At 55.1% G+C, this 57,671-nt stretch carries 53 protein-coding genes; 15 read left to right on the top strand and 38 right to left on the bottom strand.

All coding sequences use genetic code 11. The annotated features are described in order from the left end of the window. Positions 1–47: 47 nt before the first annotated feature. Both ACAF76_RS16575 and ACAF76_RS16580 read right to left on the bottom strand, forming a co-directional pair. Positions 48–338, bottom strand: coding sequence for a DUF3817 domain-containing protein (locus tag ACAF76_RS16575; RefSeq protein WP_400161970.1), 291 nt, complete (start codon positions 336–338; stop codon positions 48–50). Between the two features lie 192 nt (positions 339–530). After that, complete coding sequence (locus tag ACAF76_RS16580) at positions 531–1,097, bottom strand: FAD-dependent oxidoreductase (RefSeq protein ID WP_400161971.1); 567 nt, start codon at positions 1,095–1,097, stop codon at positions 531–533. A 194-nt stretch (positions 1,098–1,291) separates the two neighbouring features. Here ACAF76_RS16580 and ACAF76_RS16585 point away from each other — a divergent pair, with 194 nt between their 5' ends. Next, positions 1,292–2,287, top strand: a complete 996-nt coding sequence (locus tag ACAF76_RS16585) for a cation diffusion facilitator family transporter (protein WP_400161972.1) — start codon at positions 1,292–1,294, stop codon at positions 2,285–2,287. Between the two features lie 212 nt (positions 2,288–2,499). Here ACAF76_RS16585 and cyoD read toward each other — a convergent pair whose 3' ends face one another. From cyoD to ACAF76_RS16635, 10 genes are all read right to left on the bottom strand, one after another. After that, the gene (gene cyoD, locus ACAF76_RS16590; protein WP_400161973.1) at positions 2,500–2,817 is read right to left on the bottom strand and encodes a cytochrome o ubiquinol oxidase subunit IV; all 318 of its coding nucleotides are present in this window, start codon (positions 2,815–2,817) and stop codon (positions 2,500–2,502) included. 1 nt (position 2,818) lies between these two features. Continuing rightward, on the bottom strand, positions 2,819–3,433 hold the full coding sequence (gene cyoC / locus ACAF76_RS16595; RefSeq protein ID WP_400161974.1) for a cytochrome o ubiquinol oxidase subunit III: 615 nt from the start codon (positions 3,431–3,433) through the stop codon (positions 2,819–2,821). After that, a complete protein-coding gene (locus ACAF76_RS16600; protein WP_400161976.1) occupies positions 3,433–5,403 on the bottom strand; it encodes a cbb3-type cytochrome c oxidase subunit I in 1,971 nt (656 codons plus the stop codon). The genes cyoC and ACAF76_RS16600 overlap by 1 nt, the downstream gene beginning before the upstream one ends. A gap of 76 nt (positions 5,404–5,479) precedes the next feature. Then, complete coding sequence (gene qoxA, locus ACAF76_RS16605) at positions 5,480–6,373, bottom strand: cytochrome aa3 quinol oxidase subunit II (RefSeq protein WP_400161977.1); 894 nt, start codon at positions 6,371–6,373, stop codon at positions 5,480–5,482. Positions 6,374–6,687: 314 nt separating this feature from the next. After that, on the bottom strand, positions 6,688–6,900 hold the full coding sequence (locus ACAF76_RS16610) for a hypothetical protein (protein WP_400161978.1): 213 nt from the start codon (positions 6,898–6,900) through the stop codon (positions 6,688–6,690). 264 nt (positions 6,901–7,164) lie between these two features. Further along, positions 7,165–8,220, bottom strand: coding sequence for an AbrB family transcriptional regulator (locus ACAF76_RS16615; RefSeq protein WP_400161979.1), 1,056 nt, complete (start codon positions 8,218–8,220; stop codon positions 7,165–7,167). A gap of 166 nt (positions 8,221–8,386) precedes the next feature. Beyond that, positions 8,387–9,259, bottom strand: a complete 873-nt coding sequence (locus tag ACAF76_RS16620) for a LysR family transcriptional regulator (protein WP_400161980.1) — start codon at positions 9,257–9,259, stop codon at positions 8,387–8,389. A gap of 26 nt (positions 9,260–9,285) precedes the next feature. Continuing rightward, positions 9,286–9,957 carry a TerC family protein gene (locus ACAF76_RS16625; RefSeq protein ID WP_400161981.1) on the bottom strand — a complete coding sequence of 224 codons (672 nt, stop codon included), beginning with the start codon at positions 9,955–9,957 and terminating at the stop codon, positions 9,286–9,288. Positions 9,958–10,197: 240 nt separating this feature from the next. Further along, positions 10,198–11,616: a SpoVR family protein gene (locus ACAF76_RS16630; RefSeq protein ID WP_400161982.1), complete on the bottom strand. Its 1,419-nt coding sequence runs from the start codon at positions 11,614–11,616 to the stop codon at positions 10,198–10,200. A gap of 124 nt (positions 11,617–11,740) precedes the next feature. Further along, positions 11,741–11,926 (bottom strand): hypothetical protein, encoded by a 186-nt coding sequence (locus ACAF76_RS16635; protein WP_400161983.1) that lies wholly within the window; start codon positions 11,924–11,926, stop codon positions 11,741–11,743. 209 nt (positions 11,927–12,135) lie between these two features. Here ACAF76_RS16635 and ACAF76_RS16640 point away from each other — a divergent pair, with 209 nt between their 5' ends. The 3 genes from ACAF76_RS16640 (at position 12,136) to helD (ending at position 15,799) form a co-directional block, all read left to right on the top strand. Continuing rightward, complete coding sequence (locus ACAF76_RS16640) at positions 12,136–12,510, top strand: DUF423 domain-containing protein (protein ID WP_400161984.1); 375 nt, start codon at positions 12,136–12,138, stop codon at positions 12,508–12,510. Between the two features lie 106 nt (positions 12,511–12,616). Further along, on the top strand, positions 12,617–13,243 hold the full coding sequence (locus ACAF76_RS16645) for a DUF6143 family protein (RefSeq protein ID WP_400161985.1): 627 nt from the start codon (positions 12,617–12,619) through the stop codon (positions 13,241–13,243). Positions 13,244–13,447: 204 nt separating this feature from the next. Continuing rightward, complete coding sequence (helD, locus tag ACAF76_RS16650) at positions 13,448–15,799, top strand: RNA polymerase recycling motor HelD (RefSeq protein WP_400161986.1); 2,352 nt, start codon at positions 13,448–13,450, stop codon at positions 15,797–15,799. A 112-nt stretch (positions 15,800–15,911) separates the two neighbouring features. On the opposite strand, the gene ACAF76_RS16655 is transcribed toward helD, so the two are convergent. The 9 genes from ACAF76_RS16655 to nadB all read right to left on the bottom strand — a co-directional run bounded on the left by ACAF76_RS16655 (position 15,912) and on the right by nadB (position 27,105). Continuing rightward, positions 15,912–17,144 carry an MDR family MFS transporter gene (locus tag ACAF76_RS16655; protein WP_400161987.1) on the bottom strand — a complete coding sequence of 411 codons (1,233 nt, stop codon included), beginning with the start codon at positions 17,142–17,144 and terminating at the stop codon, positions 15,912–15,914. A 4-nt stretch (positions 17,145–17,148) separates the two neighbouring features. Further along, a complete protein-coding gene (locus ACAF76_RS16660; RefSeq protein WP_400161988.1) occupies positions 17,149–18,072 on the bottom strand; it encodes an ArsR/SmtB family transcription factor in 924 nt (307 codons plus the stop codon). A gap of 120 nt (positions 18,073–18,192) precedes the next feature. Further along, complete coding sequence (locus ACAF76_RS16665) at positions 18,193–19,977, bottom strand: M3 family oligoendopeptidase (RefSeq protein WP_400161989.1); 1,785 nt, start codon at positions 19,975–19,977, stop codon at positions 18,193–18,195. Positions 19,978–20,057: 80 nt separating this feature from the next. Then, entirely contained in the window at positions 20,058–21,590 is a 1,533-nt protein-coding gene (locus ACAF76_RS16670; protein WP_400161990.1) for a methyl-accepting chemotaxis protein, read from the bottom strand. Between the two features lie 351 nt (positions 21,591–21,941). Next, complete coding sequence (map, locus tag ACAF76_RS16675; RefSeq protein ID WP_400161991.1) at positions 21,942–22,688, bottom strand: type I methionyl aminopeptidase; 747 nt, start codon at positions 22,686–22,688, stop codon at positions 21,942–21,944. Next, complete coding sequence (locus ACAF76_RS16680) at positions 22,657–23,415, bottom strand: hypothetical protein (protein WP_400161992.1); 759 nt, start codon at positions 23,413–23,415, stop codon at positions 22,657–22,659. Before ACAF76_RS16680 ends, map begins: the two co-directional genes overlap by 32 nt. A gap of 192 nt (positions 23,416–23,607) precedes the next feature. Then, positions 23,608–24,714, bottom strand: coding sequence for a quinolinate synthase NadA (nadA, locus tag ACAF76_RS16685; RefSeq protein WP_400161993.1), 1,107 nt, complete (start codon positions 24,712–24,714; stop codon positions 23,608–23,610). Beyond that, positions 24,711–25,556, bottom strand: coding sequence for a carboxylating nicotinate-nucleotide diphosphorylase (nadC, locus tag ACAF76_RS16690; RefSeq protein WP_400161995.1), 846 nt, complete (start codon positions 25,554–25,556; stop codon positions 24,711–24,713). The genes nadA and nadC overlap by 4 nt, the downstream gene beginning before the upstream one ends. Positions 25,557–25,569: 13 nt before the next feature. Continuing rightward, positions 25,570–27,105: an L-aspartate oxidase gene (gene nadB / locus ACAF76_RS16695; protein ID WP_400161996.1), complete on the bottom strand. Its 1,536-nt coding sequence runs from the start codon at positions 27,103–27,105 to the stop codon at positions 25,570–25,572. Between the two features lie 110 nt (positions 27,106–27,215). Here nadB and ACAF76_RS16700 point away from each other — a divergent pair, with 110 nt between their 5' ends. Together ACAF76_RS16700 and ACAF76_RS16705 are read left to right on the top strand one after the other, a co-directional pair. After that, the gene (locus ACAF76_RS16700; RefSeq protein WP_400161997.1) at positions 27,216–28,352 is read left to right on the top strand and encodes an IscS subfamily cysteine desulfurase; all 1,137 of its coding nucleotides are present in this window, start codon (positions 27,216–27,218) and stop codon (positions 28,350–28,352) included. Between the two features lie 26 nt (positions 28,353–28,378). Then, on the top strand, positions 28,379–28,927 hold the full coding sequence (locus ACAF76_RS16705; protein WP_400161998.1) for a transcription repressor NadR: 549 nt from the start codon (positions 28,379–28,381) through the stop codon (positions 28,925–28,927). Between the two features lie 58 nt (positions 28,928–28,985). Here the strand turns inward: ACAF76_RS16705 and ACAF76_RS16710 are convergent, their stop codons facing one another. The 6 genes from ACAF76_RS16710 to ACAF76_RS16735 all read right to left on the bottom strand — a co-directional run bounded on the left by ACAF76_RS16710 (position 28,986) and on the right by ACAF76_RS16735 (position 36,153). After that, positions 28,986–29,939 (bottom strand): MBL fold metallo-hydrolase, encoded by a 954-nt coding sequence (locus tag ACAF76_RS16710; protein WP_400161999.1) that lies wholly within the window; start codon positions 29,937–29,939, stop codon positions 28,986–28,988. Positions 29,940–30,060: 121 nt separating this feature from the next. Beyond that, positions 30,061–30,555, bottom strand: a complete 495-nt coding sequence (mobB, locus tag ACAF76_RS16715) for a molybdopterin-guanine dinucleotide biosynthesis protein B (RefSeq protein WP_400162000.1) — start codon at positions 30,553–30,555, stop codon at positions 30,061–30,063. Beyond that, positions 30,552–31,820 (bottom strand): gephyrin-like molybdotransferase Glp, encoded by a 1,269-nt coding sequence (gene glp / locus ACAF76_RS16720; protein WP_400162001.1) that lies wholly within the window; start codon positions 31,818–31,820, stop codon positions 30,552–30,554. Before glp ends, mobB begins: the two co-directional genes overlap by 4 nt. Before the next feature lie 62 nt (positions 31,821–31,882). Continuing rightward, the gene (locus ACAF76_RS16725; protein ID WP_400162002.1) at positions 31,883–34,231 is read right to left on the bottom strand and encodes an FdhF/YdeP family oxidoreductase; all 2,349 of its coding nucleotides are present in this window, start codon (positions 34,229–34,231) and stop codon (positions 31,883–31,885) included. Positions 34,232–34,458: 227 nt separating this feature from the next. Further along, positions 34,459–34,824 (bottom strand): DUF2294 domain-containing protein, encoded by a 366-nt coding sequence (locus ACAF76_RS16730; RefSeq protein ID WP_400162003.1) that lies wholly within the window; start codon positions 34,822–34,824, stop codon positions 34,459–34,461. Between the two features lie 51 nt (positions 34,825–34,875). Further along, positions 34,876–36,153: an L-lactate MFS transporter gene (locus ACAF76_RS16735; RefSeq protein ID WP_400162004.1), complete on the bottom strand. Its 1,278-nt coding sequence runs from the start codon at positions 36,151–36,153 to the stop codon at positions 34,876–34,878. A gap of 416 nt (positions 36,154–36,569) precedes the next feature. Between ACAF76_RS16735 and fdhD the strand changes: the two genes are divergently transcribed. Then, complete coding sequence (fdhD, locus tag ACAF76_RS16740; RefSeq protein ID WP_400162005.1) at positions 36,570–37,367, top strand: formate dehydrogenase accessory sulfurtransferase FdhD; 798 nt, start codon at positions 36,570–36,572, stop codon at positions 37,365–37,367. A gap of 34 nt (positions 37,368–37,401) precedes the next feature. Here the strand turns inward: fdhD and ACAF76_RS16745 are convergent, their stop codons facing one another. After that, a complete protein-coding gene (locus ACAF76_RS16745) occupies positions 37,402–38,016 on the bottom strand; it encodes a molybdenum cofactor guanylyltransferase (RefSeq protein ID WP_400162006.1) in 615 nt (204 codons plus the stop codon). A gap of 162 nt (positions 38,017–38,178) precedes the next feature. Between ACAF76_RS16745 and ACAF76_RS16750 the strand changes: the two genes are divergently transcribed. From ACAF76_RS16750 to ACAF76_RS16770, 5 genes are all read left to right on the top strand, one after another. Further along, positions 38,179–39,999 carry a sigma 54-interacting transcriptional regulator gene (locus tag ACAF76_RS16750; protein ID WP_400162007.1) on the top strand — a complete coding sequence of 607 codons (1,821 nt, stop codon included), beginning with the start codon at positions 38,179–38,181 and terminating at the stop codon, positions 39,997–39,999. A 133-nt stretch (positions 40,000–40,132) separates the two neighbouring features. Beyond that, positions 40,133–41,209, top strand: a complete 1,077-nt coding sequence (locus ACAF76_RS16755) for an ABC transporter ATP-binding protein (protein WP_400162008.1) — start codon at positions 40,133–40,135, stop codon at positions 41,207–41,209. A 44-nt stretch (positions 41,210–41,253) separates the two neighbouring features. Continuing rightward, the gene (locus ACAF76_RS16760; RefSeq protein ID WP_400162086.1) at positions 41,254–42,120 is read left to right on the top strand and encodes an ABC transporter permease; all 867 of its coding nucleotides are present in this window, start codon (positions 41,254–41,256) and stop codon (positions 42,118–42,120) included. Continuing rightward, complete coding sequence (locus ACAF76_RS16765; RefSeq protein WP_400162009.1) at positions 42,121–42,900, top strand: ABC transporter permease; 780 nt, start codon at positions 42,121–42,123, stop codon at positions 42,898–42,900. Between the two features lie 97 nt (positions 42,901–42,997). Beyond that, complete coding sequence (locus ACAF76_RS16770) at positions 42,998–44,068, top strand: PotD/PotF family extracellular solute-binding protein (RefSeq protein WP_400162010.1); 1,071 nt, start codon at positions 42,998–43,000, stop codon at positions 44,066–44,068. Positions 44,069–44,131: 63 nt separating this feature from the next. Here ACAF76_RS16770 and ACAF76_RS16775 read toward each other — a convergent pair whose 3' ends face one another. After that, a complete protein-coding gene (locus tag ACAF76_RS16775) occupies positions 44,132–45,496 on the bottom strand; it encodes a putrescine aminotransferase (RefSeq protein WP_400162011.1) in 1,365 nt (454 codons plus the stop codon). Between the two features lie 236 nt (positions 45,497–45,732). Between ACAF76_RS16775 and ACAF76_RS16780 the strand changes: the two genes are divergently transcribed. After that, positions 45,733–46,170 (top strand): Dps family protein, encoded by a 438-nt coding sequence (locus tag ACAF76_RS16780; protein WP_400162012.1) that lies wholly within the window; start codon positions 45,733–45,735, stop codon positions 46,168–46,170. Positions 46,171–46,469: 299 nt separating this feature from the next. Here ACAF76_RS16780 and ACAF76_RS16785 read toward each other — a convergent pair whose 3' ends face one another. From ACAF76_RS16785 to ACAF76_RS16815, 7 genes are all read right to left on the bottom strand, one after another. After that, positions 46,470–46,931 (bottom strand): hypothetical protein, encoded by a 462-nt coding sequence (locus tag ACAF76_RS16785; RefSeq protein WP_400162013.1) that lies wholly within the window; start codon positions 46,929–46,931, stop codon positions 46,470–46,472. A gap of 213 nt (positions 46,932–47,144) precedes the next feature. Beyond that, entirely contained in the window at positions 47,145–47,978 is an 834-nt protein-coding gene (gene dat, locus ACAF76_RS16790; RefSeq protein WP_400162087.1) for a D-amino-acid transaminase, read from the bottom strand. Positions 47,979–48,008: 30 nt separating this feature from the next. Further along, positions 48,009–49,016, bottom strand: coding sequence for an ABC transporter ATP-binding protein (locus ACAF76_RS16795; protein WP_400162014.1), 1,008 nt, complete (start codon positions 49,014–49,016; stop codon positions 48,009–48,011). After that, entirely contained in the window at positions 49,016–50,002 is a 987-nt protein-coding gene (locus ACAF76_RS16800; protein ID WP_400162015.1) for an ABC transporter ATP-binding protein, read from the bottom strand. Before ACAF76_RS16800 ends, ACAF76_RS16795 begins: the two co-directional genes overlap by 1 nt. A 15-nt stretch (positions 50,003–50,017) precedes the next feature. After that, positions 50,018–50,917, bottom strand: coding sequence for an ABC transporter permease (locus tag ACAF76_RS16805; RefSeq protein WP_400162016.1), 900 nt, complete (start codon positions 50,915–50,917; stop codon positions 50,018–50,020). 36 nt (positions 50,918–50,953) lie between these two features. After that, on the bottom strand, positions 50,954–51,892 hold the full coding sequence (locus ACAF76_RS16810) for an ABC transporter permease (RefSeq protein WP_400162017.1): 939 nt from the start codon (positions 51,890–51,892) through the stop codon (positions 50,954–50,956). A 28-nt stretch (positions 51,893–51,920) separates the two neighbouring features. Beyond that, positions 51,921–53,594 carry an ABC transporter substrate-binding protein gene (locus ACAF76_RS16815; RefSeq protein ID WP_400162018.1) on the bottom strand — a complete coding sequence of 558 codons (1,674 nt, stop codon included), beginning with the start codon at positions 53,592–53,594 and terminating at the stop codon, positions 51,921–51,923. Between the two features lie 340 nt (positions 53,595–53,934). Between ACAF76_RS16815 and ACAF76_RS16820 the strand changes: the two genes are divergently transcribed. Together ACAF76_RS16820 and ACAF76_RS16825 are read left to right on the top strand one after the other, a co-directional pair. Beyond that, entirely contained in the window at positions 53,935–55,137 is a 1,203-nt protein-coding gene (locus tag ACAF76_RS16820) for a PLP-dependent aminotransferase family protein (protein ID WP_400162019.1), read from the top strand. Positions 55,138–55,163: 26 nt separating this feature from the next. Further along, positions 55,164–56,165: a D-2-hydroxyacid dehydrogenase gene (locus tag ACAF76_RS16825; protein ID WP_400162020.1), complete on the top strand. Its 1,002-nt coding sequence runs from the start codon at positions 55,164–55,166 to the stop codon at positions 56,163–56,165. A gap of 59 nt (positions 56,166–56,224) precedes the next feature. Here ACAF76_RS16825 and ACAF76_RS16830 read toward each other — a convergent pair whose 3' ends face one another. Both ACAF76_RS16830 and ACAF76_RS16835 read right to left on the bottom strand, forming a co-directional pair. Further along, on the bottom strand, positions 56,225–56,998 hold the full coding sequence (locus ACAF76_RS16830; RefSeq protein WP_400162021.1) for an alpha/beta fold hydrolase: 774 nt from the start codon (positions 56,996–56,998) through the stop codon (positions 56,225–56,227). A gap of 61 nt (positions 56,999–57,059) precedes the next feature. Continuing rightward, positions 57,060–57,614, bottom strand: a complete 555-nt coding sequence (locus ACAF76_RS16835; RefSeq protein ID WP_421617923.1) for a CGNR zinc finger domain-containing protein — start codon at positions 57,612–57,614, stop codon at positions 57,060–57,062. Positions 57,615–57,671: the final 57 nt, after the last annotated feature.

Consider the following 57,671-nt stretch of genomic DNA (forward strand, 5'->3'; position numbering starts at 1 on the left):
GGGTAGAGTACCCGCCTTCTCCCTACGCTATTTATATGACAGCACGGTTACGCTTCGTGACGAATCCGCCTGTCCAATACAAAATTGCCAAAGGGCAACAAAGACGCTATAAACGCTCCAACCACCCGCAAAAATGACCAGCGGTTGGCGAACGTCACATGACCAAGAGCGAGAATATACAAACAGAATAACACACCATGGAGCATCCCTGCTACGGTAACAGCGATGGGAATATCCATCATGTACTTGAGCGGCATGGCAACAAACAACAATACGAGATATGAAATACCTTCGATGAGGCTGATGAGTCGAAAGCGTCCCAACGCTGTTTTCATCATAAAAAGGAGGTCCTCCCTGCTATCTGTCTACTTCACTACCCTGATTATAGCTGAATTCTATTAGAATACATCACTGTTTGCGAATGTTCATAATTCGTTCATAAGCAGGCGCAAAAAAGCCACTCTCCCGGCAGATTTCGCTTTGGGAGAGTGGCCGCTTCCAACCGTTTCGTTACTGGCTCAAAGACGCTATCAGGTCGTCTTCAGGACATCGTGATCGACGTAGCGTTCGCCGTTCAGCTCGCTGATGACGTTGATCGCGACCTTGGCTCCGTCGCCAGATGTGATAATCGTATGTACACTCACACCTGCGCATGTGCCGGCAGCCCAAATTCCCTCGATGTTGGTTTTGCCTTGTCCATCCACATCGACGACAGTCTTGATGCGCGGTTCGGTTCCGTCTTTCGTATTGACTCCGATTTTTTGCGCGAGTTCCACGACTGCACCTGTCGCCAGAATGACATGCTTCGCTTCAAAGCTGCCTGCTTCCGTTTCCACAACGAGCCCCTGCCCGTTTTTGCGCACATCGGTCACCTGGTCTGTGATCACTTCAGCTCCGAATTTGGCAGCTTGCTTCTTGCCTGTCTCGATCAGGTCCGGTCCCGCGATCTCCATGATTCCGTAGTGATTTTCCATCCATGCGCGTTTGGTCATGCTTTTGTCGCTGTCAATCAGCAAAGTCTTCTTGCCCGCCTTCGCTGCAAACAGCGCTGCGCTTCCCCCTGCGGGACCGCCACCAACAACTACGATATCGTACATGTAAACCGCTCCCTTCCTCGTTTTCAAAACTTTTTCATACATTATTATATACTATGTATGAAAAAATACAAAGAAAAATTAGAGAGAGAAAACTGCTTTGAGTTTATATTCAAATAATCACTTGAATGTTTGATCGTAATCCCCTATACTTTGAAGTACAGCAGGAATGTTTATCCAACGAAAGGAGGGTTCGTATGGGACTACACCATGACCACCACTCCCATGAACATAGCCATCATCATCACGGCAAAGGAGCGAACAAGCGGGCTTTGGCGATCGCCCTGGCGATCATTGCCGTTTTCCTCGTCGTCGAAGTCATCGGCGGTCTTCTCACTAACAGCCTCGCCCTGCTGTCCGACGCAGGCCACATGCTCAGCGACGCATCGGCCTTGCTGCTCAGCCTGGTCGCCCTGCATGTCGCAGGCAAAAAGCCTTCTGCCCGCAAAACGTACGGCTACCACCGCTTTGAAATACTCGCCGCCTTGCTCAACGGCGTTACGCTCGTGCTCGTATCGCTCTACATTTTCTGGGAAGCGTACCAGCGGCTGTCCGCTCCCCCGGAGGTAGCCAGCCTGCAAATGATGGGCATCGCGTTTCTCGGGTTATTGGCTAACATCGTTGCGGCTTTCGTCCTGATGCGCGGCGATTACCAGCACAACCTGAACATGCGCAGCGCATTTTTGCACGTGCTGGGCGATATGCTCGGTTCGATCGGCGCTATCGCCGCAGGCTTCGTCATGTGGCAGTTTGGCTGGTATGTGGCGGACCCGCTCATCAGTATCGTCGTCGGCGTACTCGTCCTCTTGAGCGCCTGGCGGGTGACCAAGGAGTCCGTCAACGTGCTGATGGAAGGAACGCCTTCTTCAGTCAGCGTCGAACAGGTCAGCCAGGCATTATCCAATATCCCCGGAGTGCAAAATGTCCATGACCTGCACGTCTGGACCGTCACCTCGGGATTTGACTCGCTCACCTGCCATCTGCGGGTGAAAGACGGTATCGAAAGCTACCCGATCCTGCGTGAAGCGCTGCAGCTTCTGGAACGAAGATTCCACATCAGCCATGCCACCATCCAGATCGAAAATGCCAACATCCACCATCCCGGACTGATGTGTCAGGCAGGCGAGCAACATGATGAACATGAACATGAACATGAACATGAACATGAGCACGGGCATCGCCAGGAATCGTGAGCCCCTTTTTATCCGTCGGCGTTAGACCTTTGCGTACGCGGGACCGATATATGGGACGCAGGCGGCGCACAGCCGCCTTCTTGCGCGCCTGAAACCACCCGATTTATGGTTCGGGCGATCGTTTCATTTTCAGTCCCTGCGACAAAAAGAAAGAGCATGGCAACAGACGAAGAAACGTCTTGCCATGCTCTTGTTTGTATAGGCTTTTTCCGTTACACGTTGAACGTCATAATCCAGATCGAACCCAGCACGATCGTCAAGACAATCACCATGCCGAGGATCAGCGTCTGGACGTTCCAGCGCGGCTTTTCTCCTTCGCGAATGTGCATGAAGAAGAACAGCTGAATCACGAATTGCAGGACCGCCATCACCATGATCAGGACGATGGTCATCGTTTTGCTAAACAGCGGATTCATCACCAGTACGAGCGGGATGACCGTAAGCACGATTGAGAGGACAAACCCGATTACGTAAGACTTGAGCGAGCCATGATGTTCTTCATGGTGTGCGCCGTGGTTTCCGTGTGCCATCCTACATCACCCCCATCAGGTAGACGACTGTAAAGAGGAAAATCCATACGACGTCGAGGAAGTGCCAGTACAGGCTGAGCGTCGTTACTTTGCGGCGCGTCACCGGAGTCAGACCGCGGCGGCGCAGTTGCATCATAATCGCTACCATCCAGAACAGACCGATCGACACGTGCAATCCGTGCGTTCCTACCAGTGTAAAGAAGGCAGACCAGTAGGCACTCGTACCAATCGTCGCTCCCTCGTGAACCAGGTGCATAAACTCGTTGATTTCCAATACGACGAAGGACAGACCCAGCAGCGCGGTAACAATCAGCCAGCCGATCAGTTCCTTCACTTTGCCTTTGTTCATCGCCAGAATCGCCAAGCCGCTGGTGAAGCTGCTCGTCAAAAGGATAAAGGTGGAGGCGATGATCCCTGGCATTTCAAACAGTTCCGCGCCCGTCGGCCCTCCGGCAAAGCTGTGATTCATAACCGCAAAGGTCGCGAAGAGGGTACCGAACAGGATGCAGTCCGTCACCAGGAAGATCCAGAAACCTAATACTTTCATCTCTTCCAGATCCGCATGGCCGTGATCGTGACCATGGCCATGCTCATGTTTATTTGCCACTTGTTGCATTAGTAAACCCTCCCCAGCGAGGATTCCGTGCGTTTCACTTCGTCCACGGTCACGTAGTAGTCGTCATCGTAGACGAAGGAGCGCGCCCACATGCAGGCAAATACGCCGATCATACCGATGACAGCCATCCAGACCCATTCCCAGACGAAACCGAAACCAGCGACGAACCAGAAGGCGGACATAACGAACGGAATCCCTGAGTTTTTCGGCATATGGATCGGCTCCAGATGCACAGGCTCTTCTTTATACGTGCCACTTGCTTTTTCTTCTTTGATTCTCCACCAGTCATCCAGCTCTTTTACTTTTGGCGTGACAGCGAAGTTGTAGAATGGCGCTGGCGACGGAATCGACCATTCCAGCGTGCGTCCATTCCACGGGTCGCCTGTCGTGTCGCGCTCCCCGTGCTTGATGCTGTAGGCGATTTGCCATACCTGGAAGATAAAGCCGATCCCCATCAGGAAAGCACCGACCGTGGAGATGAGGTTGAGCATATCCCAACCGTAATCCCAGCCGTACGTGTAGTAACGGCGTGTCATACCCATGAAGCCGAGCGCGTACTGCGGCATGAAGCAGACGTAGAAACCGATATTCCACAGCCAGAAAGCCCATTGGCCCAGCTTTTCGTCCAGCTTGAAGCCGACGATTTTTGGCCACCAGTAGTAAATCCCGGCCAAGTATCCAAACACGACCCCACCGATCAGTACCTGGTGGAAGTGAGCGATCAGGAAGTAGCTGTTGTGGTACTGGTAGTCAGCCGGAGCAACCGCCAGCATGACCCCGGTAGCTCCCCCGACGACGAAGCACGGGATAAAGGCAATCGTCCACAGCATCGGCTGTTTGAACGAAATCCTGCCTCGATACATCGTGAACAGCCAGTTGAAAATCTTCACCCCGGTCGGAATCGCGATCAGCATCGTCGTAACGGCGAAGAAGGCGATTACGCTGGCGTCCGTACCCATCGTGAAGAAGTGGTGGGCCCAGGTGAAGAACGAGAAAAGAGCGATCCCCATGACAGCCGCGACCATCGAGGTGTAGCCAAACAGTTTTTTCCGGGCAAAGGTCGCCACCACTTCGGAGAAGATCCCGAACGCTGGCACGACTACGATGTATACCTCAGGGTGTCCCCACATCCAGATGAGGTTGAGGTACATCATCGGGTTACCGCCGCCATCCATCGTGAAGAAATGGGCACCGGCGAAACGGTCAAGGTACAGCAGAGCAAGTGTTACAGTCAGGATCGGGAATGCCAGGATGATCATCACGCAACTGGAGAATACAGACCAGGTGAACATCGGCATTTTCATCAATGTCATGCCAGGGGCACGCATTTTCAGAATGGTTACGATAAAGTTGATCCCGGACGCCAAGCTACCGATACCGGAAATCTGTATCCCCCAAATCCAGAAGTTCTGCCCTGGACCGGGGCTAAATTCATTTTGTGACAATGGCGGATACGACAGCCAGCCTGCATCCGGGGAGCCCCCGATGACAAACGACAGGTTGAACAGCATCGCACCAAACAGGAACACCCAGAAGCTGACGGCGTTCAAAAACGGAAAAGCGACGTCGCGCGCCCCGATTTGCAGGGGAACGACCATGTTGAACAAAGCAAACATCATCGGCATCGCCATGAACAAAATCATAATCGTGCCGTGCGTGGTAAAGATCGCATTGTAGTGGTCCGAGTGCAAAAACTCTACGTTTGGAAACGCGAGCTGGGCACGCATCAACAGCGCGTCCACACCACCGCGGAACAACATCAGAAGCGAAGCGATCAGGTACATGATCCCGATCTTTTTGTGGTCGACTGTAGTCAGCCATTCGCGCCACAGCCAGCCCCATTTTTTATATTTCGTCAATACGAAGACGATTGCCACCATTGTCAGAGCAATGGAGACCATCGCACCGTAAATCAGCGGATCACCAGTAACAAAGAATGTGGATGCAAACTCCTTTAGGCTCTCCCACATCTGGTATTTCCCCTCCCTTTCAACTGTCCATGCCATGCATGCGATTCGACTGTTACTTTCGGTTCAGCGACCAGTGCTACTCGTTCGTCTGTGGAGCGGCATCGCTTGAATGCATCGGGTGTCCGTGACTGTACTTGGATACGATTTCTTCAAACAGGCCCTCCGGGAACGATGAGAAGGTCATCACTTCAGCCAATCCTGGCTGTTTCAACTCTTCGTAATCTTCTTTGGTAAGAGCAGGAGTCGTGCCTTTTACTTCTTTTACCCACTGGTCAAACTCTTCCTGTGGTTTGGCGACAACCTTGAAGTTCATATGTGCAAAGCCTTCACCCGTGAAGTTGGCTCCTCTTCCGTCAAATTCGCCCGGTTCATCTGCTTGCAGATACAATTCCGTAGTCATCCCGGACATGGCGTAAATCTGACCGCCAAGCTCAGGCACCCAGAACGAGTTCATCGGCGCTTCTGCCGAAAGATGGAACTGTACCGGGACACCAGCAGGGATCTCCAGATAGTTGACCGTAGCAATTCCCTGTTCAGGATAAGTAAACAACCATTTCCAGTCCAGTGACGTCACCTGAATCGTAATCGGCGGTACTTCTTTATTTGGGGACTCTTTCAAAGCGTACACGTCCCGAACCGTGAAGTAGCCCAACAGCGCGACGATAATGACAGGAATTCCCCACCAAATTACCTCAAGCGTCGTGCTGTGCGCCCATTCTGGCTTGTACGAAGCCTTGTTTCCCGGCGTGTCGCGATAGCGATATACAATAAATGCCGTAAGCGCTAGTACCGGAATGATGATGATCGCACACAATATGGTGGAAATAACGATGAGATCATATTGCGTCTGTGCCACTGGCCCCTTCGGATTGAGGACAACATACTCATCTCCGCACCCTGCCAGCAGAGTGCTTGCCAGCGCTGCCAAGACCCAAAGATGAACTTGTCTTAGCAATTTGGTTCCTCTCATTCTCCTGATCCCTCCTCAATTCACAAAAGGCAATTTCAATATAATTGAACATGACTCGTATGCGCATTTACATGTTATCAAAGTAATCCCGTTTTGCTATCGCTTTTTGCGCACGTTCATTTTTTCGTATCTTTTTTGTTACAAAGTTTTCACGAAGCGGTCACGAGTTGATCAAAATATTGTTCAGGATTGCCATAAAAGCCATGAAACTCACGATTGAGGAATTTTTCTGGGATCTTTTGCTTCTGCATACAGCAAAAAACCCGGAGCCAGGCAAGCTCCGGGTTCAAATACTTGTTTTCCTTATTATATGTTTACACTCTTTGTTTCCACATGTGCATCAGGCGAAAGACGGTGCTGAGCAGGAAAATGTTCATGCCAGCGATCAAGCATCCGATGGAAACCATCAGTGGCAAATTCTCCGATCGAAAATCGCTTGCAGTAAACACCAAAAGAAGCGTTCCGACGATCGTGGCTGTCCAAGCCATCCATTTCAATGTGTCCGCTGCTCTTTTATCCTCGTTCATGCTACCATACCCCTGTCATCGTAAAATGAAATCGTTTTCCTCTTGATGTGATTGTAACATAATTTTCACTTCTTGTTCATGTTTTGTTCAAAAAATAATCAAAAAATGGTCAATTTTTTTCGCGGAATCCTCTTGTCTGCTGGCATGTCATGTTTTTCCTTTGTGACAAAAGCGTGAATGGCACGAAAAAAGCCTGCATCCTCGCTGCCTTCCGGGCAGAAAAGATACAGGCTTGTCAGGCATTTGCCTTATGGCGCATGCGCTTTAGCTAAACTCTTCCTTGCGATACCGCTTCAACCAGGCACGGACGCCGTATGAGACGGCGAACAGGATAAACAGCACGCGGAACAACTGGAACGCCATCACCAGCAGCGGATCAGCCCCGACCGACAGTGCCATCAGCCCCATCTCGGTCAAGCCGCCGGGTGAAGTAGCGAGGATATTGGTAATCACATCGGTACTCGTCAGATAGGAAATCGACAGCGCCAGGGTAAGGGTCATGCCCAGCAGCAGGAAGGCATGCACCAGCGCAAAGCTGAACAGCCGGCGATGCTTGATGATGTCTTCCCGCGAGAACTGAAGCCCGGTACTGACCCCGATCAAAACCTGCGCGACCTGGACGAGAAAAGCAGGCAGTGCGTGGTCCTCCGGCAGCACGTTGGTACTGACACAGAGCACGGCAGTCAACAGCATCGGCCCCAGCATGTACGGAGCCGGAATCGAGATTCGCGTCGCCAGCACGGCCGCCACGGCGCCTGCCGCGAGAATCAGCAGCGTCGGCACCAGTCCCATCTCTCCATTTTGCACGCTCGCTGCCGCAGACAGCGGATGCGCATAGAGCCAGGTGACGAGAAACGGCGTCGACAGGACGATCACGACGACGCGGATTGAATGAAAAATGGAAATGATCTGTTGATTTCCCCCGACTTTTTCCCCGATCGACAGCATTTCCGACAGCCCGCCGGGAACATTGCTAATAAACGCAGTGACCCAATCGACATCTGCCATTTTGTGCATGATCAGCATGTTGATCAGACCAAACAAAAGCGTAATGAAAGTCGCAAGAAGCATCAAGCCGATATGGTCCGTCATCGTCTCCATAATGGCCGGCGTCATCCTCAGCCCGAGCGAGATTCCCACCACGACAAGCCCGATGCTGCGCAGCCAGCGGGGAGCCCAGAGCTTGTCATAGCCGAGGACTTTCACGACCACGGTGGTTACCAAAGCACCCAAAAGCCACGGAAGCGGACTGTGAATCGCAGCAAAAAGCAGGCCGCCCATGGAGCCGATCAGCAAGGTTGCCAGCGTCCGAAGCAGCATCTGTCATCACATCCTTTTCTCTCGTTGCTAAGCCTCGGTCTGTTCTCCAGTGTAAACGAATGAACAAGGCAGGACAAAATAGAAAATCGTTATCGAGAGCAATCAACAATACGAATACCAGGAAATTGCAGCGCCTGTAATGCCCTCCTCCTGTTTGTCAGCACTGCTAGCGATGATGCTTCCTCGTCCATTCCTCCATGAAGCGGACGAAGGCAGCCACCATCTTCAGCTCCATCGAGTCTTCGTGGCAAAACATCCACGTCTGCCGCTTGATCGGCTTGCCGGATGTGTCCGTGAGCTCGTACAGATACAGATCGTCGATGTCCTTGAGCATCAGCCGGGGCAAAATGCCGTAGCCCAATCCGCAGGACACCATTTCCCGGCACGTGTCGGCCTTGTCGACCACCATCCCGATCAGGGGCGGCTGGGAGTAGTGGGCGGACCACCAGTTGTTCACCAACGCCAAAAGCAGCGGATCGGTCTCGTAATCGATCCGCGGCATGGTTGGCAAATCATGCAAGGAGAACGGATTTTTGGCGACCGCACATATCGTTTCCTCAAACAAAAGCAGCTTTTTTTCGGCCCAGCTATAGTTTCCGCGGACAAACCCGATGTGGACATCCTGGTTGTATACCGATTTGTAGACATCCTTGCTGAAGCCCGTTACCACCTTGAACTCCACGTCCGGATACGCCGCCGAAAAATGCTTCAGCAGGTTGGGCAGCTGATAGCGGGCGAAATAGCTGGATACGCCGAGTCGCAGCGTTCCTTTTACCCTCTCCCCCATATTGGCGACATGCTCCTTGATCTTGCTCAGCTTGACCAGCATTTCATCGGCACACATTGCCAGGTACTCGCCCTGCGGCGTAAAGTGAACGCCCCGCCTGCCGCGATGCACGATTTGCACGCCAAACTCTTTTTCAATCTGTCTCAGCCGCTTGGTCAGGGCAGGCTGCGACAGGTACAAGCGCTGCGCCGCCCGCGTAATGTTTTGTTCTTGATACAAGATTTGCAAAATCGACCAGTCTCGATTCTCCATAGGCTATCCTGTCTCCCTACAAAATTCTATGTGACCCCATTCTTTTTCTCCCTGCGCTTCACGTACACGCCAAACACGATCACGATGAGCGCAAAGCATAGCGGAATTACCGGCTGCAGAACAGGAAGTGTCGCCTGCAAAAAGCTGCCAAACAGCTTGTCCTCCGCGATCATCTGGCCTGCGGTAAATCCGAGAACCGCCGCTCCCGCCACGATGATTACCGGGAATCGGCTCATCAGCTTCATCAGAATACGGCTTCCCCAAATAATAATCGGAATACTGATGGCCAGACCGATGATGACGAGCGGCAAACTCCCTTTCGCCGCACCCGCTACCGCAATGACATTGTCCAGACTCATAATCATGTCCGCGAAAATAATCGTCTTCATCGCTCCCCACATCGTCGAGCCGCCCGCCACCTCTGCCTCGTCATCCTCGCCTTTGAGCAGTTTGACCGCGATCCAGAAGAGCAGCAAGCCGCCGATCATTTGCACCAGTGGAATTTTCAGCAGCCAGATCGCGATGAAGGTCAGGATGACACGCATCCCGATCGCACCCATCATCCCCCAAAAGATTGCTTTTTTCTGCAGCTGTGGAGGCAAGTTGCGGCAAGCAAGCGCAATCACCACTGCGTTGTCCCCACTCAAAACGAGATCGACCATAACCAGTTGCAAGACATTGAAGAGAAAATCGGTCATTGGAGTGCCCCCAAAGAAAGAGATGATATTGTTTATAATAGACCTAACTTTTGTATTGTGCAGTAAAATTTCCAGCTACTTCCTGTCATTTTTTCAAAAGAAAAAGCCGTTATCGCATATTCGATAACGACTCGATTCATTTGTCTGTGTAGGATTCCCGTTCTGGCGCGTTTGTTTGCATCGTTTTTGCTGTCAACACAGATCATCGGCACATGAAACGCAGATCCAAGTCATTTCACCCTACAAAAACCGCCGGTGCACCTTTTTCCCGTCGTACGTAAACAGGACCGGACGCTCTTCCAGCACTGTCTCCAGATGAACCGTCTTCCCCCAGAGGGTATGGACGTACGGCAACGTCTTCTCCACATACTTCACATCCAGCTCGAGGTCCTCGAAGTGATGCTTCAGGTACAGCTCGCCGGAGCGCAAATGATCGCCGTCGTGGACGAGCAAGTAGGGGAATCCGCCGTTGACGCGGGTGGCAGCCAGTCCGTCGCGCACCTGCTCCCACTGCTTTTCCGTGACTACCCATTCATTGCCCTGCTTGCCGAACATGTAGAGGTCGAGCTTGCTGACGAGGTCTTTGGTCAGGAAGTTGCGGATAAAGCTGATGTCCGACTCCAGCTCGCGCACCTCGAAAATCTTCGCCCGCCCTTCGCCCGGCTTGCGTCCGAAGCGCTCCTGCTCTTCCTTCGTCGGGTTGTTCCAGCGCTCCTCGATGTCCTCGAAAATTTTCAGGCCGAGGTGATACGGATTGATGCTGGTCGTCGACGGCTGGATCACCGACGAGTGCAGCTTGGCGAAGTCGATCGTCTCCGCTTCCGTCAGCTCCATCTCCCGCAGGATGCGCATATGCCAGTAGGTAGCCCAGCCTTCGTTCATAATCTTCGTCTCCAACTGCGGCCAGAAGTAGAGCATCTCGTCACGGACGATCGTCAGGCAGTCGCGCTGCCAGTCTTCCAGGACATTGCTGTATTCCATCAGGAACAGCAGCAGGTCTTTTTCCGGTTCGGGCGGGAATTTGCGCGGCGCTTTTGGCTCGGGCTGCTGTTTGTCGGTTTTATCCAGGCTCCACAGATCGTCGTAGGGCGAGGTGCGCTCTCTGCCCTTGTTTGCCGGCGATTCGTCCTGCTCCCGCTTCCAGCGCAGCTTGGGCCGCAGCAGACTCGGATCGATGTGCTCCTGGATGGCGAGCGCGGCGTCGAGCAGTTGTTCTACCGCTTCCTTGCCGTGCTGGATTTCGTACTGGCGAATCCGCTCCGAACTGGCGGCCATGCTCTCCACCATGTCTCGGTTGGTGTTGGAGAAGCGCGCGTTGTTTTTGAAAAAATCACAATGCGCGAGGACGTGGGCGACGATCAGTTTGTTCTGGATCAGTGTATTGCCGTCGAGCAAAAAGGCGTAGCACGGATTGGAGTTGATGACAAGCTCGTAAATCTTGCTCAGGTTCAAGTCGTACTGCAGTTTCATCCGGTGAAACGACTTGCCAAAGCTCCAGTGAGAAAATCGCGTCGGCATCCCGTACGCGCCAAATGTATAAATAATATCGGCCGGACAAATTTCGTATCGCATCGGGTAAAAGTCCAGTCCAAAGCCTTTGGCAATCTCCGTAATTTCATCGATGGAACGCTCCAGCTCCCTGCGCTCGTCGTTGGTCATGCTTTCCCCCTCCTGTTTTCTGCTGCTGCTTCTACATGTATATGGCGGAAAGCGAGAAAAGAAGCCAGAAAAAAGGCGCTCCCTCTGTGGAGGCGCCTGTTCATAAAGAAAGAGTACATAGGTTTTAGCCTTGGAACCAATCGCGAACCGCAGAGTAAATCATCGCACCCGAGAAGATCAGGATCGCGATAATCCCGATTCCATCCACAATAGGATCAAGACCGGAGAGAAAAGAATTCTCCAACGGAGCTCTCACCAGCCCGAATCCTCCCAGCAAACCGCCGAGAAAAGAGAGCCATCTGACACTCATCTCCCTTTCACCTCCCGTGACAGCGCGTATGGTCTGCAGCCGTCCCTACATGTTATGAAAAAGGAGAGAAACGGTTTGTACACATGTCTACAAACGGTTCACCAAATTGCAATTGGGCATCGTCCATGCCGATGAGGTACAATATGCGTGAACGGTAGCGGACTGCCTGTCAGACGGGCGGTTTGACATACTACAAGGAGTGAATACGCGTGAAACTGTTTCTTATGCTCGGCAGCATCAGCGGCTTTTTGTCCGTAGCGCTTGGGGCGTTTGGCGCCCACGGGCTCAAGGCGCGTCTTGACGAATACTCGCTCGGTGTCTTTCAGACAGGCGTGACATACCAGACGACACATGCCCTGGCGATCATTCTCGTGGCAATGCTGATCAAATGGTATCCGGAAGCAACCGGCCTCACCTGGGCAGGCTGGTGTTTTGTCGCAGGCACCCTGATCTTCTCCGGCAGCTTGTACACGCTGGCGATAAGCGGGATCAAGACATTCGGGGCGATTACCCCGATCGGCGGCGTACTGTTTTTGATCGGGTGGGCCTTGCTGGCTGTACACGCCTGGAAAATCGCTTCCTAAAACAATTCCCTGAGCAAAAGGAAGCGGCTGACAGCAAAACCAGGCACAAGACAACGGCGTCCGCCATATGGTGTAGGGTTACTACACCCTCCAAGGAGTGGACGCCATGCCAAGCACATCCTACACCCCGCCCTCCTACTATTACGGAATGCCGGATATGTACATGCAGATGGGGTACTTCCCGTTTCCCACCCCGCCAGCCGCCGACACGCTCAATCGGCATATCGTCACTCCGTACGCGATGGCGATGGCCAGCCAGTGCAGATACTACCTCGGCCAGACGGACAAGATGCCGCTTGGAGCAGGAGGCTGCAGCTACGCTGCTTTGGCCAATCCTGCCGGTTCCGGCGTGCAGTTGTACATCAATGAATTTGTACTGACCAACTTCTCCGCCCAGCCGCAGGAAGCGCAAATCTGGTTTGGCGCGACGAAGTCGATCGTCGGGGCAAAAACCTCGAACCAGGTTTCGCCGGGCTATGTCCAGCTTTCCGCCTGTCCGTCTGCTCACGGTAAAATCCTCTTTGCCAGCGGCAGCGCCGACATCCCGCGCCAAGGCGTAACCGTCTCGACCCGCATCCTGCCCGCGATGACGACCGTTCCCTCGGAAAAGGGCGGACACTGGATTCTCGATCCCGGGACGGCGGTGATGGTTTTGCTGCCAGCCCGCGGGGAAAGCGACAGCGGCGAATGGCTGTTTGCGGCAGGATGGTGGGAGCAGCCTGTGTTTGGATAAACGAAAAAGGCAACGTCATGGAGTCGACGATGCCTTTTTTCTCATACATACGCATTGAAAGTGATACACTCTTATGGTAAACTGGGGAATGGACCCCTTTAAAGATAATTATCGGGCATATTTCTCTACTTCTATCATACCACACATCGTTTTTTCTGTCAACATCTTCTCGTGTACAACGATCACCCAAAAAGGAGCGGTACCATGAGCATTTCCGAACAAGAGCGCCAAGCCGAACAACGACGCGTGGAGCAGGTGGTTGCGGAAATCGGCAGGCAAATCGACAGCCTTTCGAAAGAAGCAAGCGATGTCGGCGAGGACATCGTCAGCATCCGCAAGCATTTTTGGGACGATGTCACCGTCAACTTCGATGACGCCGTCGAAGCCGCCGATACGTATGCCAGCATCAAGCAGCAGGCAGAGGTCCTCTCAGAGCGGGAGCGGGTCCATCAACACGCCCTGCAACGGCTGAAAACCTTGAAGCGGCTTGCCGCCTCTCCGTACTTCGGCAGAATCGACTTTCGCGAGGAATCCGAAGCGCATGCCGAGCCGATCTACCTGGGCATCGCCTCCGTGCAAGATGAGTCGGACGAACAGTTCCTCGTCTACGACTGGCGCGCGCCGATATCCAGCCTGTACTACGACTACGCGCCCGGCCCGGTCACCTATGAGACGCCGGCAGGAAGCATCAGCGGTGAAATGACCGCAAAACGGCAGTACGTGATCCGCGACGGCCGCCTGCTCCACGTATTCGATACGGGAGTGACGATTGGCGACGAGCTGTTGCAGGAGGTACTGGGCAAACAGGCCGACAACCAGATGAAAAGCATCGTGGCGACTATCCAGAAAGAGCAGAACCAGATCATCCGCAACGAGCGCAGCCGACTGCTGATCGTCTCCGGGGCAGCGGGCAGCGGCAAGACCTCTGCTGCCATGCAGCGCATCGCCTATCTGCTCTACCGCTACCGGCAATCCCTGCGTGCCGACCAGATCGTGCTGTTTTCGCCCAACCGGCTGTTTTCCAGCTATGTCTCGACCGTCTTGCCGGAGCTGGGCGAGGAAAACATGGAGCAAAGCACGTTTCAGGAGTACGCCGAGCATCGTCTGGGCTCGCTCTTTGCGCTGGAGCATCCGCTCGCCCATATGGAAGCCGTTTTGCAAAACAGCGGCAAAGCGGGCTACGCAACCCGGCTGGAGAGCATCCGCTTCAAATCGTCAGCGCGCTTTTTGCAAGTGCTGGACTCCTACGTCCAACTGCTGATGGAATCCGGAATGGTCTTTCGCGACCTGCTGTTTCGCGAGCACACGATCATCTCGGGCGAGCAGATCAAAGACTACTTTTACAGCCTGGAACGCTCGCTGCCGATTCCCAATCGGCTGCATCTTGCAGCAAGATGGCTTTTGTCCGAGCTGAAAAAACGGGAGCGATCCGAGCGGCGGAAGCCATGGGTGGACGATGAGCTCGAACTGCTGGACAAAGACGATTTCGTGCAGACGTACCAGCAACTGCGCCGCAAAAACCAGTTTCACGAGGAGTCCTTTGACGATTTCGACCGTGAACGTGACGCGCTCGCCGCCAAGGTCGTCAAGCGCGCCTTCCGCGAGCTGCGCACATGGATCAAGCAGCTTCGCTTTCTTGACGCACCAGCGGTCTACCGCCAGTTTTTTGCGGAGGAATCGCTGCTCTCCAAGCTCGGTGTGACCGAGGCAGCGGTCCTGGAGCACTGGCCGGCGATCTGCGCGCGCACGATCCGCCAGTTGGACCAGGGGCAGCTTTCGTACGAGGATACCCCTGCCTTCCTCTACTTGCTGGAGCGACTGGAAGGACAGCAGACGAACAACCTCGTCCGCCACGTCTTCCTCGATGAAGCACAGGATTACTCGCCGTTTCAGTTTGCCTTGCTCAAGCGTCTTTTCCCGCGCGCCAAAATGACGGTGCTGGGAGACTGGAACCAGGCGATTTACGCGCATGCCCAGGAACAAGAAGGATTTGCGGCGGTCGCCTCGCTCTATGCAGCGGAAGAGACGGAAACAGTCGTCCTGGCCAAAAGCTACCGTTCGACACGCCCGATCGTCCTGTTCACCCGCCAGTTGATCGCCGGCGGAGAGCAGATCGAACCGTTTCAGCGGGATGGACGGCTGCCGACGATCACCTCGGCAGCGAATTCGGAAGAGCTGGCAGAAAAAATCAGCGCCCGCGTCCACGAGCTGCAGGCAAAGGGGCACAATACGATCGCGGTCATCACCAAGACGGCGGAAGAGGCGCGTCTGGCGCATGCCCGCTTGCGCGAAAACCTGCCGATCCAACTGCTGGACAGCGAGCAAAGCTCTTATGACACCGGTGTGCTGGTGATCCCCGCCTACCTGGCAAAAGGCGTGGAGTTTGATGCCGTGCTGCTCTACGACGCCTCGCGCGAACGCTACGCCGACGAGAGCGAGCGCAAACTGTTCTACACCGCTTGCACGCGCGCCATGCACGAGCTTCATCTGTACTTCATCGGGGAGATCAGTCCGTTTCTTTCCAGCGTTTCACCGGACAGCTACGAAATGTGCTGATCGTCGTCTGTAGCGAGACAAAGCAAAAAGCCGGATGGGCCTGCGGACTGCAAGTCATATCCGGCTTTTTTGGTGATCTGGTGTGTTCTCGTCGCCGCTACGATCCCGGCTGTCACAGTCCGACGTCACTTCGCCGACGCTCATACACGCTGCGTCCAAGCCGATAAAAGACCAGGCTGAACAGAGCAATGCCGCCCATCGTCAAAAACATTGCCGGACCACCGTATGCGAAGAGAATCATCCCCCCTGCCCAGGGGCCGAGAAAGCTGCCCAGTTCGCTGACGCTTTGCGCTCCGTAATAAGTTCCGCGCATCCGGGGCGGCGTGATTTGATCGATTTGTGCGTACTCGGCTGGTATGAGCAGAATTTCTCCGAGGGTAAAGACGATCATCGCCACGATAAAACCACTCCACTCGGACGAAAAGGCGAAGCCCGCTTCTCCGACAGCCATCAATACGGCACCTGCAGCAATGCGTGAAAACAAGGAGTACCGCTCCGCCAGCCGGGTAATGGTGATTTGCAGGACCAGTACAGTGAAGCCGTTGACACTCATCATCAGACCAAACAACGCGACTCCCCCGGCCACATTGTCGCGCAGGTACTGCGAAAGCGTGACGGACATCTGCCCATGTACCGTCACAAGCAGGATTCCACCGATGACGAACAGTTGCAAAGCTGTATCGCGCCTGAGCACGTCCCATATCTGGAAAAACCCCGCTTTATCCTCGTTCACCTGTCCTTCTTCCGCCGAAAACCGCTTCTCGTCTTCCCGATACCGGTTTCCGACTACTGTGAGCAAAATCGCAAACAAGACGTACGACAGTGCGGTCAATACGAACGCCACTCCGCTTCCGGCAATCCCGATCCAGGCACCCAGCAGCGGTCCGAGCGTCGCACCAGCATTGATCGCCAAATAACGGTTGGAAAATACGCGAAAACGCTTTTCCGCCGGCGTAAAATCGCCCATCATCGCTTTCGATATCGTCCCGAAAAATGCCCCTGCCAGCCCTTTTGCCAAACTGATTGCAAACAGCGAGACCGGGTGGCTGGCCATGACGAAGAGGATAAACGAGACTGCCATTGTCAGCATGGAGAACACAAGCAGCTTTCTTCTGCCAAACAAGTCAGAGCAAACTCCTCCCAGAAAGCCGCCAAACGTGCCCGCCAACGGTCCTGCTCCGACGATCAAGCCGATTGCAGCAGGCCCCAGATCGGTTGTCTCACTCAGATAGATCGCAAGAAACGGAATGCTCATCATCTGCGTGGTCATAACAAAAACGGTCCCGCCCATCAACAGATGTACGACGGGATGATAGTTTTGCCAAGCCTGCCTGAGCTTGCTCACCTGCTTAGCCCCCTCTGTGCAAATAAGTTCGCAAGATGACAGGCAAGTGGTCCAAAAAAGACTCCCGCAAGCTGTAGCAGCTTACACTCGTCGTCGTTCCCGTGTAGTGGGCGCGTATCAGTCCAGCCCGACGGAGTACCGTTACGTGATGATGCACGGTGCTTTTCGCCAGCCCAACGTGCTGCTGCAACTCTCCGAGTGTTCGACTTCCAGAGGCCAGAAAGCGCAATATTTGCAGCCGCTTGGCATCCGCAAGACACTGTGTGATCGGCAAAAGCTCCCGAAGCAGATCGTCCTGTCCTGCCAGGGAAACCGGGTACAGGCAGGTAGCCATCCCCCGGTAAAAGTCGAGAACGGAAGCCGGCGCACAATGATACTGCGGCACAAGTACCACCTGCTGCAAACCTGGTACGTCATCAATCCAGATCCCGCCGGTGGCATGATCGATCAGTTCGGCTGACACCAGTGTTTCTGTTTCAGCCCGCTCCCGCAGCCTGGCCGCGCTCTGCGCGAGCGTAGTCAAGATGGCTGGGTCCAGATTGGAAAAATAATGCTCGTGCCAGCGCTTTAGCACAGACAGGATGTGATCGCGCACCGCTGCAAGATCCAGCGGAATTGTCTGAACCCAGGGAGCGAGACGCTCGTAAATATCCCCGGCGGGGAGCTTCTCCAGCCAGTTGAGAAAGGACGGGACTGTCGTTGTTTCCGGCGATTGCGCCGCGAGCAGAACGAGCCGATGAAGCACTTCCCAGCGTTCATCAGCCAGTTCGCGTGCAAAGGCAGGAGGCAGCATTTCGACAGCGCGCTTCTTCCACTCTGGTCCCAGATGAAAATGTTTCTGCTCTTTTTCATCGATAAAGGCATACAGGCTGACGATGCACTCGTACACTTCATTCCATTCGATTTTAATAGAATATTGATTATTCATTCGATCACCATCGAACTTTTTCAATATATTACCCTACAGTTCTTTGTTTGTACAGAAAAAAGAAAACCTGCCAATTGCTTGGCAAGTTTTCATGTGTGTATCCTTGAAACTGTTGTCGTCCTACTCCGTCAGGCGCAGAAACTCGTCGATATCGGCTACGGCCAGATCGACTGCTTTTTGCCAGAACTCCACCGTAGTCACATCGGCGTCCAGATGCTTTTTCGCCAAATCCTCGACGCGCATCCGTCCGGTATCCTGCAAGAGCGCATCGTATTTCGGCGCAAAGCTCTCCCCTTCCTCCAGCGCACGGGCGTAGACGCTCAGGCTGAAGAGGTAGCCAAACGTGTACGGGAAGTTGTAGAACGGATAGGTCGTGATGTAAAAATGCAGCTTGGAAGCCCAGAAATGCGGCTCGTATTCCGCCAGAGCATCGCCGAACGCCTGCTTTTGCGCTGCGACCATCAGCTCATCCAGCTCAGCGGCGCGAACCAGTCCTTGCTTGCGCCGCTCGTAAAATTCTTTTTCGAACAAAAAGCGCGCCTGGATATTCATAAAAAAGGCGACGACCGACTGCAGCTTGTCTTCCAGCAGACTGAGCCGCTCTTCCTTGTCTTTGGCCTGTTTGACCGCTGCGTCTGCCAGAATCATTTCGGCAAAGGTAGACGCTGTCTCCGCCACGTTCATCGCGTAATTTTGCGAGAGCGGAGGCAGATTCCACATCACCTGCTGATGGTACGCATGCCCCAGTTCGTGAGCGAGCGTAGAGACGTTGCTGGCATTTCCCGCGTAAGTCATAAAAATGCGCGACTGCCGGCTCACCGGAAAGCTGGTGCAAAACCCGCCAGGTCGCTTGCCGGGGCGGTCCTCTGCTTCAATCCAGGCATCGTCAAAGGCCATCTTGGCAAACTCGGCCATTTTCGGGTTAAAGCGGCCAAATTGCTCCACGATCATCGCTGCCGCCTCGTCGTAGGAAACTTTTTTCGTCTCCTTGCCAATCGGCGCTCCGATGTCGTACCAGCTCAGCTTGTCCACACCGAGCAGTTTGGCCTTGCGGTTGAGATAGGCAACGAGCTTCTCGGTGCGGTTGTTGATCGCCTGCCACATCGCGTCGAGGGTCTGCTCCTGCATACGCCCGATCTCAAGCGGCTCGCGCAGCACGGAATCCCAGCCGCGCTGGCGGTACAACGCCAGCCGGAAGCCGCCGAGGTGATTGAGCGCGTGGGCACACAGCTCTGCCTGCTCGCCCCATGCCTGTTTCCACAAGCCAAACACGCGCTCCCGCACGCTTCGGTCGGGATGACTCATCAGGTTGGCTGCCTGACCTGCGGAAAGCGTCTTTTTCTCGCCATCCAGCTCGACCTCGATGCCAATGCGCCCGACCACGGTATTGTACAGGTCTTGCCAGGCGTGATAGCCGTCGACAGCGAGCTCTGTCGCCAGCACCTCCTGCGCCGGGGGCAGCTTGTCCTGGGCACGGCGGCGACGCTCCTCCAGCGAAAAGGCAATCGGGGCGATTCTTTCGTCAGCCAGGAGAGCGCTCCACTGTGTTTCCCCGATTTTTTGCAAATGTTCATCCCATCCGCTCAACACGGCGGAATAGGCGGCGGACAGCGACTTGACCCGTCCGCCCAACTGCTTGGCGGCTTCGTCCTTCACATCCTGGGCAGTCAGGCAGGAGATAAACGCGCCCGCCTGTCTGATCCGCACCGCGATACTTTGCACATCTGTGACCAGTTCGAGGAAAGGCTGCTTTTGCTCCAGGTCAAGCTCTGGATTTGCCACCTTTTTTTGCAAAGCTGCAATATCCTCCTCAAGCGAACGCAAAAACGCAGCAAATTCAGCCGATTCGCTTCCTCCCGGGAAGAGTGCCTCCAAATCCCAGCGTTGCGGCAATGTATGTTCCATACTGTATCCCTCCTTCGTTTTCCAAGAGACTCATGTTGCGAAAAAACTCTTTCGATCAAATATTTTCCATAAGGAAGGAGTCATATCCTGCCGCGATCACCTATAAATTGTTCCCGCAATTGTTGCGACAATTCATCGATTCGTCTCATCTCCTCATGGACTCCCAACGCCGCCTCCTGCTGGTTGCGGGATACGTCGAGCAATCCGTCGACTGAGTGTGAGCTCGACTTCGTCACTTCACTGATGGCCGTCATCTCATCCTCGATCTCGGCCGATCGCTGCCTGATTTTCATAATTGCCTGGTTCAATTCCTGGATGTGACCCATTACTACCTGCATCGACTGGTTCATACTGGCGGATTGCTGCAGGGACACTTCCGCCATGCGGGCAGATTCCGTTGTCGCCCGCTCTCCTTCGAGCATAAGCTGCGAAGCGGATTGGCTTTCCGTGCGCAGCGATGTCAGAATCGGCCTGATGTCCTCTACCGCCCTGGCGCTCTTTTCCGCCAATTCTCCGATCTGACCGGCGACTACCGCAAATCCGCGTCCTGCCTCGCCTGATCTGGCCGCTTCGATGCCCGCGTTTAGGGCAAGCATCCGGGTCTGGTTCGCCAATCCGCGAATCGTATCGATGATCCCTTCGACCTGTCCGCTGGAGACAGCCAATTTTTGCATGACATCGACGGTCTGCTCGATTGAATACTTCGATACGGCGATTTGTCCAGCCAGAGAGCTGATTTCCTGATCGTTTTTTTCTACCCAATGGCAAGTCTGCTGTGCCTTGTCTTCCATGACGGCGAAATAGCGGGACGCCTCGCCGATCATGCGGGCGATCTCTCCCAGACTTTTTTCAATCTCGGCGATGGAGTGGAACTGCACTTGCAGCCCGGAGGCCACGTTTTCAAACGATTGAGCCGTCTGCTCGCTCGTCTGGAACTGGAACGCCGTCTTTTGCGAGACTGCAGACGCCGCCTGCTCGAGCTGGCCGGAGATGCCCTCCACGCTGGCCAGCATTCCTTCCAATTCCTCACGCTGTCGTTGCTTCTCCTGTTCCCAGGCGTTGCTCAGTCGAATCTTGCTGCGTATCTGCATGTGTGTAGCTACAGCGGTCAGCACCAAAAATCCGGCATGGACCAGCAGCATCGTAAACGAATATGCGTCCGTCCCAAAGACGAGCTGCGGCACAAAAAAATACCCCAACAAATGCTGGGCGGCAAACAACACTGTCATCAGTCCGAGCAACGGCGCGCTCTCATAGTAGGCGAGCATAGCCATGACCATAAAAATCGAAAAATGAAACTCGACCGCCCCGCCTGCTCCTGCAATGATCGAAATGCTGGAAAACGTAAGCGTCAAGGTAATCAGCACAGGAACAGAACGATGATTGCTCCCGATGCGCGACATGATGTATGCCGCTCCCCAGGTCACGACAGGCAAAACCAGCAGCAAGTTCAGGCTGAACGTGTAACCTTCCATCATCCCGCTGACAGGAGCAGCATGCCCGTGTCCCGACTGAAACAGGCTCAACCCGCGATGCAAAAAATGAATCAAAAAGCTGAGCGCGATCATGCCAAATGAAAGCGGAATCATAAGCTTGTTCTTTTCAAACCACATTCACATGCATTCCTTTCCTCATAATAATGAGAGCGCTCGAAATGCTGCCGCTGCCAGATGTGTTTCACCAGACTTTTTCGGCTCCCGATCGATAAGGACCAACGGACAGCATACCATATCGAACTATCCAAAACCTATACAATCCACCCGAGCTCCTGCTTGCGAAGTTCATCCGACCTGCTTCTGAATAAAAGAAAACAGACTACCGGCATTTCCGATAATCTGTCTTGCATGCGCGTCGTTTCACTTGTTGTCTTGTCGTCCCCGCTCCACTCTCGCCTGCTCTTTCTGCTCTCGCCTGCGCTTCCAGAGAAAAGCAAGTCACGTATACTGGAAAAATATCCAAATGTACTATAACACCGTCAGTATTTCCGGTCCATTGTCCGTAACAGCGATTGTATGTTCATACTCGACGCAGATGGAGCCATCCCTAGTCCGTGCTGTCCACCCATCGGCATCCATTCTTGCCTTCCAATCTCCCAACGTGAGGATCGGTTCGATCGCAAGCGTCATTCCTGTTTTGATGACGGGTCCCCTACCCGGTTTTCCATAGTGAGGGATCGTCGGTTTTTCCCACAAATTTTGCCCGATCCCGTGACCAGTAAAGTCGCGCACTACGCCGTAGCCGAGATTTTCGACGTACGTCTGAATCGTGTGCCCAATGTCTCCGATCCGCTTGTCTGGACAGGCCTGTTGAATCCCCAGAAAAAGCGCTTGTTTACCAGCATCCATCAGCCTTCGCACATCCGGCGACACCTTTCCGACGGCATACGTCCAGGCGGAATCCCCATGAAATCCGTTGTAAAAAGCTCCGATGTCGATCGTGATGACATCTCCTTCTCGCAAAGGGACATCTGAAGGAAATCCGTGACAAATGACATCGTTTGGGGCAACACAGATCGATGCCGGAAAACCTTGATGACCCTTGAAGCTGGGAACAGCCCCCGCTTTTCGGATATGGCTTTCCACCAGCTGATCCAGGTACCGGGTGGTCACTCCGGGTCTGATTTTTTCCGCCACGAGCGCATGGCATTCGGCTACAATTTTTCCTGCAACTCTCATCGTGCTAATTTCGCGAGAGGATTTTAGTACGGTCATCTTCTGCACCGCCTCCGTATTGTCTGTTTTGACGATCCAACGCCATCTCTTGGATATAGGTTTGAAATCTCGCTGGCGAGGCCGCCTCTGCACATCCGAGGCAAACGGGAGAGCGATGGTGAACGGAGCCCACCGTGAACTGCCGGGTGTCGGAATCTTGCAAAACGAGGCCGCTGAACATGTTCAACGGTTGTTCCCGCTCACACACGCCGCAAACGAATCCCTCTTCCTTTCTCGCCCGGTAGTTGAACTGGTTGCGGCATTTTGCCGAGCAAAACTTGGATACCTGGGCCCGGTTGTAGGGAATGTACCAGCCCGCGCACTCGATACACATGCGCAATTCGAACGGAGCAGCTTCCAGCCGTTCAAAAAGGCTGATAAGCGCCTCCATGTACACGCGCTTCCCTTGATTTTCGTCTTCGAGACTGGCGTTCAACGCGAGTCGTTGCGAATCAAAGCGAAAGGACAGAGGAAAACTGCCCCCCTCTTCCCCCGCTACGGACAATGTCAGCCGCACAGCTCGATACTCGTGGAAAATCTGGTTCAAATCGTGAATGTCCTGTTCGGAAACAGGCATTTTGTCGCGGATCGATGCAGCCATGCGGAGCAACAAGCGATGCATGTTTTCCGCCAACGCTCCTCCTTGTTCGATCCAATAGGCATGGGTAGCATCCGGTTCATTCAGCACTCGAAGAAAGTAGTCCTGGCGTGCCAATCGTGGACTCATAGATAGACGCCTCCTGTTTGTCATCGCATTACGCACATTAATCCATTTAATGCGATGATAGAGCAGCACTCACGATTTGTCAAGAACTCCCACCGCTGCGAAAGTAACCTTGTACGGCTTTCCAAGGTATGAAGCAAAAAAAGGCTGCCGGCATGTCCCGGCAACCCAAGATGAATGTTATTGAAAACACGTTTACCGCGCCAGCATCCGGTCCAGCGCCCATTTCGCTTTCTTAGCGAGATCCGGCTCCACCGTAATCGGATTGATCACTTCGCCTTTTTCTATACTTTCCAGTGCCCACAGCAAATGCGGCAAGTCGATGCGATTCATCGTCAGGCATGCGCACATGACCGGATTCAGCGAGAATACTTCCTTGTCGCTCATCTGCTTCGCCAGCCGGTTGACGAGATTCATTTCCGTACCGACAGCCCACTTCGTCCCGGGCTTCGCCTGTTGAATCGTATCGATAATGTACTTCGTCGAACCGGCGTAGTCGGACAGCTCTACTACTTCCCGCGAGCATTCGGGATGGACGATGATCGCAGCGTCGGGATGACGGCTGCGGACTTGCTTCACGTTCTCCGGGGTAAACAGGGCATGTACCGAGCAGTGCCCCTTCCACAAGATGATTTTCACCTGACGCAAGTCTCCGTCGTACTCGAATGTTTCCGTAATCGGGTCCCACACCGCCATCTGATCCAGCGGAATCCCCAACTCGTACGCCGTGTTTCTGCCCAGGTGCTGGTCGGGCAAAAAGAGCACCCGTTCCTTTTGGGTAAAGGCCCACTCCAGCATTTGACGGGCATTGGATGAAGTCACGGTCGCACCGCCGTGCTCGCCGACAAACGCCTTGATGGCAGCCGTGGAATTGATGTAGGTCAAGGGCAGGATCGTGTCGCCAAACTGTTTTTGCATCTCTTCCCACCCGCGCACGGTTTGCGGAAAGTCGGCCATGTCCGCCAGCGAGCAGCCCGCCCGCATATCCGGCAAAATGACATGCTGCCGGTCGTTCGTCAAAATATCAGCCGTTTCCGCCATGAAATGCACGCCGCAAAATACGATAAACTCCGCCTCCGCATTTTTCGCAGAGATTTGCGCCAACTGCAACGAGTCACCGATGGCATCGGCGAACTGCACCACTTCATCCTTCTGGTAATGGTGGCACGGGATGAACAGCCGCTTTCCCATGCTTTCCTTTATCCGGCGGACTCTCGCTTCCATTTCTTCCACGCCGAGGCTTTTGTAATGCTCCGGCATCATCCGGTCGCTTTGCTGTTGAACCAGTTCCAGGAAATTCATCGTTTTGCCCCCTCATGAACTTGCAGACTAATATCCAATGCTTTGACGGAGTGCGTCAAAAATCCGAGCGAGATGTAGTGGACGCCGGTATTGCGGTAGCTCGCCAGATTGTCCAGATCGATTCCCCCTGACGCTTCTGTTACGATCGAAGCAGGGACAAGCCGGACAAAATCCTTCACCTCTTCCGGCGTGCGGTTGTCGAACATGATCACGTCAGCCCCGGCTGCCACCGCCTCCAGCACCTCTTCGCGCGATTCCGTCTCCACTTCCACCTTCACCATATGCCCCAGACTTTCGCGCACGGCCTGCACAGCACGGGTAATCGAGCCGCAGTAGGCGATGTGATTGTCCTTGATCATTACGCCGTCGTACAGGCCGTTTCGGTGATTTTTTCCCCCGCCTGATGTGACCGCGTATTTGTCCAGCATGCGCAGTCCTGGCGCTGTCTTTCTCGTATCGCAAATGCGAATCGAGGGATCGTCGAGAATGTTCACACATGTCCGGGTCATCGTGGCGATTCCGCTCATCCGCTGGAGGATGTTCAAAATGACCCGCTCGCCGGACAAGATGGCGCGGATCGGTCCGTACACCTCGGCGATGACATCCCCTTTTTTCACCTCGTCTCCGTCTGTAAAACGGTATTCCACGCGCATGTCCGGATCCAGCAGACGGTACGCTTCGCGGATGATGTCCAAGCCCGCGACGACGCCGTTTTGCTTTGCCAAAAACACGCCCCTTCCTTTGCTTGCTTGCGGGAATATCGCATTGCTGGTCAAATCTCCCGAACCAATGTCCTCCAGCAGCGCGTTTTCCACGATTCTTCTCACCTGCACGATGTTCATCTGTTTCTCCCCCTTATCCTCGCACGACTCGTTCCTGCACGAGATGCCGGACGATCTCCGTGCGAGCCTTCTTCCCGCCCGATTGCGGATAATCAGACCGGTAATGGCTGCCTATGCTTTCCTTGCGCTCCAGTGCGGAGTTTGTGATCAGCCAGGCTACCGTCAACATGTTGACAACCTCGATTTGCTCATTCGTCAAACGGCTGTGATCGAGATGCACAAAGTCGTACTTTGCCAGCCAGTTTCGCAGCGCGGTCAAGCCTTGTTCATTGCGCACGATTCCCGCGTGCTCCGTCATCATCTCGCGGATTTCCTGTTTGGACGGAAGCGCTGTCGCCACACTCCCCGCCGTTTCGTCTGGCTGTACCCGATCCGGCAAGGTGATACTGCTGTGCAAAATGCCATCCGCCGTCCTCTGTCCGAACACGAGCCCCTCGAGCAAGGAATTGCTGGCCAGCCTGTTTGCGCCATGCACACCTGTACAGGCAGCCTCCCCGATTGCGTACAATCCCTTTACCGTCGTCCGCCCCTGCTCATCCGTCTTTATGCCGCCCATCAGAAAATGGGCAGCGGGAATCACCGGCAAAAGACCTGCTTGCATATCGATCCCGCAGTCCAGACAGAGCCGATAGATTGTCGGAAAGCGGCTGGCAAAGCCTCGTACCGGGGATACGTCCAGGTATACCTGTTGCCCGCTTTGCAGCTCATGGTGGATCGCCCTCGCCACGATGTCGCGCGGCGCCAGCTCTTGCAGAGGATGCACCTGCTCCATGAACCGCTCGCCTTTTGCATTGCGCAAAATAGCCCCCTCGCCGCGCACTGCTTCCGATACGAGCCCGAGCGCTTTTCCATCCTTGTACAGAACGGTAGGATGAAATTGCATGAATTCCATGTCGGTAAGAAACGCACCTGCGCGATAAGCCATGGCGATCCCGTCTCCCGTAATCGTCGGGGCATTGGATGTATGCGCGTACAGTTGACCGCAGCCGCCCGTCGCCAGGATCGTGTGAGCGGCGAGATACGTTTTGTTTTCGCCTCCCGCCGTCCGTGTCCGGATACCGAGGCATTGTCCGTCACACGTGAGCAGGTCGATGACCATCTCGCCCTCTACGATGTCGATTTGCTCCTGCAATTGTTCCAGCAGATGCGTCACCAGCGCCCTCCCGGTGGCGTCGCCTCCCGCATGGAGAATTCGCCGCTTCCAATGTCCGCCTTCCCTGCCCAGATGCAAGGCGCCGGACCCGTCCCGGTCAAACTTCATCCCGCTGCCAATCAGCTCGGCCATGTAACGGGGTGCTTCTTTTGTCAGCAGTTGTGTCGTTGCCGGATCGTTGTGATATACGCCGGCCGTCATCGTATCGTGAAAATGCTCCTGCCAATGGTCAGCGGCATCCATGGCAGCCGCAATCCCGCCTTGGGCCAGGTAGGTATTGCTCACCGTCTTTGCCGATTTGGTAAATATCGCTACGTTTTTATGCCCCATCAGTCGGGTCGCCGCGCTCAAGGCAGCAATCCCGCTTCCGATGAGAATGACATCATAGTGCTGCATCGTGAATGCCTCCCAGCAACCCGGCGTTTTGTATTTACATATGTCTTGACACCTATATTTACACAGATTTAAGATACGATCAACCGAATTCTTGCAAAGGAGCACCAAGCATGATATATCTGGATTTTGCCGCAACGACCCCGATGTCTGACGAAGCGCTTGCGGTTTTTACGAAAATCGCCAGGCATGTGTACGGCAATGCAAGCAGCCTGCACGATATTGGCTCCAGCGCCGACAACCTGCTGGAAGCGGCGAGAGAAGAGATCGCCAAACTTTTGCATGGCGAAACAAACGGCATCTATTTTACGAGCGGCGGGTCCGAATCCAACATTCTGGCCTTGCAATCGCTGCTTGAGGCGAACAGGGAAAAAGGAAACCATGTCATCACTACGCGCTGCGAGCATGCGTCCGTGTACAATCTCTTTCGAAAGTGGGAGCAGTCCGGGCTGTCCGTCACGTACCTGCCACTCAACGGGCAGGGAGAGGTCGACACCGAAGCATTGATACAGGCGATTCGCCCGGATACCATCCTCGCCTCCATCCAGTATGTCAATTCCGAGATCGGCACGATTCAGCCGATTGCGCAAATCGGCGAGATCTTGCACGAACGGGACGTGATCTTCCACTGCGATGCTGTCCAGGCCTTTGGAAAACTGCCAATTGACGTACGGCGGCTTCGCATCGATGCCTTGAGCGTATCCAGCCACAAAATTTACGGTCCTAAAGGTGTCGGTGCCGTATACATCAACCCACGGCGAAAATGGATGGCGCAGTTCCCCGGCACGACGCATGAAAACGGGTTTCGCCCCGGAACGGTCAATGTACCGGGTATCGCCGCCTTTACCGCTGCCGCCCAGGCGATTTATAATACGATGGATGAAGAACGCGAACGCCTGCACTGCTTGCGCGATACATTGATCCGCGAACTGCAGAACATCCCGCATGCCCAGGTGGTGCTGGAAGGCGATCCGCGCCGCACGCTGCCTGCGATTGCCGGACTGCGCATCGTCGGGCTGGAAGGCCAGCTTGCCATGCTCGAATGCAATCGGTACGGTGTAGCCATTTCCACAGGCAGCGCGTGTGCAGTCGGAAGCCAGGAGCCGTCGCGAACGATGAAAGCAATGGGCAGAAGCGATGAGGAAGCGAAGCAATTCATCCGGCTATCCTTCGGCAAAACCACGACCAAAGAAGACGTGCTGCGAGCTGCAGCCGTTTTGCGAAGCATTGCCGAAGCCTACTTCGGCTGATCCATTGCGCGAAAGGAGGACGTTTTATGAAGACGGACAAAATGCTGGCTGCAGATCGGCACAAGCTCATTTTGTCGATGTTAAAGGAAGCGAACAACCCGATCACGGCGCGGCAGTTTGCGGAAGCCGCCAACGTGAGCAGACAAGTGATCGTCCAGGACATCTCCATCCTGAAGGCAAAAAATGAACCGATCCTGGCGACGAGCCAAGGATATATTTATCTGAACCAGGAAAAAGACCACGCGCGGGAGCGAATGGTAATCGCCTGCAAACACACGCCCGAACAGACGCGCGAGGAGCTGTACATTCTGGTGGATCATGGGGTCTCGGTCAATGACGTCACGGTCGAGCACCCGGTTTACGGAGAATTGACGGCGGCATTGCGGGTCAGCACGCGCAACGAAGTCGATCTGTTTATCGAAAAGATCAAGCAAACCAATTCCACGTACCTGCTGACTCTAACCGACGGCATTCATCTGCACGCCATCGAAGCCGACTCCCGCGACAAGCTGGAAGCAGCTTGCAAGGCGCTGGCTGCCAAAGGAATGCTCGTCTTCAGCGAGGAAGAGGCGTAAATACAAAAACAACCCCGCATCGACAGCGTCAGCCGTCGGCGGGGTTGTTTGGTCATCGTCACGATTGTTCTGTTGTGGGCAGCGTGTACGTCTCTCCTTGCTTCTCGACCACAATTTTGTCTCTTTCCGCTCCTGCTGCAGTCAGCAGCCGCTCCAGCGGTTCGTCGACCGGCTCCTGGGAAAGCACGAACGTATTGTGGTGGATCGGTACAAGCCACTTGGCTCCGCTCTCTTTGAACATCTGCCATGCCTGTTCCGGCGTGCAGTGCGCCCGCTGGTACGAATCCGGCTTGTAGGCGCCGATCGGCATGAAGGCGAGATCGATCGGACCGAACTGTTCGCGGATAAAGCTCATCGAGATGTAGGCCGTATCGCCAGGATAGAGAATGCGCACGCCGTTTTTCTCGATGATGTAGCCGTTGTAGCCGTAGTCCGTGTTCCAGGGGAAGCGGTTCCCCCAGTGCCGGACCGGAATCGCCGTGATTGTCAGGCCATCCGCCGTTTGTACGGTTTGCCCCGGCTCCAACTCCGCCACGCTTTTGAATGGCATTCGCCGGAGCAGTCCCGAGGTGTTTTTCGCCGTAATGACGTCGATGTTGCGAGTGGCGAGCTTGCGCAGCGTCGGAAGGTCGATGTGGTCCATATGGGCATGGGACAGCAGGATGAGGTCCACTTCGCCGATCTCCTCCGGCTGCAGGGCTGGCGGCGTGAAGCGCTTCGGCCCGACCGGAATCACCCCTGCGATGCGGATGCCCAACTGTTCGCCGAGGACCGGATCGGTCAAAATCTTCGTGCCAAACATGCGAATCAGAATCGTGGAATGTCCGACCCACGTAAACGTAACCGCAGAATCAGACCATTCCCCGGGCACCGGCTTATGCTCCAACATTCGTCCGTCCGGTTTGGGCAAATTGCTCATGTGCTTCCGGTAGCTGTACACCAGAAAGGCGAAAGCAAGGAGCAAGAGAGCCACAATGATGACTGCGGCCCAGTAAAGAAACGTAATCAGCATGAAAAAACTCCTTTTCGGATACAGGTACGGACATAATCTCTGTTTAGCAGAAGTCGACGATCTCTGTCAACGGGCGGATGTCCACAAACTGCCCCTCCGCGCAAATAGCTGAAAACAGCTGCTACTCTCCCTTTTGGACAAAGCTGGCGATGGCCTGGGCATCATCCACGTGAAAGACTGGCAGTCCGCCATGCTCCCACTCGTCCCAGGTCACGATTGCCACCACATTGGTCACTGCCGCAAGCAATTCCCGATCTTGCGGCTTTCGGATCAACACCAGCTTCGGATAATGCTCCCGTTTGAAGCCCTCCACCAGCACCAGATCGGCTCCGGCTTGCCCCATCCGCGCGACAATCTGCTCCAACGGCAGCGGCTGCTGCTCGATAAAGGCTGTCTTCGTCTGCGAGCTGATCGCCACCAGCGACGCTCCCGCCTCCCGGTAGCGCCATGTGTCCTTGCCTGGCTGGTCCAGTTCAAAGTCGTGGCCACCGTCGTGCTTGACGACGCCCACGCGCAGCCCCTGCCGCTGCAACAGCGGAATCAGCCTGGATAACAGCGTCGTCTTTCCGCTGTCAGAGTACCCTACCAACTGCACGACCCGCGGCTTCATGCTCACTGTCTTTCACCGCCAAAAGAAATGCGTGAATTGGCGTGGACGATCACGTCGACCAACTCTCCCTCCTGTTTTCCCTTGCCGCCTGGCGGGATGACGATCAGACATTCGCTGTTTTTCAGCGTTCCGAGATTGCCCGCCTTGTCGTTGAAATCAGGGCGCGCCAACAGGATGCCGCCCTCCTGGTCCAGCCTGCCGCGCAAGAAACGCGGATGCGGGCATGGCTTTTCATAGGAGGTCGCCAGTCGTGCCTGGATCGTGCGGGGACCTGTCTCTTCCCATCCTCCCAGCTTGTGCAGAGCGGGCCGGGCGAACAATTCAAAGCCGACGAAGCAGGCTCCAGGATTGCCGGACAACGCGAGCAGCGGCTTGCCGGACAGAAGCAGAGCCGTCGTTGGACTGCCAGGACGCATCGCGATGCGGTTAAACAACAGCTCCACTTCCTCATCGTCGACGAGCGATGCCATTACATCAAAGTCGCCGACTGAGACTCCCCCGCTGGACAGCAGCAGATCGACCTCGCGAATGTACCCGAGCAAGGTCTCCTTTGCCGACTTCCGGTCATCGGGCAGTACGGGAAAAATGTGCGGAATACCCCCCGCCTCGGCGATCAGCGCGGACAGCATCGGCGTATTGCTGTTGCGAATTTTGCCCGCGTCCAGAGGCTGATCCACCGCCACCAGTTCAATTCCCGTCGCCATCAGGCCAATCCGCGGCTTGCGGTATACATGTACCCGAGCGTAGCCAAACGTCGCCAACAGCGCGATCGTTCCGGCATTGATCCGTTCGCCGGCACGTGCGACGACACTGCCTTCGGCGATCTCCTCTCCGCGCCGAGAAATATTCTCGCCTGCGCGCAGCGCTCGCTTGACCCCGACTTGTTGTGCCAACTGGCCCGGATTTTCCGTCTGCTCAAACATGATCACCGCATCGGCTCCATCCGGCATCATCGCCCCGGTCATAATCCGCGTGGCGCAGCCCGGGCTGACAGCGATGCGCGGCACCTCTCCGGCCGCGACTGTCTCCACCACCTGCAGGTAGACCGGAGAATCCACACTAGCCGCTTCCGTTTCCGCCGCTCGCACGGCATATCCGTCCAGTGGAGAGCGATCAAATGGCGGCATATCGCAAGTAGCCACGATGTCGCGGGCGAGAATTCTCCCGTAAGACTCTCCGATCCCTACCTCTTCCTCTTCCATTTTGGTCAGACGTCCCAACAGTCTGCGCAACGCCTCCTCCACTGTCATCATTTGTCGCGAAAAGCGCATCGGCTTGTTCCTCCTTCAGTCATCCATCACAGGTGCGTGTATCGTTTCGTTTCCTGTATTGTTCAGCTAGCGTTCGTATCGATATCTGCAATCGGCTTCTCGGCGTAGGCGAGGTCCTTTCTGGCGTGGAAGCTGTCAGCCTTCTCCACCTTGACCGCTGCATTGTACTCGGGAATCCCCGCATGCTTTTCATAGACGCCCTTGGGGATCAGGACATTCCCCTCCGGCCAGTATACCTGCAGGTTCCCCCGTTTGGTCTGGGCGTATTTGGCACGTCCGAGAAACGTACCGTGATCGTTGTACAGCACGATGCTCTCTCCCTCGGCAATCCGCAGCTTCCGGGCGTCGTCGGGATGGATCAGGACATCGTATCGGTCAGCACCGTTGGCCGGGTCTATCTTGCCGTAGAGCATCGAGTTGAACTGCTTGCCGCGGCGCGTCGAGACGTAAAAATGCCCTTCCGGCTTGTTCAGCTCCGGCACGTCGATGGCGATCAGGTTGGCCCGTCCGTCCGCTGTCGGGCAGACGCCTCCTTCGCAGAGCCAGGCTCCGCCCCACTGAAATACATCGCCGCGTTTGTGCAAATGCTGAATCCCATTATAATGAGGATTCGCCCTGGCGATCTCCTCGCGTATGTCCTGCGCGGCTGAAAAGCGCATCAGGTGCTGCCGCTTGGGGTCGACCCGGGCTGCCAGTTCGACGTAAATGTCCCACTCGGCACGGGCTTCCTCGATTCGCGGTCCATCGATCTCGGGGCTGAAATACACCATCCGTTCCGTACTGGTGGACGTGCCGCCTCCGGGCTGTTCATAGCGGGTCATCGCTGGCAGCACCAGCACTTCCTCTTTGGCATCTAACAGTGTCGAGGTGTTGAGGACAATATCTTGGTGGACCCGCATTTCGACGTTTTCCAGACACTGCTTGATAAACGCCGGATTGGGCATCGTCTCCAAAAAGTTGCCTCCGCTGGTGTAAAACAGCCTTGTCTTTTGCTCATGTCCATCCGGCAAGAGCGCATTCTCAATGCTGATTCCGACCGTATTGCCCTGCCAGCTCGGGATCGGGAAGCCCCACAGCTTTTCCAGCCTCTCGCGTGCAGTCGCATCGAAGTCGCCCCCGGGCAGGCTGAACGGGTCGGCTCCCATCTCGCCTGCTCCCTGTACCCCGGAATGGCCGCGAATCGGCATCACTCCACAGTGCTTCCGTCCGAGAAAGCCGCGCAAAATCGCCAGGTTGGCAACCTGTGAAATATTGTCCGTAGCGAAGTGATGCTGCGTCAAACCCATGCTCCAGACGAAGACACCAGAACGGGAGCGGGCCAACAAACGGGCAAACTCCCGGATTCGCTCGCGGTCCAGACCCGCTGACTTCTCCAGCTGCTCCCAGGGCAGACGCGTCACATGCTGCCTCAGCTCCTCGAAGCCGTTGGCATGCTCCCGCACGAAGGCGTGATCGATCGCCTGACCCGCGGCTTCTTCTTCCATCTCAAACCAGGTCTTCATCACGCCGTGCATGAAGGCGATATCGCCGCCGACGTTGACCTGGTAAAAATCGTCGGCGAGTTTTGTCCCGAACAAGGCACTGTCCGGTATCGACGGAATCCAGTAGTTTTCCATCGTCGGTTCCTTGTAGGGGTTGACGAGAATAATCTTCGTTCCCGCTTTTTTGGCTGCGTACATGTACTTGGTGGATACAGGCTGGTTGTTGGCGGGGACAGAGCCAAAGAAGACGAGCACGTCGGTGCCGATCCAGTCCTGATAGCTGCAACTGGATGCTGCGATGCCGAGCGAGCGTTTGAGCGCTGTTTTACTGGGGGAATGGCAGATGCGCGAGGCGTTGTCGATGTTGTTCGTCCCGAGAAAGCGAGCCAGTTTGGCGCCGGTGTAGTAGACCTCGTTGGTAATGCCGCGGGCGGTGAGAAAAAAAGCGAGCTGCTTGGGACTGATCCCTCTGATCTTGGCTGCGATCCGGTCGAGCGCCTGATCCCAGCTTATGCGGCGAAAGCTGTTTTCTCCCGGCTTGCGAGACAGCGGATACGGGATGCGGCCCAACTGGCGCAGCTCGGCACTGGACAACTCTCTGAGCGCCTTTACATCTTCCAGCCAGGCAGACGCGATCGCCGGCATGGTGTTGAGACGTAGCACATTCAATCGGGTACTGCACAGATGCGGACCGGTAAGCGTCTGGTCGCGCAGGCCGGACACACCGAGCGCGCAGCCGTCGCACACCCCTTGCGTCAAGATGCGGTACGCGTAACCGAGCTGGTCCTTGTTTTCGTACACCACTTTCAACGTGTCGATCACGTGATGCGGCTTCACTTTTCCCAAGCCAAGCGGCACCCATGACGACCACAGGGACGGTTTCCATGATGTATCCAGCTTCTGCGGTCCCTCATGTTTGGTTTTGCCCATACCATTGTCCCTCCCCAATCAACGGTTCCTCTCTTAACTCCACTCCTGTTCCATGTATCTTATGTGTGCCCGCACAGAAAAAACCACCGTGAACCCATCCCTTGTCCAGTGGATAAGAGCGTGTTCACGGTGGTTCCCTCCAGCAGGTTCGCTACCAAGTTAATCAACGTGCGGATGTCGCGAACCCGTTGTCTAACCGATGAACAGGGTCGCTGCTTCGTTACGACTTAGGGTTCGTTTTTCCACTTTTTCTCAATGTCCTGGTCAAATACGAAGATGGACATCCCGAAATCACGTTCAATGTCAATATCGACGAATAAATCGACGAGAGTTGCCCCCAAAAACGCTTCCATGTCGTATGGTTTATGCTTTCGGTACATCTCTTTAACCATTTCGGTTCGCGCTGAACGCAACGTCTGTTTCCCGTCCTCCGAGGTGGCAATAAACTTTTCCACAGGGGAGAGATTGCCCTCCATTTCGCATATCGCCCATTTCTTGCAGAACGTGGTGTTAATCTTGCTGGGGCCCTTGCCCATATGCTTTTTTCGGAAGGCTCGAACCAGATTACTGAATTCCGCTTCGTATTTATTCATCTTGTAAAGTCACCTTTATTTTCTCATTCTTATTTATGACTTTACCACTTCTTAACTTGCGATATCAACTGAGTTTTCTTTCCTCTTTGCTTCTTCCTGCAGTTTCTTGATGTCGAGGCGGATCAACAGGGAGATGATCAGCGCTACGACGAACATGCCCGAGAAGACCATCATCGTGTTGGTATAGCTTTGCGTTGTCTCATAGACCCAGGAAGTGAAGATCGGGCCTGCCAGACCAGCCGCAGCCCAGGCAGTCAGGATGTAGCCGTGGATTGCGCCCAATTGCTTCGTTCCGAAGATGTCGCCGATGTAGGCAGGGATCGAGGAGAATCCGCCGCCGTAGCAAGTCATAATGATGAACATCGCGATCATAAACAGAATCGGATTGCTCAGGTACGGCAGTGCAAAGAACAGGATGACCTGGATCACGAAAAATGCGGTATACGTGTTGGGACGGCCGATAAAGTCGGAAAAGGATGCCCACCCGATACGACCGGCACCGTTAAACAGGCCGTTCAAGCCAACCATCAAAGCAGCCATGGCTACGGACATGCCAACCATCTCTTGCGCCATCGGAGACGCTACAGAGATAATGGCGATCCCACATGTTACGTTGATGAACAGCATCAGCCACAGCATGTAGAAACGGCGGGTTTTCACCGCTTCGTTTGCAGTGAGCTGCGCCAGGTCTTTTTTGATTTGCTTTGCACCGGAGGCGCTGGCATCGGCAGTATACCCCTTCGGCAGCCAGCCTTTTGGAGGCGGAGCCAGGTATAGTGCAGATGCAATCATAACGACGAAATAAATAATTCCCAGGATGTAGAACGTATTGGCAAGACCTACGCTATTGATCAGTGCATTCATAATCGGGCTTGCAATCATCGATGCAAAGCCAAAACCCATGATCGCCAGCCCTGTAGCCAAGCCGCGTCTGTCAGGGAACCACTTGACCAGGGTCGATACCGGTGTAATATACCCTACGCCAAGTCCAATCCCGCCAAATACACCGTAACAGAGGTACAAAAGCGGCAGACTTTCCAGTTGGATCGCCAAACCGGATGCAGTCACACCAACCCCAAAAAAGATCGAAGCCAAAATACCTGCTTTGCGAGGTCCGTGCTTTTCTACGTAGTGACCGAGAAAAGCGGCGGAAAGACCAAGGAACAGAATAGCGATACTGAAGGTGAACTGGATGTTCGTCAGACTCCATCCAAACTGTTGTTCGATTGGTTTGGTAAATACGCTCCAGGCGTACACCGAACCGATGGAGATGTGAATTCCTACTGCGGCCAAAGCAATCAGCCAGCGGTTTTTCACTTTTTGCTCCATGCGTTTCATCTCCTTCTTTTTTGTCTAGGGATGCCTTGTTCAGGCTCCCAAAAATAAGAAAAACTGCTGAGTCCACCCCTCCCCTGTCTCCCATGCTACAAATGGAAAACAGAAGGTTGGATGGAACACAGCAGTTAATCATCAGCAGGGTCGCTACATCAGCATCAACTAACAAGTGTCCATTTTGCAATTCATTCAGGCAAAAAAGAACCGGCGACAGGTACGCTATCCCGCATCAATTTGTTGCCTGGATTTATGTATAAATGATGAACAAACAATGAAAAAACTGTGACTTCCCTAACTCCAAATAGTATACTACCATGTAAGCGTTGCCCAAGACAACAGATTTCGACAAAAAAAATTACACTGGAAACACACATATGGGAAAATCTAACCCAGGGAGTAGGAGGCAGTACATGTCAGACTTAACCAAAACGATTCGCAGACCGGTACTGAAGTTTGCTGCAGGCGGCCACGTTTGGGAAGATGATGAGATCGTAACCGAATATCCGCTGACGATCTTTCTCGATGACGAGGAGTTTGCCACAATCGTATGCACCCCTGCCGATCTGGAGGAAATGGTCATCGGCTTTCTCGCTGCCGAAGGGGCGATCAAAAGCTACGCCGAAATCAAGCAGCTCAGCATCGATGAAGCCCAGGGATTTGCCTATGTAGACCTGCATCAGAAGAGCATGCTGTCGCAAAGTTTTTACTCCAAGCGGCGCATCACCTCTTGTTGCGGCAAAAGCAGGCAATCCTTTTACTTTTTCAGCGACGCCCGCACAGCCAAACCTGTGGAAGGCAGGATCACGGTCACGCCAGAGCAGTGCATGCGCCTGATGAACGAATTGCAATCCTCCTCGCTGATTCACCGGCAGACCGGAGGCGTGCACAATGCCGCGCTCTGCACGCCTGATGAAGTGATCCTGCAATACTCGGACATCGGCCGCCACAATGCGCTGGACAAGATTTACGGAGAATGTTTGCGCAAAAACATTTCGACCGAGGACAAAATTCTCGTCTTCAGCGGACGCATTTCGTCGGAGGTGCTGCTCAAAGCCGCAAAGATCGGCGCCAGCATCATCCTCTCCAAGTCCGCCCCGACAGAGCTGGCACTGAACCTGGCGGAAGAGCTGCAAATTACCGCAGTCGGGTTTATCCGCAACGACAAGATGAACGTCTACACCAACACCCAACGCATCGCGCTGGACTAGATGCTTGACTTATAAAAAAAGCGGGATGAGCGCATTATCGCTCTCCCGTTTTTCGTCTTTTCTCCTCGCACAGCGCCTGCTCGTACTCGGCAGGCGTGTTTGCGTTGAACACAGCCCACTCATCCAGCAAATCAGGCGGCGTCTCAACCACTCGCAGCGAAGCCAGACCGTCCATCAGCCGCAACTCCCCCTTGCGCAGCGCATCCTCCCACACCTGCTGCGATCGCCGGTGGTACAGCGCCAATAGCGGATGGAGCCGCTCTCCCTGCCGCACCGCGACAACGTCCCAGTCTGACACCGTGTCCGCGTAGGCCAGAAGCGTGTTCAGATGCGTACGATCGAGAAACGGCAGGTCGCAGGAGAGCACCAGCAGCACGTCTTCCGATCTGGCTCGAAACGCGGTGACCAGTCCGCTGACAGGCCCGGCAGATGCTACCAGGTCGGAAGTAACGCTCACTGCCCCAGGCCACTCGAGTTCCCGCAGCCGCTCCGGCTGGTTGGAGACGATCAGACAGGGCATCTGCAATGCCGCTACTTCTTTCACCAGCTCACTGATCATCGTGCCGCCGCGCCACGGCAGCAGCTCCTTTGGCTTGCCCATCCGGCTGCTTTTCCCGCCGGCGAGAATGACTGCTGCTATCGTCTTCATGCCGCCTACCTCCTCGATTTTCTCCTGATCTTCACTGCCTTTACTGTTCCGCTTCTTCCCTTTGCTTGTCAAGTATGTTATTTTTATAAATATTCTCAATATTGAAAATTATGGAATCCGCCGTTCTGCTCTTTATCTTTTCGTGAACCAGGAGGGAAAACCGTGAGCTTGCTAGCGCAATTTCAGGAAATGACCCAGCAGGTGGCAGAGGCGATTTCCGCTGCCCTGCAAATCGAGACAGAGATCGTCGACGACCAGATGACGATCATCGCCGGTACAGGTATCTACAAAAAGCGGATCAACAGCCAGGAAGAGTTCGGGCAGGTGCATGCCGGGTATTTGTACGGCAGGGTGATCACGACCAAGCAGCCCTACTTTATCGAAGATGCGCGAAGCGATCCGCAGTACGACCCTTCCGTGCTGGAAGGCGTGACCGAGGAGCTGGCCGAGCTGTGTTCGCCGATCCAGTACAAGGGCAACGTGATCGGGGTCATCGGCCTGATCGCCTTTACCGAGGCGCAGCGGCACAGACTGATTCACAACCGGCTCGCCTACCTCACCTTCCTGCAGCGAATGACAGAGCTGTTGACCGGCAAAATCGCCGAGCAGGAGGCGTGGGCCGAATGGAAAAAGACGTTTTTGCAGCTGGAGACCTTGATCGAATCGATCCATGAGGGCATCATCGCCATCGATGAACGTGGCGTCATTACCACCTGCAACGCCACCGCCGAACAGTTGATCCAAAAGAAAAAGCAGGAGCTGATCGGCGCCCCCCTGCAAAGCATCTGGCACAACTCGCCGATGCTCGCCGTGCTGACGAGCGGCACAGGCTACGCCGAGCAGGAGGAAAACTACCACCTCGACGGTCACGACATGCACCTGATCGTCACCGCCCGTCCGATCCGCGTCCACGACCGTGTCGCAGGCGTCGTCGCCTCGTTTCGCCGGATGGTCGATATGCGCCGGCTGGCCTATATCCTGACCAATGAGCACAAAAATCTGTACTTTTCCGAAATCATGGGCAAAAGCCGGGCGCTGGAGCTGGTGATCAAACAGGCGGAACAGGTGGCCCGCGGCACCTCCAACATCCTCATCACCGGAGAGAGCGGCACGGGCAAAGGAATGCTCGCCGCCGCGATCCATTCCGCCAGCTCGCGCCGATCAGGCCCGTTTATCATCGTCAACTGCGGCGCGATTCCCGAAGCACTCCTGGAAAGCGAACTGTTCGGCTATGACGCCGGAGCCTTTACCGGAGCAAAACGGGAAGGCAAAGCGGGAAAATTCGAACTGGCAGACGGCGGCACGATCTTTCTCGACGAGATCGGCGATCTGCCCTTGCACCTGCAAGTCAAGCTGCTCCACGTCCTGCAAACCAAACAAGTCGAGCGCGTCGGCTCCAACACACTGCGCCCGGTCGACATCCGGGTCATCTCCGCCACCAACAAAAACCTCGAGGAGATGGTACGGGACAAAGAATTCCGCGAAGACCTGTACTTCCGACTGAACGTCATCCCCCTGCACATGCCTGCCCTGCGCGAGCGCGCCGAGGACATCCCGCTTCTGCTCGACTACTTTTTGGCCAAATACAGGCAAATCCTGAACCACGCCGTCCTCGACTTCACACCGGAAGTAAAAGCCATCCTCTGCCAGTACCACTGGCCCGGCAATGTACGCGAGCTGGAAAACGCGATCGAGTACGCCGTCAACATGGAAACGACCCCCTACATCGGCCTGGAAAGCATCCCCGCCCGCATCAGGCAGCATCAAAGCATCAGCGCGATTGCCAATCCCGCAGAAAGCGAACTGCCATTGCGCGAGCGCCTGCACCGCCACGAGCGGCAAATTCTCCTTTCGCTGCTGCACCAGTACGGCCACTCCCTGGAGGCAAAACGGCGGATCGCAGCGAAGCTCGAAATCGGACTGGCAACCCTCTACCGCAAGCTGGAGGCGCATAAACTTCTCAGCGATGAGAAAGTTTTCTAAGTTTCAAGAAGTAGCAACTGCCAGCAAGATCGCATGGACAACGCAAACCGCCCAACTTTTGTTCCCGCCGAATTGGATTGGCACTATTCTTGCTTATCTAAATTTTCAGTTTTCAGTAAAGGGAGGGTAATCATTGAGCGGTCCCATGGTAATGCTGCAAAATCTGGTCAAACAATTCGGTGAGCAAACCGTAGTCCGGGATCTTTCCCTCGATATTCAAAAAGGCGAATTTCTTACGATGCTCGGTCCGAGCGGCTGCGGAAAGACGACGACGCTGCGGATGATCGCCGGTTTTGAACAGCCGACATCCGGGCAGATCATGCTGGATGGGCAATACGTACATAACCAGCCTGCCTACGAGCGAGACGTAAATACCGTCTTTCAAAGCTACGCCCTCTTTCCGCACCTGACTTCCTACGACAACATCGCCTTTGGGCTGCGGGTGAAAAAGGTACCGAAAAGCGAAATCGACAAGCGGGTCAAAGACGCGCTCAAGCTCGTCCAACTGGAGGAGTATGCCAGCCGCAAGCCGGAGCAACTGAGCGGCGGACAGCGCCAGCGGGTAGCGATCGCCCGCGCCCTGGTCAACAATCCCAAGGTGCTCTTGCTGGACGAACCGCTGGGCGCGCTGGACCAAAAGCTGCGCAAGCAAATGCAGGTCGAACTGAAGCACTTGCAAAAACAGCTTGGCATTACGTTTGTCTTCGTCACCCACGATCAGGAAGAGGCGCTGACGATGTCGGACCGGATCGCTGTGATGAACCAGGGCATTCTCGAACAGGTGGGCAGCCCGACCCAGATTTACGAGCATCCGGCGACCCGCTTCGTCGCCGAATTTATCGGAGAGACGAACCTGCTGTCCGGCACGGTAAAGCGCAGGGATCACCAGCTCATGCTGATCGAGTGCGAAGGGTTGAAAGTGACAGCGCCCGTCATCCAGGTGGCAGAAGAGGAGCAGGTCACCGTCGCGATCCGCCCGGAAAAATCGACTTTGGCACTGGAGCCTTCGCCTGAGGACAGCATCGTACAGATCAGCGGACGCCTGACGGAGCGCATCTACTGCGGGGGCTCGACGAAAACTGTCGTGACGCTGCAAAACGGCAAGCAGTTTGTCGCCCTGGAAAAGACTGACCAGCTTCTGCCCGTTGCGGTCGGCGACCCGCTCTACGTACAATGGCAGCCCAGCCACGGGGTGGTGGTAACACGATGACACCCCCGGCCCCAGGCTCCCCGGCTTCTACGCAGCCAGCCGCGATGCCAAAGCCCGCGAGCAAACGGGACTACGGCAAGCTCTGGACACTCGGCCCTGTGCTCGTCTGGATGCTCTTGCTGTTTGTCTTGCCGATGCTTCTGGTATTTGCCGTCAGCTTTTTTTCGCGAAGTACATTCGGGGGTATCGTGCTTCCCTTGACGCTGGAAAATTACACGCGTTTTTTCGATCCCCTGTATTTCAAAATCATCTGGATATCCTGCGTCCTCGCCTTTTTCACCACGATTCTCTGCCTCCTGCTCGGGTATCCGTTTGCTTACATCATCGCCCGTTCACCGCTCAAATACCGCAACATTCTGCTGTTGTTGATCATCGTCCCGTTCTGGACCAACTCGCTGATCCGCACCTATGCCTGGGTCGTGCTGCTGCGGACAGAAGGCGTCATCAATACATTTTTGCTGCAAATCGGCCTGATCAACCAGCCGCTCACCCTGCTGTACAACGACACAGCCGTGCTGATCGGACTCGTCTACACGATGCTTCCGTTCATGGTGCTGCCGCTGTACGCGTCGATTGAAAAACTGGACCGCTCGCTGCTGGAGGCTTCCCGCGACCTTGGCGCGAAGCCGTGGCAAACCTTTTTGCGAGTCACGCTTCCGCTTACCTCGCCGGGGATCATGGCCGGTTCGCTGCTCGTCTTCATCCCGTCGCTCGGCCTGTTCTTCATTCCCGATCTGATGGGAGGCAGCAAGACGATTCTGATCGGCAACCTGATCAAAAACCAGTTCCTGACAGCTCGCGACTGGCCGTTTGGCTCCGCCAGCTCGATCGTCCTGATGGCGCTGACGCTCGTCTTTATCGCCGTCTACATCATGGTGACCAAAGACAAGCAGGGAAAGGGGCTGGTGTAGATGCGCTCCTTGCTCGCGAGCAGGCTCTCTTTTGTCTACGCATCGCTGATCTATCTGTTTTTGTACTTGCCGATCGCCATCCTCATCCTGTACTCCTTCAACGAATCGAGGCTGAATGCGGTATGGACCGGCTTTACGTTTGACTGGTACTTCCAGTTGATGCAAAACGCCGAAGTGCTGGAAGCGACGCGCACTTCGCTCCTCGTCGCGCTGATCAGCTCGATTGCCGCCACGATGATCGGCACGCTGGCTGCCGTCGGCATGTACCGCTACAAATTTCGCGGCAAGACAGCTCTGGATGCGATGCTCTACCTGCCGATCGTCATTCCCGAAATCGTCATGGGCATTTCCTTGCTCGCCTTGTTTGCGCAGCTGCAGGTGCCCCTTGGCTACTTTACGCTGATCGCGGCGCACATCACGTTTTCCGTCCCGTTCGTCATCGTCGTCGTCCGCGCCCGTCTCGCCGGCTTTGACCAGAGCATCGAAGAAGCGGCGATGGACCTGGGCTGTACACCGTGGCAGACCTTTCGCAAAGTGACCGTCCCGGTGATTGCACCGGGCATTCTGGCAAGCGCGCTGCTCGCCTTTACGCTTTCCATCGACGACGTCGTGATCAGCTTCTTCGTCGCCGGACCGAGCAGTTCGACGCTGCCTTTGAAAATCTTTTCCATGGTCAAGTTCGGGGTCACACCCGAGATCAACGCCTTGTCTACCCTGATGCTGGTCGTCACCTTGGTTCTCGTCATCATCGCAGAACGCATCCGCATGAACAGAACGTAAACAAAAAAACCTCTACCGGGGTTGCCAGGCATAGCCGCGACAAACCGCGGGCTTGGCGGCCTCGCCATAGAGATACAATCAAACTGGGGGGCTTCACATGAGAAAGAGTTGGAGAAAAACCATCGGATACGCAGCAGCGGTGGTTCTGTTTACGGTAACGGCAGGCTGTGGAGGAGCTTCGACCGGTTCTTCCGCCAGCGGCAGCAAACAACTGAACGTCTTTAACTGGTCCGAATACTTGCCGGCGGAAGTGATCAAAAAGTTTGAGGAAAGGCACGGGGTCAAGGTCAACTACAGCACCTTCTCCTCAAATGAAGAGATGCTCGCCAAAGTTGCTGTGGCAAATGGCATTTACGACCTGACCGTTGCCAGCGACTACTACATCCAGCCGATGGTCCATGAGGGCATGATCCAGCCGCTGGATTTGAACAACATTCCCAATCTGAAAAATCTCTCCGCGGAATATCTCGACAAAGAGCACGATCCGGGCAACCAGTACAGCGTCCCCTACATGGGCAACACCGTCTCGCTGGCCTACAATCCGGACGTCATTCAGACGGAAATCAGCAGCCTGACGGATTTGTGGAAGCCGGAGCTGAAAAACCAGATCGTCATGGTCGATGACCTCCGTTTTATTCTCGGAATGGTGCTGAAGTCGCTGGGCTATTCCGGCAATGAAACCGATCCGGCAAAACTGGAGGAGGCCAAGCAAAAAATGCTGGAGCTGATGCCCAACATCAAGGCTTTTGACAGTGACAGTCCGAAAACCTTGATGGTGAACGGGGAAGTGAACGTCGCCTTCGTCTGGGGCGCGGAGATCGCTCTCGCCCAGCGGGAAAAGCCGCAATTCCAGACCGTTTTGCCCAAGGAAGGCTTGATGATTTCCTTTGACAACTTCGTCATTCCCGCTGGAGCCAAGAACAAGGAAACGGCCGAAGCCTTTATCAACTTCCTGCTGGAGCCGGAGATCAGCGCGGAAATCTCCCGGTCGTTCCCGTATATCAATCCGAACAAGGAAGCACACCCGATGATCGACAAGGACATCCTCGACAACCCCGCGGTCTATCTGCCTGCCGACGAATTGAAGCGGACCGAGACGATCCTCGACATCGGCGACGCGATGCAACTGTACGACCGCATCTGGTCCGAGGTCAAAAGCGCCCAGTAATGAGGTGCTTATATGAAAGCAAAATCCCGAGCGCAGCGGCTGCGCCCGGGATTTTTGTTTTTGTTAGCGTGCCACTTTCATCTCTTTGGACAACTGGGAGATGCCTTCCTCGATGCAGGCCAGCACGTAGTCGAGCTGTTCGTACGAAATGACGGCTGGCGGTTCGAGGCGGATGACGGTGGCGTTGTTCAGTGTGCCGCCGACGAGAATTTTTTTGCCGAACAAGGTTTTCGCCAGCGTGTAGCCAAGCGAGTTGTCGGCGAACTCCATGCCGATCAGCAAACCTCTTCCCCGCACCTCTGTCAGAATGTCCGGATACTGGCTGCGAATTGTTTCGAGGCGGGCCATGATGTAATCCCCTTTTTCCTTGGCCACCTGCGGAATGTTCTCTTCCAGAATCGTCTTGATCCCGGCGATTGCCGCAGCGCAGCAGAGCGGATTGCCGCCAAAGGTGGACGAGCCGAGCAGGAACGGATTGTCCTCCATCTTGCCCCACCATTTTTTCTTCGCTACCATCGCGGCGATCGGCATGACTCCGCCGCCAAACGCCTTGCCCAAGGTCATAATATCGGGCACGACATTCCAGTGGTCGACCCCGAACAGCGTACCGGTACGGCCCATGCCGGTCTGCACCTCGTCGACGATCAGCAGACATTCGTACTGGTCACAAATTTCGCGCAGCCGCGGCAGGAAGTCTGCTGGCGGGACGTTGACCCCACCCTCGCCCTGGATCGGCTCGACGATCACGCCGGCAACAGTCTCTCCGGTCGCGATCAGCATCCGGATCGCCTGCTCCACCGCGTCGGCATCGCCGTACGGTACGTGCTGGAAGCCAGGGACAAGCGGCATGTACGGCTCGCGGAACATCGCCTTGCCGGATGCGGACAGCGACCCCATCGTTTTGCCGTGGAAACCTTTCTCCATGGAAATGAAATACTTTTTCCCGGTTGCCAGACGAGCCAGCTTCAACGCCATCTCGTTGGCTTCGGTGCCGCAGTTGACGAGATAGGAGTGCTGCAAATCTCCTGGCGTAATGGCAGCCACCAGCTGCGACAAATAGCCGCGCAGCGGGTCGACCATCTCCTGGCTGTGCAGGGCGTAGCGCTTCAACTGAGCTTCGACCGCCTTGACTACATTGGGGTGGCGGTGCCCCAGGAGATAGACGCCGTAGCCGCCCAAACAGTCGATATACTCATCCCCCATCGTATCGCGGAAAACAGCTCCTTCATCTTCCCACTCCACTACGGAGAAATCGTGTGAGACCGATTTGCGGTGCGTCAGGATCGCTTTGGTCACATGGTTGGTAAAGTTGCTGACGGAATCCTCGACAATCTTTTTCTTCTGTTCGATCGTAAGCGTCTCGCTTTCAATCAGCTCCAGAATTTCCGTCGCCAACGCCAGCGATTCTTCACGGGTTTTTTGCTGCATTTCGTATCCACCTTCCTCATCTCTGTTTTCACTCTTGATACCCAGCAAGAATGATGCCAGCAGTTTGGATGGAAAAAAGGCGGAAAAACAGCGTCGTCACATGAAAAAGGACAGAAAATGAGAAACTTCTTATCACTTTTGAGAAATTGGACAAAGGTGGGTTGACTTTTCCGGTTTTTATTTTATAATAATTATAAACAAGAAATAATTCTAAAAAGGAAAGGGAGAAACCAACCATGGAAAATACTCTTTTTCAAGCCCTGAATACACAAGTTGCGAACTGGACTGTACTGTATACGAAACTGCATAATTACCACTGGAATGTGAAAGGGCCTCACTTCTTCACCCTGCATCCGAAATTCGAGGAACTGTACAACGAGGCATCCCAATACATCGACGATCTGGCAGAACGCATCCTCACGCTTGGAGGAACGCCTGTCGCCACCTTGTCCGCCTGCCTGCGGGAAGCAAGCATCGCCGACGCCAGCGGCTCGGAAACCGCTGAACAAATGGTCGAGATCCTGATCCAGGACTTCTCCACGATCATCGACGAACTGAAGCAGGCGATGGAAACAGCTGGTGAAGCTGGCGACGAAGAAACCGCCGACATGCTGCTCGCCATCCGCCGAAGCCTGGAGAAACACAACTGGATGCTGAGAGCTTTCTTGAAATAAGCTAAGCAGGGTGTCGAGAAAGTAGCTGTAGTGGTGAGAAGCCTGTTTCCATTCTCCGCTCCGGTCTGCGTCCCGCCATGCCGAATGACCGCAATGGTGCAGAATATGAAAAAATTGCCCTCCATCTTGCCAAACAAGAGCAACAGGAGGGCAATCCTTTTTTAGCTGAGAAAACCCGGAACTTTTCGCTACAGAAAATAATCCCTGCTATCAAGCATGGCTTTCTCAACAGTCTGAGGCAGTGACGTTCCACTGCCTTTTTTCGCGTACTGGAAGACGATATTGCCTCCTGCGTGATTTTACAGGGAAAAGAGGAGCTTGCGGCCTGATTTCTCAATCTTGACCTCTGGCGCATAGCGAAGTGCTTTCTGCACGCCGATGTACGGACTGGAGAACTCGATGCCGTGTCTTTGCTTCAACTCGTCACACAATTCCCCTAATGAAAGCGGTGACATTTTTTCCCGCAGAATCTCCTTCACCTGTTCTGCCACCATCTCATAGTCGTGACGCACATGGGCTTTTCGCACTTTTAATTGCGGAATCAATTCCATGGGGATTTCTTCTGCTGTAGCGGCTATCTCTGCAACAACATCGCCTTTGTCAGCCCCTGTCTCCAAATCAATTTCCCTGATTCTGCTCAATAGCTGTTTGATTTCTGCTCCAAGCTGCTTGTCTTGATCGACGTATTGCCGCCGAAGGACCATTCGTTGTTCCAGCAATGCCTGCAATGTCATTTGCAATGCTTTCCGCTCGTTAAACATCGCCGTTGTACCCCTTTATTGTCATAATAGAAAGAATTGTTAATCTTGGCTTCAAACCACGACTACTTTTTCCACAGCCAGTTTCAAATTCCTCCTGTCAACTGTAAATTATTATTCATCCTTGCACCTAGCCCCTGATGGAAAAAAGAAGCCTGTTCCCAAAGCGGGCAGGCTTCCCCGTGCTAGTTTTAGTTTTCGAATTGCTTGGCTTCGTTACGCGTACTGCATGATCAATTGGCTGAAGGCGGCTTTCAGGCGGAGGGTAACAGGACCGGGTGCGCCGCTGCCTACCGGGTACTGATCGATCCGGATCACCGGACATATTTCGTGCCCCGTACTGGTGACAAATACCTCGTCCATGGCGAGCATTTCCTCCCGCGTCATCGCCCGCTGCACCAACGGGATATTGCCATCCGCCAGCAATCGAATCACGACCTGGCGGGTAATGCCATCGAGGATCAGATTGTTGGCAGGATGCGTGTAGCAAATCCCGTCCTTGATCCCGAATACATTGCAGGTGCTGCCTTCCGTCACATAGCCGTCGCGAACCAGGATCGCTTCATCCGCCTCGGCATCCTTGGCTTCCTGCTTGGCGAGCACATTGCCCAGCAGGTTGAGGCTTTTGATGTTTACCCGCAGCCAGCGTATGTCGGGCGTAGTAATCGCGCTCATTCCGGCTTCCAGCAGCTCTTTTGGCAAACTGCCTTCGCGTACCGAGGCGGTGAGGACCGGTTCCGACACTTCGGGGAACGCATGCGAGCGTGGGGCTACTCCTCGCGTCAATTGCAGATAGACCGAGCCGTCGACGAGACTGTTTTCCGCGATCAGCTCTTTTAGCAGTTCGGTCAGCCTCTCCGCTTCCAGCGGGATGTTCAACCGAAGCTGGGCTGCGCTGTTTTGAAACCGTTTCAGGTGGGCTTCCCATTCAAACATCACTCCGTGGTACACCCGCATCACCTCGTAGATTCCGTCACCAAACTGATAGCCGCGGTCCTCCGGGGCGATATGAACCTTCTCGCTTGGCACCAGTTGGTCGTTTCTCAACATAATCACGGCACATCTCTCCTTATCCTTTGGTTAGCTGACGTGCAAATGACAAGCGACCTGATGCCCGGTCTCGATCGCCGACAGGGTCGGTTCCTCCGTCTCGCAGCGAGCCATTTTGTACAGACAGCGCGTATGAAAGCGGCAGCCAGCAGGCGGGTTCAGCGGGCTGGGCAGTTCACCCTGGAGAATGATCCGCTCCTTGCCTGGCGTAGTGCCGTGTATGTGCGGGCGAGCGGACAGCAAAGCCTGTGTGTACGGATGAGCGGGCTGGTGAAACAAGTCCTCTGTCGAAGCCAGCTCCACCAGCTTGCCCAGATACATCACCCCTACGCGGTCGGAGATGTGACGGATGACGCTCAGGTCGTGGGAAATAAACAGGTAGGTGAGCGAGAACTGCTGCTGCAAATCCTGGAACAGATTAATCACCTGGGACTGGATGGAGACATCGAGAGCCGATACGGGCTCGTCGCAGACGATCAGCTTGGGCTGCAAGGCGAGTGCGCGGGCGATTCCGATGCGCTGCCGCTGTCCGCCGGAAAATTCGTGCGCGTACCGCTTTTTCGTACCTGGAGCCAGCCCGACAGTCTCCAGCAGTTGCTCCACCCGGGCTTCTCGATCTTGAGAAGTGCCGATGTTATGAATCTGCATCGGCTCGGCGATCGTCGTCCCGATCGTCATTCGCGGATGAAGCGAGGCGTACGGGTCCTGAAACACCATCTGCATTTCTCTGCGGACTTGTTTCATTTCCTTTGCCGACAATCCGACCAAATCTCTTCCCTCGAAAAGCACCTTCCCCCCGGTTGGTTCGATCAGCCGCATGATCGCCCTGCCCGTAGTGCTCTTGCCGCAGCCGGACTCGCCGACGATGCCGAGTGTCTCGCCGCGCCGGATGGTGAAGCTGACCTCGTCGACCGCCTTGACGACAGATGTCTGTTTGCGGGCAATGCTGTGCAAGAAGCTTTTCTTGACCGGAAAAAACTTTTGCAAGCCTTGTATATCGAGCAATACCTTCTGAGACAGATCGGATGCCACCGCCATCACGCCACCCCCTCGACGATCTCGCTGTAACGCAGGCAGCTCACCTTCCGTCCGTCTTCGGTTTCGACCAGCGAGGGAGTGGTCTTGCGGCACGCTTCGGCGACATAGGGACAGCGGTCCTGAAAAGCGCAGCCGACCATCGCTTCACCAGGCGCTGGCACGCGCCCGGGAATCGAATACAGCCGCTCGTTTTCTCCGTCCAGGGACGTGACCGACTCCAGCAGGCCGATCGTATACGGATGAAGCGGCTGGCTGAACAGTTGCTCCCGGGTCGCCTCCTCGACGACTTCTCCCGCGTACATGACGATGACACGCTGGCACACCTGGGACACGACGCCCAGGTCATGCGTGATCAGCATCAGCGACATCCCCATCTGTTGCTGCAACTGCTGCAGCAAGTCGAGAATTTGCGCCTGTACGGTCACGTCGAGGGCGGTCGTCGGCTCGTCGGCGATCAACAGCTTGGGCTGGCAGGACAGCGCCATGGCGATCATCACCCGCTGGCGCATCCCGCCCGACAATTCGTGCGGATATGCTTTCAACCGGTCCACCGGAGAAGGGATGTTTACCAGACGCAGCATCTCGATCGCGCGTAGCTCCGCCTCTTTTTTTCCGATTCCCTCATGCACGCGTATCTGCTCGGTAATTTGCTGTCCGACCGTGAGCAGAGGGTTCAAGGCCGTCATCGGCTCCTGGAAAATCATCGCGATCTCCTTGCCGCGCAGGTTGCGCAACTCACTGTTCTTGCGATCCAGCAGGTTGCTTCCTTCCCAGTTGATTTTTCCCCGGGTGGCCTGTACTCCTTTTTGTTTCAGCAACCCCATAATCGCCAGTGAAGTCATGCTCTTGCCGCAGCCGGACTCGCCGACAATGCCGAGGCTTTCCCCTTTTTTCAGGGCAAACGTAACGCCTTTGAGAATTTCGGTGTACTTCCCTTTCTTCTGATAGCCAACGTGGAGCTGTTGTACGTCCAGAATGGGTGCCATGACACTATCCCTCCTTTACCGATTGGATTTCATTTTCGGATCAAACCAGTCCCGCAACGTATCGCCCAGCAAATTGATGCCGAGGATGGTGATGAACATGACGATGCCGGGAATGAACATAAACCACGGAGCCTGGTACATGTAGTCCTTGCCTTGCCCGACCAGCGATCCCCAGCTTGGATCGGGCGGCTGTACCCCCAGTCCGAGGAAGCTCAGGCTGGATTCGGCCAAAATCGCACTGGCCATGCCCAATGTAGCCAGGACGATGATGTTGCCGTAGCAATTCGGCAGGATGTAGCGAAACAGGATTCGACACGTGCCCGCTCCCATCGCGTAGCCCGCTTCGACAAACTCGCGCTGCTTGAGCGAAATCGTCTCGGCGCGAACCAGACGGCATATTTCCGGCCAGCTTACCACGCCCAGGGCGATAAACAGGTTGAAAATCCCCGGACCGAGCGCGGCCATGATGGCAATGGCAAACAGGATGCCGGGAAAGCTGAACATGATATTGGCCAGCCCCATGATCAATTTGTCGGCTTTGCCTCCCAAATAGCCCGCCAAAAGGCCGAGCAACGTCCCCGTAGTGACCGCGATCACCTGCACCATCAAGGCGATAAACAGCGACATCTGGGCGCCGTACACCACTCTGGCAAACAGGTCGCGCCCCAGGTGATCGGTGCCAAACCAGTAGGCAGAAGAGGGCGGCTGCAAGGCGTCCTGCAAATGGTTCTGATTGGGATCATGCGACACAATCAGCGGAGCGAAAAGTGCCGCGATGACCATCGTGCCCGTCAGGAGTATGCCCAGAACGGCGCTTGTGCCAAGGTACTGCCGCAGCGTAGACAGCCTGTATCGCAAACTTTGCCGGCCAGACTCTGCATGTACATTGGTGCCGATCGATGTAGCGTTCTCCATCGTCCTCACTCCCCCTTCCATTCATTCGTCTCCAGGTTACGACTCTACCTTGACGCGCGGGTCAATCCAGCTGCAGAGCACGTCAGCCAGCAGGTTGACCAGCAAAAAGACGGTTGCGATAAATACGACACAGCCCTGTACGACGGGAAGGTCGCGCTGCAGGATGCCATCGATCAACAGGCGGCCGATCCCCGGCAATCCGAAAATCGTCTCGGTAATCACCGCTCCCGAAAGCAGCAATCCCATCTGTACCCCGATAATCGTCAGGATCGGCGGCAGCGCATTTTTCAGGGCGTGCAGAAAAATGATCCGCCGCTCGCGCAGTCCTTTGGCATGCGCAGTCGTCATAAAATCCATCTTCAGCACTTCCGACATGGACGAGCGGGTGATACGGGCCAGCACCCCGCTGACCCCAAATCCAAGCGTGAGCGAAGGAAGAATCAGGTACTTGAGATTTCCCCCGTCGTATCCGGTCGAAGGAAGCAACTGCCAGCGGACAGCAAACAGGTACATCAAAATCAAGCCGAGGAAAAAGGAGGGGAGGGACACTCCCCCAATAGACAGGGCGCTGACCAGCGAATCCACCCAGCTTCCCCGATAGATTGCCGCCAGTATGCCGATGGAGATGCCGAAGACGATGGCGAAGAGCAGCCCGAGCATGGTGACCTGGACCGTGACTGGAATCCGCTCCATGACAATCGTCGTCACATCGCTTCTGCTCTGGTAGGAGACCCCCAGGTCGCCTGTCGCCAGGTTTTGCAGAAAGCGCAGGTACTGGACGTAGAGAGGATCGTTCAAACCCCACTGCTCGCGGATGCGCTCAATCGATTCCTCGTCCATCGCCCCGGTGCGGGGGTCCATCAACTGGGCAGCCGGATCGCCCGGAATCCAGTTCATCAAGAGAAATGTGACCAGCGTGATGGCGATCCAGATGGGAATTGCCTCAATCAGCCTGCGTACGGCATACAGCGCCATAACCGAACCTCCTCTCGTCGCTTCTTCGCTATTTCAGACTTGGGTCAATCCAGATTTTCGTCAGGTCCTGGAAATCAATGTCGGTCGGTACCGCCTGGACGCCTTTCACCCATGGCTGATGGGCGATGACCGCCTTGTTGTAGTTGAAAGACCACCAGGGTGCCTCCTCCATGATGATTTCTTCCGCTTCCTGCACGAGCTTGATCATCTCTGCCTCGTCGGTTTGTACGATCGCTTCGTCGAGCAACTGGTCTACTTTCTCGTTATGGTAGTAGCTGTTGTTTCCGGAAGCGCCGAAGTTGCGGCTGTGGAAGTAGGTAGCCAAATAAGCTGCGGGATGGACATTGCCGCCGTTTGACGTGATGCCGAACTCGTAATCCCCGCTTCTCAGACGATCGGTCGCAGTCGCGCTGTCCACCTGTTCGGGAATCAGGTTGATCCCTACCTCTTTCAAATAACCGGCTACCGCTTCGACGGCAGGCAGACCATAGGCCGGGTGGCTGGTCGTCAGGATCGTCACGTCAAAGCCGTTGGGATAACCGGCTTCGGCGAGAAGCTGCTTCGCTTTTTCCGGATTGTACTCATAGCTTTTTACATTCGGGTTGTGGCCGAGAATCGTAGTCGGCAAAATGCCAATCGCCGGATACGCTTTGTCCTGCAGCACGGTTTTGACGATCGTCTCGCGGTCGATGGCATGGTTGATCGCCTGGCGTACGCGGACATCTTGCCACGGTCCTTCTTTTTGCAGGTTGAACTTCATATTGCGGGTAAACACCTCGGGTACTTCCACTAGGTTGTCCTTCATCGACGGATCGTTTTTCAGCCTTCCGTATTGCGCGTCACCCAACGTCATCATATCGAGCTGCTTGGAAGCGAACGCGTTGTCGCGGGCCGCCTGATCGTTCATAATCTTGTAGACGACCTTGTCGAGATACGCTCTGCCCTGGTGATAGTCTTCAAAGGCGGTCAACTCGATCTCGCTGTCACGCACCCATTTCGTCAGCATGAATGGCCCTGCTCCGACCGGCTGTTCGCTGAAGGATGCGCCCTTCGCCTCTACTTCCTCTTTGGGAACGGCAGCAGCGTACGGCATGGTCAGACTGTGCAGGAAGCTGTTGTCGGCGATGGCCAGTGTGATTTCCAGCGTGTGGTCGTCGACAACCTTGATTCCGGGAACCTCTGTCGCCTGTCCGTTGAAAAATGCTTCTGCGCCCTCGATGGGAAACATGCTCTTTGCCCCGGGCGAAGCGTTTTGCGGGTCCATCAGCCGCTCCAGGGAGTATTTGAAGTCTTCGGCAACGACTTCCCTGCCATTGTGGAACTTGACGCCCTGCTTCAATGTGAAGGAGTAGGTCTTTCCGTCTTCGCTCACCGACCAGCTCTGCGCATTCGCCGGGACGAATTTCCCTGCGACGGCGTCGTAGCGGATCAATGGTTCGTAAATGTTCCATGTGATCATCGATACCGAGGTCAAATGACCGCGAACGATCGGATCGAGGTTTTGCGGATCTCCGTAGATCGCTGCGCGGACAAGAGTTCCGCCCTGGACCGGTTCGCCCGGATCGGCCGCGGTCCCGCCAGACTCCCCTGTTCCGCTCGGTGCTTGCGCTTGCGGGCTGGGAGCCGCCGAGTTTCCACATGCGCTGAGTAACAATGCGGCAACCATGACTGCTGCAAAAAAGGTGCGAGACAACATGTTCATAAAGAACCCCCTTTTTCGTGTCACTTTTCTTTGTGGTAAAATAAGTGGTGAAGCGTACCACAGCGCCTTTTTATGTCAGGTTATCTAACAAATATTGATAATTGGGTCTTATAGTAGCAAATAAATCTGACAATTCAAAATTTTGAAAAATGGACTTACAGCGAGAAAAACTTCAGAAAAGCGTTTCCATTTGGCAACAATCGCGCAGAAACAAGTTATTTGGATTCCTGTATCTTTTTTGGTGACGATTCATCCTATGTTATAGTTGGTACCATAAAGATGACGCAATATTCGGAATCGGAACTCTCTTTACCAATCCTGTATTAAGGTGGTGTAGTCCATGCATTCCGTTACCCCGCCGGTCCCCTTTTCCCGGCGAACCCCTCAACTGGCGCTGATGGGCGCAGCGTATTCAAACAAAGACCCGCATGTCATGCCGCTTTCCTACGGCTATCCCGCTCCCGAGTGTTTCCCCATCGATGCGATTGCCCAGGCGACCGAATCCGCGCTCCGCACGCAGGGAACGACTGCCCTGCAATACACGGGCGGCCCCGGCCAACAGCAGGTCGTCTCCTGGATCTGCCAACGGTCTACGCTGCGCCATATGTCGCCCGAGACCAATCAGGTTTTGGTCACCACCGGCTCGATGCAGGCGATCGATATGGCGACACGCGTGCTGTCCGATGTCGGCGATGAAGTGTGGGTGGAGGCTCCCACCTTTTTCGGCTCGATCCGCTCCTTTACGACGAACGGATTAAAGGTTCGCTCCTTTCCTGTCGACGAGCAAGGATTGTGCGTAGATGCGGTGGAAGCAGCCCTCGAGCAAGCCGCCCAGGACAACTCCCCTCTCCCGAAGCTGTTCTACACCATGCCCAATTACCAGAATCCGGCAGGGGTCAGCCTTTCTTTGGAGAGGCGCAAAAAACTCGCTCAGTTGGCACTGGAATACAACTTTTTCATCCTGGAGGACGATGCCTATGTCGAGCTCAGCTTTAGCGGCATGTATCAGCCTTCCATTTATTCGTTTGCTCCCGAGCGGGTCGTGTACATCAGCACATTTTCCAAGATCATCGCGCCGGGCCTGCGGATGGGCTGGGCCATCGCGGACAGCCGTATTCTGGAAAAGATGCGCCTGTTCAAGCCAGACGGTCTGACCAGCGTCTTCATGCAGGAGGTGGTCGGTCAATTGCTCATGCAGATGGACTTCTCCGCCCATTTGAACAGGATGGCATCGCTGTATCATGTGCGATGTAGCCATATGGTCGCCGAGCTGCGCAGTCAGCTAGGCGGCGACATCGAGTTTCAGGTGCCAAAAGGCGGTTATTTTGTGTGGGCGCGCTTCGCGGAAGGCGTGGACACTTCGCTCATGCTTCCGATTGCACTTGAGTGCGGGGTCAGCTATCTGGACGGGAAACACTTTTTCTTGAACGGGGAAGGCAGCCGTTACGCCCGTCTCTGCTTTACATACTGCGACGAGACACAGATGTCCAAGGCGATCGCGGCGCTGGCCGAGGCAGCACGAACCAGCCAGGGAAAGCAATAAGCGAATAGAGAAGGAGTGAGTAGCGGATGGCAATGGATGTGTATTCGCCGAAGCAAACGATCAAACCGCGCATCTACGTGCGCATTCCGATGGTCGAGCAGTACGTCTCGCAACTGAGGGAGTTTGCCGCCGACGTCATCGTGGAGCCGTGGAAGCCAGGCACTCCCGAACCGGAACCGCAAGCCGACATAAGCGACTGTGATGTCATCATCACGGTATGCTTGCGCGATACGCTGCAAATTCTGGACAAAGCGCCCCGGGTCAGATGGGTACATTCGCTAAGTGTAGGAATCGATGCCGTACAAACGGATCGGCTCAACCCGTCTGTAGTCATCACCAATCCAAAGGGGTGTACGTCGATTCCCATTGCCGAGCATTCGGTGATGTGCATCACCGCTTTCGCCCGCAATTTCCCGACGATGCAGCGCAACCAGGCGCAAAAAAAGTGGCAGAACGTCGAGATGAAGGAACTGCTCGGCTCAACCGTGGGGATTCTCGGCTACGGAGAGATCGGGGGACAGATTGCCCAGCGCTGCAAGGCATTGGGCATGCGGGTAATCGGCTGTCGGCGCAACCCCGCTGCTGCTCGCGCGAGTGACGATGCAGCCGACCTCGTCGTCGGACTGGATCAGGTGGACATGATCCTCGCTGAGTCGGATTTTCTCGTGCTCGCGCTGCCGTCGAGCGAAGGGACGTATCACTTTCTCAACCGTGAGAAACTGGTCAAAATGAAGGCCGGTTCCTATCTGATCAATGTCGGGCGGGGCAATACCGTGCACGATGGCGATTTGATCGCCGCCCTGCAAAGCGGGCACCTGGCCGGGGCTGCACTGGATGTCTTCGAAGTAGAGCCGCTTCCCGTCGACCACCCGTATTGGGAAATGGAAAACGTAATCGTCACCCCGCACAACGCCTACTACTCGCCGCGTACGCTGGAGCGCAACATGGAGTTGCTCAGGCAAAACCTGATCCGCTACGTGAGGGGCGAGGAACTGCTCAATGTCGTAAATGTGAGAGCCGGCTATTAGGCTGGCAGAAACGGAAGGAACCCGATTGCTTGTCGCATCGGGTTCTGCTTTTTGTGCGCCTACCCCGCCGTTCCTTCTTCCGGCGATTTGGCCATATCCAGCATCAAGGTAATCAACCACTGCTCCAGCATGACAGCCGTCTGCTTCCATTGGTCCTCGGGGGAAATCAGCGCAGCGCCGTCTCCCGGCTGCGGGCCGTAGCTGCCAAACTGGGCGTGATTTCCCCCTTCGATGCTGATGTATACAGCGTCTTCCGGCAGGTACGTCTTGCCCACCTCGTACTTCTCGCGGCTCACCACTGTGTCACGCGAGCCAAGCATCGAGAGTACGGGGAGCCCCGTCTCGCTGAGGTCGCCGCGCTGATCCGGGTAGGCGCCGAGCAGAAACACCCCGATGACGCGATCCGGGTTTTCGGCGGCAAAATGGGCAGCCATCGCACCGCCGAGCGAGTGGCCGCCAATTACAAACACGTCGTCGGGGAATGACTTGAACAGCCCGTTGGCCCGCTCAGCGTCGAGGATAGCCAGGTGCAGCGGCATTTTCGCGACAAACACGCGATACCCTTTATCCGCCAGCAGTCTTGCCAACGGCGCATAACTCTCTGCCTGCACCAAGGTCCCCGGATAAAAAATCACGGAAGGCTGAAAGGTTTGTCCTCCCTCAAAGCGAATCCATCCCGCTGTATCCGTCACGGTAATGCCGCTCCCTCCGCGCATCGCCTCTACAGCAGCCTCGCCCACCGGATAAGGTCGCAAAAACCAGACTGCTACACAAGCCACCGCGAGGAAAAGCAAAATCAAAACCGGAAACAAGCGCCTGCGCAGTTTGCCCATGGATCGTCCCTCTTTTCCGTTGCGCTTTCCTTTCGCTTAGTATTGGCATATTTTTCTGCGGTTACCCTTCCTGACCATTATGCTTCTGGCGCTGGCGAAAGCGTCTTACCTTCATCAGGTTGCCGCATGCCTTGTCGTCGCACCAGCGGCGTACGCGGTTGCGGCTTTCATCGAAATAAATCCACCGGCAGTCCGGATTATCGCAAATCTTGATCCGTCGCACGTCCTCAGTCGCCAACAATTCGGCAAACGAACCGGCGACACGGGCCATGACCAGCTCCCAGCCCGTGACAGGGCTTGTCCGCTTCAGACGGTACGCTCCATCCAGCAGATCGATGCGCAAGCAGTCAGGGGCCAGCGCCATGGCCCGGTTCAGTGCTGCCAGCTCTTCCGGGGCTGCTTGTGCCCCGCCTGCCACCTTCTCCACGATGTGCCGCATCGTTTCCCGCAGCTCCAGCAGTTGTGTGCGGATTGGCTCCTCCGGCGGCCACGGGGCAGCAAGCCCCCACTTTTGCAAAAACGCTTCCACCCACTCCTGGCTGTCCAGCCTGTTTTCACGCGGTCTGCCTGTACCGCGCCAGTCCCGCCAGTCGCTGTTCAAAAAGTCAATGCACATCACTTCCACAGCAGCTTCCCCCGTTTTCCTCACACATTTTACGTTCTGCTTGCCAAT

It is taken from the genome of Brevibacillus sp. TJ4 (assembly GCF_044627595.2).
GTDB lineage: Bacteria > Bacillota > Bacilli > Brevibacillales > Brevibacillaceae > Brevibacillus.

Bases quoted from the DNA above. Each gene is read 5' to 3' on its own strand.
- ACAF76_RS16575 (WP_400161970.1), bottom strand. From the start codon at position 338: ATGATGAAAACAGCGTTGGGACGCTTTCGACTCATCAGCCTCATCGAA.
- ACAF76_RS16580 (WP_400161971.1), bottom strand. From the start codon at position 1,097: ATGTACGATATCGTAGTTGTTGGTGGCGGTCCCGCAGGGGGAAGCGCA.
- ACAF76_RS16585 (WP_400161972.1), top strand. From the start codon at position 1,292: ATGGGACTACACCATGACCACCACTCCCATGAACATAGCCATCATCAT.
- cyoD (WP_400161973.1), bottom strand. From the start codon at position 2,817: ATGGCACACGGAAACCACGGCGCACACCATGAAGAACATCATGGCTCG.
- cyoC (WP_400161974.1), bottom strand. From the start codon at position 3,433: ATGCAACAAGTGGCAAATAAACATGAGCATGGCCATGGTCACGATCAC.
- ACAF76_RS16600 (WP_400161976.1), bottom strand. From the start codon at position 5,403: ATGTGGGAGAGCCTAAAGGAGTTTGCATCCACATTCTTTGTTACTGGT.
- qoxA (WP_400161977.1), bottom strand. From the start codon at position 6,373: ATGAGAGGAACCAAATTGCTAAGACAAGTTCATCTTTGGGTCTTGGCA.
- ACAF76_RS16610 (WP_400161978.1), bottom strand. From the start codon at position 6,900: ATGAACGAGGATAAAAGAGCAGCGGACACATTGAAATGGATGGCTTGG.
- ACAF76_RS16615 (WP_400161979.1), bottom strand. From the start codon at position 8,220: ATGCTGCTTCGGACGCTGGCAACCTTGCTGATCGGCTCCATGGGCGGC.
- ACAF76_RS16620 (WP_400161980.1), bottom strand. From the start codon at position 9,259: ATGGAGAATCGAGACTGGTCGATTTTGCAAATCTTGTATCAAGAACAA.
- ACAF76_RS16625 (WP_400161981.1), bottom strand. From the start codon at position 9,957: ATGACCGATTTTCTCTTCAATGTCTTGCAACTGGTTATGGTCGATCTC.
- ACAF76_RS16630 (WP_400161982.1), bottom strand. From the start codon at position 11,616: ATGACCAACGACGAGCGCAGGGAGCTGGAGCGTTCCATCGATGAAATT.
- ACAF76_RS16635 (WP_400161983.1), bottom strand. From the start codon at position 11,926: ATGAGTGTCAGATGGCTCTCTTTTCTCGGCGGTTTGCTGGGAGGATTC.
- ACAF76_RS16645 (WP_400161985.1), top strand. From the start codon at position 12,617: ATGCCAAGCACATCCTACACCCCGCCCTCCTACTATTACGGAATGCCG.
- helD (WP_400161986.1), top strand. From the start codon at position 13,448: ATGAGCATTTCCGAACAAGAGCGCCAAGCCGAACAACGACGCGTGGAG.
- ACAF76_RS16660 (WP_400161988.1), bottom strand. From the start codon at position 18,072: ATGAATAATCAATATTCTATTAAAATCGAATGGAATGAAGTGTACGAG.
- ACAF76_RS16665 (WP_400161989.1), bottom strand. From the start codon at position 19,977: ATGGAACATACATTGCCGCAACGCTGGGATTTGGAGGCACTCTTCCCG.
- ACAF76_RS16670 (WP_400161990.1), bottom strand. From the start codon at position 21,590: ATGTGGTTTGAAAAGAACAAGCTTATGATTCCGCTTTCATTTGGCATG.
- map (WP_400161991.1), bottom strand. From the start codon at position 22,688: ATGACCGTACTAAAATCCTCTCGCGAAATTAGCACGATGAGAGTTGCA.
- ACAF76_RS16680 (WP_400161992.1), bottom strand. From the start codon at position 23,415: ATGAGTCCACGATTGGCACGCCAGGACTACTTTCTTCGAGTGCTGAAT.
- nadA (WP_400161993.1), bottom strand. From the start codon at position 24,714: ATGAATTTCCTGGAACTGGTTCAACAGCAAAGCGACCGGATGATGCCG.
- nadC (WP_400161995.1), bottom strand. From the start codon at position 25,556: ATGAACATCGTGCAGGTGAGAAGAATCGTGGAAAACGCGCTGCTGGAG.
- nadB (WP_400161996.1), bottom strand. From the start codon at position 27,105: ATGCAGCACTATGATGTCATTCTCATCGGAAGCGGGATTGCTGCCTTG.
- ACAF76_RS16700 (WP_400161997.1), top strand. From the start codon at position 27,216: ATGATATATCTGGATTTTGCCGCAACGACCCCGATGTCTGACGAAGCG.
- ACAF76_RS16705 (WP_400161998.1), top strand. From the start codon at position 28,379: ATGAAGACGGACAAAATGCTGGCTGCAGATCGGCACAAGCTCATTTTG.
- ACAF76_RS16710 (WP_400161999.1), bottom strand. From the start codon at position 29,939: ATGCTGATTACGTTTCTTTACTGGGCCGCAGTCATCATTGTGGCTCTC.
- glp (WP_400162001.1), bottom strand. From the start codon at position 31,820: ATGCGCTTTTCGCGACAAATGATGACAGTGGAGGAGGCGTTGCGCAGA.
- ACAF76_RS16725 (WP_400162002.1), bottom strand. From the start codon at position 34,231: ATGGGCAAAACCAAACATGAGGGACCGCAGAAGCTGGATACATCATGG.
- ACAF76_RS16730 (WP_400162003.1), bottom strand. From the start codon at position 34,824: ATGAATAAATACGAAGCGGAATTCAGTAATCTGGTTCGAGCCTTCCGA.
- ACAF76_RS16735 (WP_400162004.1), bottom strand. From the start codon at position 36,153: ATGGAGCAAAAAGTGAAAAACCGCTGGCTGATTGCTTTGGCCGCAGTA.
- fdhD (WP_400162005.1), top strand. From the start codon at position 36,570: ATGTCAGACTTAACCAAAACGATTCGCAGACCGGTACTGAAGTTTGCT.
- ACAF76_RS16745 (WP_400162006.1), bottom strand. From the start codon at position 38,016: ATGAAGACGATAGCAGCAGTCATTCTCGCCGGCGGGAAAAGCAGCCGG.
- ACAF76_RS16760 (WP_400162086.1), top strand. From the start codon at position 41,254: ATGCCAAAGCCCGCGAGCAAACGGGACTACGGCAAGCTCTGGACACTC.
- ACAF76_RS16765 (WP_400162009.1), top strand. From the start codon at position 42,121: ATGCGCTCCTTGCTCGCGAGCAGGCTCTCTTTTGTCTACGCATCGCTG.
- ACAF76_RS16770 (WP_400162010.1), top strand. From the start codon at position 42,998: ATGAGAAAGAGTTGGAGAAAAACCATCGGATACGCAGCAGCGGTGGTT.
- ACAF76_RS16775 (WP_400162011.1), bottom strand. From the start codon at position 45,496: ATGCAGCAAAAAACCCGTGAAGAATCGCTGGCGTTGGCGACGGAAATT.
- ACAF76_RS16780 (WP_400162012.1), top strand. From the start codon at position 45,733: ATGGAAAATACTCTTTTTCAAGCCCTGAATACACAAGTTGCGAACTGG.
- ACAF76_RS16785 (WP_400162013.1), bottom strand. From the start codon at position 46,931: ATGTTTAACGAGCGGAAAGCATTGCAAATGACATTGCAGGCATTGCTG.
- dat (WP_400162087.1), bottom strand. From the start codon at position 47,978: ATGTTGAGAAACGACCAACTGGTGCCAAGCGAGAAGGTTCATATCGCC.
- ACAF76_RS16795 (WP_400162014.1), bottom strand. From the start codon at position 49,016: ATGGCGGTGGCATCCGATCTGTCTCAGAAGGTATTGCTCGATATACAA.
- ACAF76_RS16800 (WP_400162015.1), bottom strand. From the start codon at position 50,002: ATGGCACCCATTCTGGACGTACAACAGCTCCACGTTGGCTATCAGAAG.
- ACAF76_RS16805 (WP_400162016.1), bottom strand. From the start codon at position 50,917: ATGGAGAACGCTACATCGATCGGCACCAATGTACATGCAGAGTCTGGC.
- ACAF76_RS16810 (WP_400162017.1), bottom strand. From the start codon at position 51,892: ATGGCGCTGTATGCCGTACGCAGGCTGATTGAGGCAATTCCCATCTGG.
- ACAF76_RS16815 (WP_400162018.1), bottom strand. From the start codon at position 53,594: ATGAACATGTTGTCTCGCACCTTTTTTGCAGCAGTCATGGTTGCCGCA.
- ACAF76_RS16820 (WP_400162019.1), top strand. From the start codon at position 53,935: ATGCATTCCGTTACCCCGCCGGTCCCCTTTTCCCGGCGAACCCCTCAA.
- ACAF76_RS16825 (WP_400162020.1), top strand. From the start codon at position 55,164: ATGGCAATGGATGTGTATTCGCCGAAGCAAACGATCAAACCGCGCATC.
- ACAF76_RS16830 (WP_400162021.1), bottom strand. From the start codon at position 56,998: ATGGGCAAACTGCGCAGGCGCTTGTTTCCGGTTTTGATTTTGCTTTTC.
- ACAF76_RS16835 (WP_421617923.1), bottom strand. From the start codon at position 57,614: ATGTGCATTGACTTTTTGAACAGCGACTGGCGGGACTGGCGCGGTACA.